Below are 49619 nucleotides of genomic sequence, written 5' to 3'. Positions count from 1 at the left end.
TAAGTGTCAGCCGAAACCGACTTTCAAAAAAGAAACAGGCATTTCTCTTTATTATCCGGTATTAGCTCCGGTTTCCCGGAGTTATCCCCGTCTTACAGGTAGGTTGCCCACGTGTTACTCACCCGTCCGCCGCTAACATCAGAGGAGCAAGCTCCTCTGATGTCCGCTCGACTTGCATGTATTAGGCACGCCGCCAGCGTTCGTCCTGAGCCAGGATCAAACTCTCCAATAAAGTGTTTGATATAGCTCATAAATTTGTTTCAAATAAGAAATTGATGGGATTGTAAAATCCCTGACTTACCTGGCTTTTGTTTGGTTTTCAAAGAACATTTTGTCGATGCCGCTCGTTTTGGCGACTTTCTTATGATAGCACCTTTGACGAAAGGTGTCAACCACTTTTTTGCTTTGTTTATTTCGTTTGTTTGCCGCGTCGTTTCAGCGACAAGTAGTACTATACCATGTTAGTTAGAAAGTGGTCAACACCTTTATCGAAAAAAGTTGTTCTTTTTTATAAAATTGTGGTGTAGTGGCGGTGATACAAGTGTTTTCCCTTGGTTTCCTGCCTGATCACATGGATGATTCCCTTTTCGATCAGGTGCTCAAGAAGGACGGTAAGATCAATAGAATAATCAGCAACCTCACGATGTTCCATCAATTCAGCAACAGACCATTCGTTTTGTTCCTGAAAAACGCTAAGCAAATGTCCGGCGCCAAGCTTTGTTTTGGAACTGATGGAGAACTCGCTGGCAATTAAGAGAAGTTCAATCCTTTTTTCAATGGGTTCATTTCCGGTAATAAGTTCTTCATATAGTTTGTATATTTGGGGCTCGATTACCTTCACCTGGTTCCAGACCGTAATTTCAGGGTGAAATCCGCGTTCGATCACAGCAAGGCGTGCCAGGTGATGCAAGGCATGCAGAATATGGTTGAATGAATCAAGGTACTGACCGCTGTGGAACAATTCTTTTCCATCGGAAAAACGGCGGAGCAGCTTGCCGAACTCAATGGTTATTTTCTTGGATCGTTCCGGGACGGGAAACTTGTCCAATCGGTCACGAAGCTCCGTAATATATTCGTTTCGGTTAAACAGAACTTTTCCGTTTACAACCCAATCAACCACACGGCGGTTCGAACCAAGTAGAAGCCATTGGTTCAGCTGATCTTCCGTTACAATATGTAAGGCTGCAATTTTATCACCATATTCGTAATGTTTAACGCTCCATGGTTTTTCCCCTTTTGTCACAATAATAAAGAGGATGCTGTCAAAGTTGTCCGTTAATGGGCTAAACGGTTTGTTGCTTTCAATTAACAGTACTCCCAATGTGTTTTCGTTACTTGCCCTTTCCTGATAAAGCGGGCGTAACAAGTCTTCCATGCTTTCAACTCCCGTTCTAATTTCGGTCTCCAACCAATTCAACGCAAGGTCTGAAAATCCTTTCTTTTTTTCCAAGTCCTTGTATACTGTAAGTTAGGAGGGACAATCATGATAAAATATACGAGCAAGATTAATAAAATACGTACGTTTGCCCTAAGTCTTGTGTTTATCGGAATTATTATTATGTACGCCGGCCTGTACTTCAGAAGCCATTTTATACTAATGTCATTATTTATGTTAATTGGATTTCTTGCAACCCTCGCCAGTGCCGGAGTTTATTTTTGGATCGGGATGATCTCAACCAATGCGGTCCAGGTGGTTTGTCCGAACTGCAATAAGATAACAAAGGTTCTGGGGCGAGCAGATGCCTGCATGTCCTGCAATCAGCCATTGACACTTGATAAAAACCTCGAAGGCCTTGAATTTGATGAAAAATACAATTCCAGACGCGCAATGAAACAAGCTTCAAAAAAATAAGCTGAATCCAGCCAAGCTGGTTCAGCTTATTTTTGTTTTGTTGGTTCTGCAATCCGGACATGTACCATAGATTTCCATGCGGTGATGACCAACATCAAAACCTGTAACGGACTCGGCCAGCGCTTCCACCTCATCCAGTCCAGGATAATGGAAATCTACAATTTTGCCGCACCCTTCACAAATGATGTGATAATGTTCGGTTGTGACGCAATCAAAACGGCTGGAAGCATCTCCATACGTCAATTCCTTAACGAGACCAACTTCTTTAAATACACGAAGATTGTTATAAACCGTTGCTACACTCATATTGGGAAATTTGCCTTCCAAGGACTTATATATTTCATCTGCGGTCGGATGGGTCATTGATTGTATCAAATGTTCCAGAATCGCATGACGCTGAGGAGTAATGCGGACTCCAGACTGCTTTAATGTATCAATTGCTTCATTAATGCGTACTTCAGACATCGTCATGCACCTCGCTCTCAAAAGATATTCTTACATTGTAATATTTATAAATAGTGTATCTCGAAATGTCTGCATTTGTCAATCAATAGCCCCGCTCTACTGTGATGATATTGGCTAAAAGCGGGTCTTTCTTCTTATATTTCTCCAGGTTTTCTGCAAACAGCTGAATGGCCCTGTCCTGATATAAAGGAGAGATCCCGGAAAGATGTGGAGTAATGGTAACGTTCTTCATTTTCCAGAGCGGATGATTTGCGGGAAGAGGCTCTTCCTCAAAAACATCGAGAACCGCATGGGCAATCTCCCCCTGCTCAAGAGCCAAAATCATGTCATTTTGAACAACCGTCAATCCTCTCCCGATGTTAAGGAAGACTGCCGACTTCTTCATACGCCGAAAATGTTCGAGCGAAAGAAAGCCCTTAGTTTCCTCTGTAGTTGGAAGCACAGAGACAAGGTAGTCACTCTCCTCGAGGATGGAAGCCAACTCCCCTTTTAAATACATTCTGTCCACATATTCAACATGTTCCCCGCTTCTGTTAAACCCAAGCGTCGTCATGCCAAATGCCTTGGCGAGCCTGGCTATTTCACTGCCAATGGCACCTGCTCCTAAAATACCAATGGTACGGCCGGATATTTCACTCATCGGAACACCTCTGTCCCAAATGCCCTGCTCCTGGTGCTTCATCAGGGTTTTAGCTTGTCTTGCCGTCTGCAATATCATGCCCATCGTATACTCGGCCATCGGGGTTTTATGGATGCCCCTTGCATTTGTCACCAATATCCCCTTTTCCTTGATGGCCTGAAACGGCATCCTGTCCATTCCGGCGGATATAACCATAATCCATTTAAGATGAACAGCTTCTTCAATACTCTCCCTATTTAAGTCTTCCCCAAGCGTTATTAAAATCTCTGCGTTCTTTAAATTTGTTTGTGCTTCGTTTATGTTTTCATGAAAGTAAAACTTCTCTTCTGGAAAACGCGCTATAAGTGCTTCCTGAAGATCTTGTCTGATTTTTGCTGATGTTACAATGTTCATGCTGTTTCCTCCCAAGAATTAAAAAGGTGACCCAAGAAAAAAGTGCGGGAATGAATCCCGCACTGATTGGAAGAGTTATTACTAAATTCTATGCAATTTCGAATTTGCGGTACCATCAGTTCTGCTCATTTTTTTATTGTAAATGCTGAGGGTTTAGCCCTTCAAGCTCAGGAAGGACAAACAATCCATCCTTTCGGACTAGAACGTCATCAAAATACAATTCTCCTCCGCCGTACTCCGGCCGCTGGATAAGCACCATATCCCAATGAACGGAAGAACGGTTACCATTGTCCGCATCTTCATAGGCCTCACCCGGAGTGAAGTGAATGCTTCCTGCTATTTTTTCGTCAAACAGGATATCTCCCATCGGGTGCAAAATCATCGGGTTTACACCAATCGCAAACTCACCGACAAAACGTGCCCCTTCATCCGTATCAAAAATCTCATTGATTTTATCTGAATTATCGGCTGTGGCTTCGACAATTTTTCCATCCTTGAATGTGAGGCTTACATTGTTAAATACCGTTCCGCGGTAAGGACATGGAGTATTGTAGGTTATTGTACCGTTGACACTATCTTTGACAGGAGCTGTAAATACCTCTCCATCAGGAATGTTATTTTCCCCTGCACACTTCACGGCAGGTATGCCTTTAATAGAGAAGGTAAGATCAGTACCCGGAGACACGATTCTTACTTTATCCGTGCGTTCCATTAATTCCTTTAAAGGCTGCTGAGCCTGGTCCATTTTTTCGTAATCCACATTACAGACATCAAGAAGGAAATTCGTAAACGCTTCATAGCTCATCTTCGCCTTTTGAGCAAGACCTTGCGTAGGATAATTCAACAATACCCATTTGCGGTCGTTAATGATGACTTTTTGTACCGGCTTAAAGTATTCACCGCGCAGACGGAACTTTTCTCCGGGAACATCAGAAAGTTCAGCATCGTTTTCAGAACTTGAAACGGAGATATATGCATCCACTTCCTTCACTCTTTTTAAATCCCATTGCATGGAGGTTTCCAGTTGTTCCGCTTCATATCCTGTATACAAATACCGGTTTATTTCATCATCATAGAGGTTAACATACGGATAAGCACCCATTGCATAGGCTTCTTCGATTAGTGCTTTTATTAAAGGGCGGGCCGTCAGCGGTGAAGTGATCAGCACCCGTTCTCCCTTCTTTAATTGAACGGAATGGTGAAGCAATGTTTTCGCAAGAGTAACCACTCTCTGGTCAATCATGTAAAGTCCCCCTGTTCTATGTATCTTACAAAAATTCCAACAATTTAATATTATCATGAATTCTTTTGCCCTGCTTAGATTTCAGCCTAAAGTATATACAACCGCTATACATCCAATACTAAATATAAAAAAAGGAGTAAAAAAATCATGAATACAGACCGAGCAAAACAAATTATTACTTCCCCCTCCGAGATTGAAGTTCACTATTATGGAAAGCCAGTGTGGATTGAATCCGTAAACTCCTCAAGCGGAACCGCCTGGGTGCACCCGAATGATAACCCGTCTCATGATATGGAAGTCCCTGTATCAGATCTTGAGGAACATTAAAAAGGATGCTGCAGCAATTGCAGCATCCTTTTTTATTGCAAGTTTTCCCGGATATAGGTGAGTACTTCCTCTATGTGCTCTTTGACCTTCACTTTTCTGTATTCTTTTACAAGCGTCCCTTCCTTATCAAGGATAAATGTGGATCGTTCAATCCCCATATACTCTTTCCCAAAGTTCTTTTTGAGTTTCCAAACACCAAACAGCTCGGCCGCTTTATGGTCTTCGTCTGCAAGCAGCAAAAATGGCAGACCGTACTTATCGATAAATTTTTCATGTCTAGCGAGCGGGTCTGTGCTAACGCCTAGAATCACCGCATCCAGATCTTGAAATTCCTCATGCTTGTCTCTGAAATCACAAGCCTGGGTGGTACAACCCGGCGTCATATCTTTTGGATAAAAATAAAGAACGATATTTTTCCCTTTGAAATCTGATAACGTTACTTCTTTTCCGTTGCTTGCCGGCAATGTGAAATCCGGCGCTTTTTCTCCTGCGGCAACAGCCATTTGTATCCCTCCTGCATAAGTTGTTTCCATATAAAGAGGGTAACCAATTCTGTTTCTTCCTACAACCTTTTTGATGGAGGGTTGCGGTCAATGACAGAATTCAGGACAAATGCGGCCGGCAGCAAATACCCGATGAGCGCCTCCAGAATGGATAGCCATCTGCCGAAACCCATCGGTGTGAGATCTCCATATCCTACGGAAAGCATCGTCATTGAGCTGAAATACATCGCATCATCGACTACGAGAAAAAAATGCTGATGACCGATTACCAACCCGTTTTTCTCAAGGACATGGATATCCATCAAGAGCAGTGAGGTGTACATTAAGCCGAAACCCAAAATAATGGTCAGATATACAGTGATTAATACCAAAAGGTGGTTCAGTGACATAAGCTGGTACTTCATTACCGGATGTGAAAAAAGGGACTGCAGGCTTTTGAATACAATAAATCCAGACAAACAAAGAACCGCAACATACATACTCCGTCCACCATCCCTTGGTAGCAGTTTATGCTGAACTGAGAACGAATAGGACAGGTTCATCTAAAAGGGTTTTGAAATGAAAATAAGGTCGAAGTCGGGGCTTTAACTGTTAAGGATGAAACAGGTCCTGGTGGGTTTGGATTTAAAAACCCTTATGGGAGTTTAATCATGTAACATTTTGCACCAGAATCAATAAACTTCTTTATAAAAAAAGGCAGCAGAGCTTTTGCCCCGCTGCCTTTTGCAATTTGATTAATAACGTACCGCGTTCGCTGCGTTCACACGTCCTTTGGAGAAGTAGGTTCCCGTACCTGAAATTTTGTCTGCAGTATTTTCAATCGCGGAACGAATCTGTGAAGCGCTTCTTCCCTGCGAAGCCAGCAGACCGGCTACACCAGCCACCAGAGGAGTGGCCATGCTTGTTCCGGAAAGGTAAGCATAGTTTCCACCAGGTATTGTGGAAAGGATGTTAACACCTGGAGCTGCTACATCTACCCAAGAACCGTAGTTGGAGAAGGAAGCAAGACGGTCATTTTGATCTGTTGCCGCAACCGCGATAGCAGAAGAGTAATAAGCTGGGTAACTTGGAGCAGAAGTACTTTCATTACCTGCAGCCGCGACCACTACAGATCCTTTGCTTGCCGCGTAGCTAACTGCACTTTGAAGAGTGGACGCAGAGCTTGGCCCGCCAAGGCTGAGGGAAATAACCTTAGCTCCTTGATCAGCCGCATAACGGATACCGCTTGCCACATCATCAAGAGAACCACTTCCGTTTGCATCAAGCACACGAACCGCCAAAACAGAGACGTTTGGCGCCATGCCCGCAATACCACGGCTGTTGTTTGTTACCGCTGCTGCGATACCTGCGCAATGTGTGCCGTGCTCATTAAGATCCATTGGATCGCTGTCATTATCGACATAATCGTATCCTTTGATCACTTTACCTGCGAGATCCGGATGGTTGTAGTCCACGCCAGTATCAACGATCGCCACTTTTACAGATGACGATCCCCGGGTAACATCCCATGCGGACTGTGCTCCAACTTTTTGAGGCGCATATTGATAGGAAGAAAAGTACGTATCATTTGGTGTGTAGGTCGCTTTGTATGTATAGTTTGGTTCTGCATATTCTACGTTTGCATTGTTCATGTACGCCTTAATGGCTCCTTTTACATCGCCATCCTTCACAGTAACCACTTGAAATCCATTTTCCTTTTCAACAAGCTGAGCGTCAGATTTTGTGTGGATCGCTTTTGTTTTGGCTGAAGAAACACCTTTTTTAAATTTTACAATAATTTCGTTAGGGGCTACTTCTGCTTTCACAGCTGTTTTTTGTGAAACTTGGGTTGCAGCTTGTGCAGGGGATGCTAAAGATACAACAATTGGTAATACAGCAGCTACTGCCATAAACTTCTTGATCAAATCGATCACTCCTTTGTTTGAGATACTTTTAGCATAGTAGCAATTTAGCAGAAAATAAAGAAAATTTTACATATTTGTAAAAAGATGAATATTATATACCAATAATTTCGTGTTTCGAACATTCGTAAGGTTAATTAACTAGATCATTATTGTGAAAATATCATTCTTTTTTCCTACTACCATAGATGCCATCTGAATAAAAGACATAAAAAAGACACCTCCATTCGAGGTGTCTTTTATCCGTTAATTTCCTGCTCCTCGGTATTTGGTAACGCCGTAATTCCATAACACAACCGAAAGCCCGAAGAAGATAAGGCCAATCACCGGAGTCAAAAACGCATATCCGTACCATTCGTCCCTGCCGAGAAAATAAGCTGACGGATATACTCCGACAAAGGCAAAGGGAAGAATCCATGTCAGCACATAACGAATAATGCGGTTATAGATATTGACTGGATAACGTCCGTAATTTCCAATGTTGTACATCATCGGCATAATGTCCGTTTTGCTGTCGGACCAAAACCCGATACTTGCCAGGGCAACAAAGATCCCTGCATAAACGAGCGCCCCGCCGGCAACAAGCACTACAAAAACGAAAGGATCGTACCAGTGAAGGCTTAAACCGAGTTTGTTGCCGGAATAAAACATGATACCCAGTCCGGTAATCACACCGAACAAAGATTCCAGCTCCATCCTCTCAAGGATGATTTGGAACAGACTGTGAATCGGCCGGGTGAGAATCCGGTCCATCTCCCCTTTGACAATATACCGGTCCGTAAAGTCCCAAATGTTAAAAAAGGCACCGAAAATAGCAAAGGGTACAAGAAAGAAACCATAGATAAAAACCATTTCGTCCTTGCTCCAGCCGCTGAGCAGACTGGTATGTCCGAAAACAACCAAAATAAAAATAAGATTTACTGCCTGGAAAAGCAAATCGGAAAAGATCTCAACCAGCATATCAGCCCGATACGTGAGCCTTGTTTTTAAGTACTGTCCTGCATATTGAAAAAAGATAGATAAATAAGACATACAGCCATCACCCTCCCTGAACAATCAGCTGCCGTTTTGCCGTCGTCCAAAGCAACTGAATCGGAATAAAGAGAACCAGTGCCCATAGCGTCTGATTCATTAGTCCATGTAAAATTTCGTTTCCTTTGAATCCTTCTGTAAAAATCATGCTCGGTATATAGCTGATTCCTTTAAACGGCAAATAATCCATGACACTCTGAGCCCAGACCGGGAAAAAACTGATCGGGAGAATAAGGCCGGAAAACAAGTCGATGACCACCCGTTTGGCCCGGATCAGCCCATCATTGTTGAACAAAAAGAACGTGGCAATACCTGTCAGCAGGTTAATTTGTGTATTGATAATAAAGCTTAAAAGAATGGAAATCAAAAAGTACCCCCAGGTGGCCGGATGAGTAGTAAATTGTATTGGAAAAATAAAATATACAATCACCATGCCTGGAACCGAGAAAAACAAAATCCTGAAAATCCCTTCACCGAGGCCCTGCATCATTTTCATCCCCAGGTAGTTATACGGGCGGATCATCTCAATCGCGACTTTGCCTTCCTTTATTTCAAGAGCAATTTCACGGTCGATGTTATTAAAGTAAAACGCTCGTGCCATCCAGGAAACTGCAATGTACGTCGTCATCTGTACAATGGAAAGATCCTGGATGGAGGATTTGTCACCATAGATGGCGCTCCACAAAAAATAGTACGCCCCAATGTTGATGCTATAGATTAAAATACCGCTGTAATAGTTGGTCCGGTAGGCAAGCATCATTAAAAAACGAATGCGGATCATTTCCATATATTTAGCCATTCCGGACGGCTCCTTCTTCATAAATATTGCGTATAATTTCCTCTGTTGTAATTTCTACGATTTTCAAATCAGCTATTTTTTTCGCGCCAACCACTTGGCCAATCACAGCGGATATAATATCCTCATTGTTTTCAACGCTGGCTGTCCAATTACTTGCATTGCTGCCTTGATCCCATACCACCAAATGATCGTGAGTCAAGCTTTGAAGCTCGGCATGTGTTGCTTCTTCAGCAAATGAGAATTGAATCTGCTTCCCTTCCCCCCAATTTTCACGCAGCTGCCGAAGTGCCCCATCATAAATGATCTTCCCTTCATCCAGCATGATGACCCGCTCACAAAGCGCTTCGATATCAGACAGGTCATGAGTGGTAAGAAGAATGGTCGTTCCGTACTTCGCATTGATCTCTTTTAAGAACTCGCGAATTTTGAGCTTAACAAGCACATCAAGTCCGATGGTGGGTTCATCCAAAAACAAAAGTGGCGGATTATGAATGAGTGCCGCTGCCAGCTCACACCTCATACGTTGCCCCAGAGACAGCTTTCGTACCGGTTTATCAAGCAACGGCTCAATGGCAAGAGTTTCGATAACATCTGCCATATGCGTGTTATAAAACTCGTCAGGAACGTTATATACTTTTTTTAACAGCCGAAACGATTCCTGAACCGCGATATCCCACCAAAGCTGGGACCGCTGGCCGAACACCACGCCAATGCTCCGGACAAATTGTTCACGGTCCTTGTGCGGATTCATTCCGTTTACCCGGACATGTCCGGATGTGGGGGTCAAAATTCCGGTAAGCATTTTGATTGTTGTTGATTTTCCGGCTCCGTTTTCCCCGATATAACCGACCATCTCACCCTTTTTAATCTGAAGGGAAATATCATCCACTGCTGTCTTGATGGTATAGTTTCTTGTAAATAAATCCCGGAATGCTCCCTTAAGCCCGGAGCGGCTGGAATGAGACGTGAATTCCTTGCGCAACTCTTTTACATCTATAATATAGTCCATTATTTTTCCTCCAAAAATCCTCATTCTCTCGATTAGCACCTGAATTAGTTTATCCTAACTCACCAAGGACCTCAATTGTTTCATCCTGACTTCGGTCCTTTCTTCAGCTGAACAGCCCGAAACATGCTACAATAAAGAATGGTTTCTAACCAGGTTTTAAACTGCTAGGAGGACGAATCATGAATCATCAACAGTCAGAATTACTATATAAAGAAGCACAGGAGCATATTGTTGGAGGCGTAAATAGCCCATCGCGTTCATATAAAGCGGTCGGTGGCGGTGCACCGGTGTTTATGGAAAAAGCAAAAGGAGCGTACTTTTGGGACGTAGACGGTAACAAGTACATAGATTACCTCGCGGCTTACGGGCCAATCATCACTGGACATGCCCATCCCCATATTACAAAGGCAATCACAAATGCGGCCGAAAACGGCGTTCTTTATGGTACACCTACAAGCCTCGAAGTGAAGTTTGCAAAAAAACTGAAGGAAGCCATGCCTGCCATGGAAAAAGTCCGTTTTGTAAATTCAGGAACAGAAGCTGTCATGACGACCATCCGTGTGGCACGGGCTTACACAGGGCGAGACAAGATCATTAAGTTTGCCGGCTGCTATCACGGCCATTCCGACCTTGTTCTTGTAGCCGCTGGCTCAGGGCCTTCCACCCTTGGCACTCCCGATTCTGCCGGTGTGCCAAAAAGCATCGCCCAGGAAGTAATCACCGTTCCATTCAATGACATTGATTCCTATCGGGAGGCTTTACAAAAATGGGGCGACGAGATCGCCGCTGTTCTAGTGGAACCCATCGTCGGCAATTTCGGTATTGTTGAACCGAGGGAAGGGTTCCTTGAAGCGGTAAATGAATTGACCCATGAAGCTGGCGCGCTCGTTATCTATGATGAGGTGATCACTGCGTTCCGCTTTATGTACGGCGGAGCACAAGACCTTTTGAACGTGAAACCCGATATGACGGCTCTTGGGAAAATTATTGGCGGCGGTCTGCCAATCGGGGCTTACGGTGGAAAAAAAGAAATTATGGAAAAGGTGGCGCCTCTTGGACCTGCCTATCAGGCCGGAACCATGGCAGGAAACCCGGCATCCATATCAGCAGGAATTGCCTGCCTTGAAGTGCTTCAGGAAGAAGGCGTATACGAAAAAATGGATAAACTGGGGCAAAGACTTGAAGAAGGTATCCTCGCCCATGCAAAAACATACAACATGCCGATCACAATTAACCGCCTTAAAGGAGCATTGACTGTTTACTTTACTCATGAGAAGATCTCCAATTATGAACAGGCCGAAAATACGGACGGCGAGCTGTTTGGCAAATACTTCAAGGCCATGCTCGAAGAAGGAATCAATCTCGCACCTTCCAAATATGAAGCGATGTTCCTGACCACCGCTCATACTGAACAGGATATTGAAGAAACATTAAAAGCGGTGGAGTCTTCATTTAAAAAACTTTCCGAAATGTAATTTTTATTAAGCAGAGTGAATAATCACTCTGCTTTTTTCATTCAATTTTGTAAGCGCTTACTTTAATTGTCACGTCCATCTTTGGTTTCTCCGCTTCGTAATATTCACAATTTTGAATAAAGATAATTGACTGACTATTTAAACAATGGTACTATGATAAGAACGGAGAAAAAATAACTCTCGAAAATAACACATTGGCAAAGAGATAAAACCATTTCTAGCGATTTGGTTTTTTTATGTCTTATATTAAAACCTTGGAGATAAGGGGGCGATCGAATGGTTAAGTCATGGAGTCCTGCTCAATTTAAGGATTACAAGAAGCAAGAGTTTGACAGCTGTGGAATTGTTTCGGTCATAGAAAAGGAGAACATTCCTACAAAAAAGAATGTGGATGATGCCATTTCTGCATTGATTACCATGAACCACAGAGCAGGTTTTATCGAAAACGAAGGAGACGGCATTGGGATTAATATTGATATTCCAAAGGCTCTATGGAAAGAAAAGCTGACCCGGGAAGGTCTCCCCTATGCTGCCGTGGAGTCGGATCAATTTACCGTCGGACATATTTTTATTGATAAAAATGCGGACAGTCTGTCAGAAAGGGCTCAAATCAAGAAGTTGTTTGGAACACATGGTTTTGAACTGCTTTTTGAAACCACATCTGTGACAAAGTCTGAAGCACTCGGTCCGATCGCCAGAGGAGAAGAGCCTGTATTCTGGCAGGTGGCCATTCATCCGGAGAAAGAAATGGCGGACCTCGATTGTACGCTGTTTAACCTGCTGACTGATATAGAAGTTTCACCTTCTGTTCATGTTGCGTCCTTAAGCAACCATCATGCGGTTTATAAAGTCATGGGATCAGGAGAGACCCTTCCTGCTTATTACCATGACCTGAACAATCCACTGATTGCATCGACTGTTACACTCGGACATAATCGCTATTCGACCAATACACTATCTACGTTTTTCAGGGTGCAGCCGTTCAGTGTGCTTGGCCACAATGGCGAATTAAATACGATTGCGAAGCTCCGGGAGGAAGCTGAAATTGTCGGTATTCCGGTCACTGTCGGCGGAAGTGACTCACAGGATTTAAACCGGGTCATCGAAACATTGATCCTTCGTGACGGGTTTACACTGTTTGAGGCGATGGATGTGCTGTTTCCCCCCATCATACATGAAATTAAATCCTATCCTGATCATCTTCAGGATCTTTATACCTACCTGCGGGAAGCGTGGGGGCATTTTGCACAGGGGCCGGCTGGTATCATTTCAAGATTCGGACGGGAAGCAGTATTCAGCGTAGATGCTCTTGGCCTTCGTCCGATTTGGCAGCTTGAAACGGAAACCTCCCTTTTCTTCTCATCTGAGCAGGGCATTCTATCAAACAATGAATTTACGGCAGAGCCCAAGTGTTTTGCGCCTGGGGAAAAAGTAGGGTTAAAGCGCGAAGATGACGGACGCCTGGTTTACTATGATCATAACGGTTACCAGGAAGCTGTCTTCTCTTCCATGCAAGAACGAATTAAGGTTGACGGCGCCCGCAAGCAACTGGATACTCCGGCTATTGCTACTGGTTATGTCCGCGCCCCGCTCAAGAAGCACAATGGCTGGTATTCTGCGTACGGATGGGACCGTGAACAAATCCATCAGCTCGAACAGATGGCGGAAAAAGGGGTTGAGCCGATCCAATCGCTCGGCCACGATTCACCGTTGGCAGCCCTGCATCCGGAACGTCAAAATATTGCCGATTTTATCAAAGAAAGTGTTGCTGTTGTTACCAATCCAGCCATTGACAGAGACCGCGAAACAGAGCATTTTTCTACCCGTACCATTATAGGGAAACGGCCATCCCTTTTTGAAAAAGAAGAGTCACTTGGAACGGTCGAGCTGCTGACTCCCCTGCTTGTGGAAGGAAAGGACGGAAACGAGCTTTCCAAACAAAAGCCCCACCCTTCATATGAGCAGCTCAATGCTTACTTTGAAGATAGAAATGAAAAATATATTCTTCATACCGTCATGAAAAACGAAGAAACGGTGGAAGAAGCCTTAAAGCGGCTTTGCAGTGAAGCGGCAGCTGCCATAAAGGACGGGGCGAGCATCCTTATATTGGACGACAATCAGGCACACCGTATGCATTTATGGCTCGATCCCCACCTCGTATTATCCGCTTTGGATCAAAGCCTCAGAAAACAGATGCTGCGCCGCAGTGCATCTCTTATTCTAAGATCCGCCGCCATCCGGTCGCTTCACGACATCATCCTGGCGATCGGGCTTGGAGCGGATGCTGTCAGTCCTTACTTGCTCTTTGAAACCGTTACGGAGCCTGAGGATTCCACTCCGGCAATCAAATTGTTTGAAGCGTTGAACAAAGGGCTGGAGAAGGTGATTTCCACTATAGGAATCCATGAATTAAGAGGCTATGACCGTCTCTTCTCCAGTATCGGGCTGAGCCAGGAAATTGCCGAAACACTGAACATTGTTAACTTTTTCGGATCAGAGAGCCTAAGCTATAATTTCTCGGCACTGAAAGAAGACAGTCTTGCCCGCATGGAAGTTTTCAAACAGGAAAATGCAAGGCCAAGTAAAAGCTTCCGCCTCTTTCCGCGCATTTGGAAATCCATCGGTGATATCGCAAGCGGAAAAGCTGATTACAGAAGCTATGCCGAAAAATTATCGGAACAAGAATTGAAGAATCCGATCGCCCTTCGCCATCTGACCGATTTAGTTCCGTCACAGACTCCTGTCGATCCGGCTCAAGTGGATATCGGTGTCAAAGACCACAGCCTTCCTTTTGTCATCAGCTCGATGTCATTTGGCTCGCAAAACGAAACCGCGTTCAGAGCGTATGCGGAAGCCGCAGATGTACTGAATATGATCAGTTTGAACGGCGAGGGCGGAGAGATCAAGGATATGATAGGAAAATATCCAAAAACACGGGGACAGCAAATTGCTTCGGGACGTTTTGGAGTCAATATCGAACTGCTCAATTCCTCCAACCTGCTGGAAATTAAAATTGGCCAGGGAGCAAAACCAGGTGAAGGCGGCCATTTGCCAGGCTCCAAGGTGACACATAAAATCGCCGAGGCAAGGAACGCGACCATTGGATCGGATCTGATCTCCCCTTCCAACAACCATGATATTTACTCTATCGAAGATTTGGCTCAAATGATTACGGAATTAAAAACCGCGAATGATCAGGCAAAGGTATCTGTAAAAGTTCCAGTAGTTCCCAATATTGGCACCATCGCTGTTGGTATTGCCAAAGCTGGAGCTGATATCATTACGTTGAGTGGATTTGACGGAGGAACGGGCGCAGCCAGGGTTCATGCCCTACAGCATGTTGGCTTACCTGCTGAAATCGGTGTAAAGGCTGCACATACGGCCTTGCTCGAATCTGGGCTTCGCCACAAGGTTGAGCTTTGGGCTGATGGAGGAATTCGCAGTGCCCTTGACGCGGTAAAAATGATGCTGCTCGGGGCGAACCGCATTGGTTTTGGCACCCTGTCCATGGTAGCAATCGGTTGTACGACCTGCCGGGGCTGTCACTTGGATACATGCCATGTGGGAATAGCCACTCAAATTGATTCCGAACAAAAAGCCACTGATCACGGCCTTCGACGCTTTGTGCCAAGACAGTTTGACCCTGCTGTTCAGGGACTGGTGCGACTGTTTAGTGCATTTGGAGACGAATTGCGCCTGCTCACCGCTTCTCTTGGTTTTTCATCGGCTCAGGAACTCGTTGGAAAGTCCAATTTGCTTGTTCAGGCTCGAGGCCAAGAACAGATCGACTTATCCACCCTGCTTCAGACCTCGGTCGTAGAAGAAATAATTCCTGTGCCTCAAGCGGAGGAAAAATTGCTCGCAGCTGTGACGATGGCTGCAGGAGCGGAGTATCTGGATAATGACGTTGCACAGCTTGCCCAGTCCAGAGAATTTCAATTTGTTACCGCAGAACAGCGCGTGCTTGGCAGCCGTGTCTCCGGGTACAACGTTCGTTCAAAGCAGTCCGGCAAAAACATTACGCTTAACTTTAAAAACGGCTCTATTCCCGGAAACGGTCTTGGTGCCTATACGTCAAAAGGAATTAAAATCAAGGTAGAAGGCGGAGCACAGGACGGTCTGGCCAAGACCGCGTTTGGCGGATCGATTACCATCTTGAAGGCCAAAGGAAAAGACGGAGCCTACTATAACGGTTCCGTCGGAAAAGGCTTTGCCTATGGCGCACAAAAAGGCCTTTTCATGATTCAGGGAAATGCAGACGCCAGAGCGGGGATCCGCTTGTCCGGGGCAGATCTCATCATTGGCGGCAAGCTTGCCAATCCGATTGTTAAGGATCGCGGCAATATTGGTACAAACGCGAATATCAAAGGATTCGCCTTCGAATATATGACGAATGGCAGAGGACTCGTTCTTGGCGATCCGGGCCCATGGATCTGTGCCGGCATGACAGGCGGTGTGGTTTACCTCCGCCTACAGCCGGAGATGGGCCTTACGAAAGAAGTTCTGCAGTCCAGGATTGCAAAAGGCGCGAAAGTGTCTCTCGAGCCTGTCGGATTTAAAGGTGCAGATGACATCTCCGAACTGCTGACAAAATACATGGCAGCTCTAGTGAAATCCGAACAGTTCGAAGAGGCAGCTGAAATCAAGTACCTAATTGAACATCCTCTTGAGCACTTTGTTCAGGTCATCCCTGTTAAGGAACAAGCCGATCCAGATGTTTCAACTGAGTAAATAGACTATTAAAACCATCCATTATGGGGAATTATCCCTATGGTGGATGGTTTTTTGCTGTTTATTGTGATTCTAGAAATTGTTGCAAATGAATACTTGATTATTACGGGGAATCATTGTATAGTTGTCAAGATTATTAGTGATCTAATTTTAATTACAGAAGGGAACACCTTTTCAGATGAAACTTGGAGCCCGAATGATAAAAACGGGGTTGGCCATCACCATGGCCATTTATCTAGCCATGCTTTTTAATTTGAACACACCAGTTTTTGCTGCAATTGCAGCTACGTTTGCGATTCAGCCATCAATATACCGGTCCTATCAAACCATTATTGAACAGATCCAGGGCAATGTCATTGGTGCATTCTTCGCCATTGTCGGAGTGCTCCTGCTCGGAAACAGCCCGTTTGTCATCGGATTTGTCGTGGTTATTGTAATCGCCGTAAACTTGAAAATCAATGTGGAGAAGACAATCCCCCTTGCCATCGTGACGGTGATTGTCATTATGGAAAGCCAAACGCCAAACTTTATCTCGTTTGCGCTTGGCCGGTTCTTGCTCATTATGCTGGGCGTCGTATCGGCTTTTCTCGTAAACTTAATTTTTATGCCGCCAAAGCATGAAACAAAGCTGTATTACAGCATTTCGAATTTAACCGATGACATTATTAAATGGATGCGCATGATTAACCGCCATGCCTCGGACTACTCGGCCATTAAAGATGACATTGGGACGATGAAGGAAAACAGCATCAAGATGGATCAGCTCTATCTTTTATACAAAGAGGACCGCACTTATCTTAAACACAATCAGTTTACCAAAGGCCGGAAGCTTGTCATCTACCGGCAAATGATCCATACAACGAAGAAACTGCTTGAATTGCTGCGAAACCTGCACCGGCATGAAAACGAATTGCTATGCATGCCCGAAGAGTTGCGGGAGCTGATCACAGAACAAGTGGAATGCCTGACCAGCTGCCACGAACAGGTTCTGCTGAAATATACAGGCAAAATCAGGTCTCAGCATTCAGCAGGATTGCTTGATGAGCTTTGTGAAAACAAGAGCTCCTTGATGAAATCCTTCATGAATTATTATAATGAAGTTGAAAATGATCAATGGATGCAATGGTTTCCCGTATTTGCGCTGATTATCGATTACAGTGACCAGCTGGAGCATTTGAACCGCTTGGTTGAAAGCTTTAAGAATCATCATACTGATGATAATGAACTGACGATAAAAGAAGAGAACATCAATTAAAAGCATTAAAAAACTCCTGACGCCTGTCAGGAGTTTTTTGCCGTTTAGCTCTTCATTCTCGGATCGAGTGCATCCCGGAGGCCGTCCCCCATCAGGTTAAAGCCTAAAACGGTAAGCATGATGGCGAGGCCCGGAAAGATAACAGTCCAAGGGGCCTGGATGATGAAATCCCTTGAATCCGCAAGCATTTTCCCCCATTCCGGAGTTGGAGGCTGAGCTCCAAGACCCAAAAAGCCGAGAGCTGCAGCTTCAATAATGGCTGTCGCAATAGCCAGTGTCCCTTGAACGATGATCGGTGCCATACTGTTGGGAAGCACATGGTGAATCAGGATTCTGGAATCCTTCATGCCGATCGCCTTTGCCGCTGTAATGTATTCTTCCTCCTTCACGCTCAGCACGCGTGAACGAACAAGTCTTCCGAATATCGGAACGTTAATGATGGCGATGGCAATCAATGCGTTTCTCAGGGATGGCCCAAGAACGGATACAACAGCGATGGCCAAAAGAATGCTCGGAAATGCAAGCAGAATATCAAAAATACGGGAGATAATACCATCTACGATTTTCCCGTAATAACCGGCGATAATTCCCAGGGCCGATCCGACAATAACGGATCCGGCTACGGAAACAAATCCTACCCACAGGGAGATTCTTGCTCCGTAGAGTACCCTGCTGAAAATATCCCTGCCAAACTCGTCGGTACCGAACCAATGCTCGCCTGATGGCGCAAGGTGCTTGTCCGCCAGTTTTTGGTCCGAAAAACTGTATGGTGCCAACAACGGAGCGAAGATTGCGATCAAGATGAAAAAAACAACGATTCCCAATCCAACCATTGCAAGTTTATTCTTTTTAAACGAGCGCCACGCATCTTTCCAGGGCGAGATCACTTTGTCATCGCTTTGCTCCATCACCGGCGGGTTGTTTAACGGTGGTGTGCTCTGTGCCAATTCTGCCATACTAAACTCCCCCTATCAGTACTTAATGCGCGGATCAATGGCCGCATACAGGATATCCACGAACAGATTGATAAGAACAAACAATGTCGCCACTACAAGTATCCCGGACTGGATCACAGGATAGTCACGTGACTGGATGGCATCGTATATATAAGTTCCGATCCCCGGCCATCCAAAGATGGTTTCAGTAAGAATGGCACCTCCAAGAAGAAGCCCTGTCTGCAGACCGATGACAGTAATAACCGGAATCATCGCGTTTTTCAAGGAGTGCTTGTACACCACCCAGAACATTTTCAATCCTTTCGCCCGTGCTGTACGGATGTAATCAGATCTCATGACTTCAAGCATGCTGGAGCGGGTCATCCTTGCAATGATCGCCATTGGAATCGTACCAAGGGCAATACCAGGCAGGATTAAGTGTTTGACCACTTCTATGAACTGGTCAAACCTTCCCTCCATCAACGTATCGATCAGATACAAATGCGTGATGGCTTCTACAGGCATCCGTATATTGTCCCGTCCTGTTGTCGGAAGCAGGTCCCATTTAATAGATACAAAATATTGCTCCATCAAACCGAGCCAGAAAATTGGCATGGAAACCCCAATAAGCGCAATCAGCATGACGGCATAGTCAAACCATGAGTTTTGAAACCATGCGGAGATAATGCCGGCATTCACACCGATAATGACAGCAATTAAAATCGCTACAAGCGACAGTTCGATGGTTGCTGCCAAGTACGGCCATATTTCATCGCTGATCGGGGATCTTGTTTTTAAAGACATCCCCAGATCTCCCTGGAACAGTCCGCCTAAGTAATGAACGAATTGCGTATACCAGGGTTGATCAAGGCCCAATTGTTTTGTCAGTGTTTCAATCGCGTCTTTTGATGCTTGCTGGCCCAGAATCAATTGTGCAGGATTACCAGGTATTGCGCGAATCATCATGAATACAATGAACGTCATGCCAAGAAGTACGGGTATCAGCAAACCAACCCTTCTGATCGTATAAGAAAACATGTCCACACCTCATTTACGCGTAGTTGTGTTACATCCTGATGTTTTTCTCCAAAACAAAAGGGGAGCATGCAAGATACTCCCCCGTTTTTTCATTACTTCGACATGGAAACATCAACAAATGATTGAGAGCCTTTAGGATGCGGGTAGAAATCTTTAATCGTGCTCACACCAGCAAGCTGTGGCTTCGCATGCACAAGAGGAACCCATGGTGCATCTTCGTGAATAATTTCCTGTGCTTTTTTGTATAACTCTTCACGTTTTGCCTCATCAGCTGTGGATTGTGCTTCAATCAACAGTTTGTGAACCGGTTCGCTCTTATAACGCGAATAGTTATTGGAATCGATCGTATCTTTATCAAGAAGCGTATACAAGAAGTTATCCGCATCTCCGTTATCCCCTGTCCAACCGATCAAGAAAGCAGGTGATTCGCCTTTACGCAGTTTCTCCAGATACGTCCCCCACTCAAAGGTTACAATGTTTGCTTTAATTCCAACTTTTTCAAGGTTAGCCTGGATCGCTTCAGCAATTTTTTGTCCGTTTGGCATGTAAGGACGTGATACCGGCATAGCCCAAAGATCCATTTTGAAGCCGTTTGGATATCCTGCCTTTTTGAGAAGCTCTTTTGCTTTTGCTTCGTCATAAGCATAGTCTTTTACATCTTTGTTTTGTCCCGCAATGGAAGATGGAAGCGGCGTTGCTGCCGGTTCAGCTGTTCCATTGTAGAAGTTTTTAATTAAATCATCCTTGTTCACAAGATGGCTGATCGCCTGGCGTACTTCTTTTTTGTTGAATGGTGCTTTTTCCGTATTGAACCCGAAGTAAGCAACGTTCATAGAAGGACGCTCAAAGATTTGCAGGTTTTTATCTGCTTTGATCTTATCAAGGTCACTTGGGTTAACGCCGTCGATCAAATCAACTTCACCTTTGGTTAACGCATTCAAGCGGGCAGAGTTGTCTTTGATAACTTTAAATGTAACGCCATCAAGCTTAGGAAGTCCTTTTTTCCAATACTTATCGTTTTTAACCACAGAAATCGTGTCTCCGCGCTTCCACTCTTTAAACTTGAAAGGTCCTGTTCCTACAGGATGCTCACCGTACTTATCACCATATTTATCAATTGCAGCCGGGCTGGAAATGGCAAACGGGCTCATCGCAAGGTTTTTAAGGAATGGCGCTTGCGGGCGTTTCAGCGTAAATTCAACTGTAGAATCATCAAGTGCTTTTACTTCTTTAATCACCTGGCCAGGATCATTCTTGAATCCGCCAAACATGGAAGCATAGTAAGGGAATTTGGCAGCGTCACCATTCACCCAGCGCTCGAAGTTTTTAACAACGGCATCTGCGTTAAAATCCGTGCCATCCTGGAATTTAACTCCTTTTTCAAGTTTGAACGTGTATTTAAGGCCGTCTTTGGAAATATCCCAGCTCTTTGCCAACTCAGGCACAACATCTGTATTTTCTTTTTTATAGCCTGTCAATGTTTCAAATACTTGCTCTGTAATGATAAAAGATTCACCGTCTGTTTCATGAGCCGGATCCAGTCCAACCGCATCGCCGCCGCGTCCATAAATCATGACGCCGCCGCCTTTTTCTTTTCCATCGCTGCTGGCGCCTTCACTAGAAGACTTACAGCCGGCGAGCCCCAGTGAGAGAACCAAGAGTAACACCAGAACTGTTAATGAGCTTTTCTTCATGTTCTTTCCCCCGTTTTCATATAGTTTTTTTGCCTCTATTTATGTGTACGAGCTGTCATTCATAAAGATGACAAGCTACGTAATGGCCTTTTTCCACTTCCTTAAATTCGGGCCGTCTGGCAGAGCACACATCCATTGCCTGCGGGCAGCGGGTATGAAATGCACAACCTTTGGGCGGATTGGACGGACTTGGTACATCCCCTTTAAGAATGATGCGTTCCTTCTTGATCTCTACGTCCGGAACAGGCACCGCCGAAAGCAAAGCCTGGGTATAAGGATGAAGCGGATTATCATAAAGCGGTTCACTGTCGGCGAGTTCAACAATCCTGCCGAGGTACATGACCCCTACCCTGTCACTGATGTGTCTGACCACACCGAGGTCATGGGCAATAAACAAATAAGTTAAACCAAAGTCCTTTTGAAGATCTTGCAGAAGATTGAGTACCTGTGACTGGATGGAAACATCAAGTGCTGATACAGGCTCATCAGCAATAATCAGCTTGGGGTTAACCGCCAGTGCACGCGCAATCCCGATCCGCTGACGCTGTCCACCACTGAACTGATGGGGATAACGTTTGGCATGGTAACTGTTCAGTCCAACAACCTCCAAAAGCTCCTTCACCCGTTTCTTTCGTTCCTTTGCATCTTTTACACCGTGGACGATCAGCGGCTCCTCCAAAATTTTTTCAACGGTGTGCCTCGGATTAAGTGAAGCAAAAGGATCCTGGAACACCATCTGCATTTCTCTTCTCATTTTGCGCATTTCATTTGAAGATAGGCCGAGAACATCTTTTCCTTCAAAAAAGACATTTCCTTCACTTGGTTCCAGAAGTCTCAGGAGCATGCGCCCTGTCGTCGACTTGCCGCAGCCGCTTTCTCCCACAAGGCCAAGTGTTTCCCCTTTTTGGATGGTAAAAGATATTCCGTCTACAGCCTTTACCTCACCAACTGTCTTTCCAAGAAGACCGCCTTTTATCGGAAAATGCTTCTTCAGATTTTCAACTTTAACTAATGGTTCGGTCAACGATGTTTACCCCTTTCTCATCCTCGTACAGCCAGCATCGGACCCTTTGGCTGCCTCCAAGGCTTTCCAGCGCAGGCGTTTCGCTGATACAGCGGTCAAACGCGTGGGCGCATCGGGGCGCAAATTGGCATCCCGCTTTTACTGAGCCGGGCTTTGGTACATTTCCAGGAATAGAGTACAATCTTTCTTTCTTATCCCTCATGTCCGGTACAGACTGAATCAGTCCCACCGTATAGGGATGCTTAGGACTTGTAAAGATGGTTTTGACATCTGCCTCTTCCACTACTTTTCCTGCATACATAACTACCACTCGCTGGCACATTTCTGCCACCACACCAAGATCATGCGTGATCATCATGATGGCTGTATCTGTCTCTTCATTGAGTTTTTTCATCAGCTCAAGAATCTGTGCCTGAATCGTGACATCAAGAGCCGTCGTCGGCTCGTCTGCAATCAGCAGTTTCGGAGCACAAATCATGGCCATGGCAATCATTACCCTCTGGCGCATTCCTCCAGATAATTGATGCGGAAATTCTTTCATTAATTCTTCCGCACGTGGGAGACCAACCATTTTCAGCATATCAACGGCATGTGCCTGAGCTTTTTTCTTTGGCCATTTTTTATGTATTTGCAAAGCTTCGATCAGCTGGCTGCCGATGGTGAAAACCGGATTTAAACTTGTCATCGGCTCCTGAAAAATCATGGCGATTTCATTTCCGCGGATTTGTCTCATTCTTTTTTCCGAGGCAGAAACAAGATTCTCCCCATTAAACAGAATATCTCCCTCTACTTTTCCCGCGGGTGAAGGCACAAGTCCCATAACAGATAAAGAGGTAACACTCTTGCCGCATCCAGATTCTCCGACGATTCCAAGCACTTCGCCGGAATTCACCTGAAAATCAATGGAATTAACAACAGAAATTTCACCATCATCTGTCATAAAGGAGGTCCTTAATCCTTTAACTTCCAAGACAGGACTGCTCACTAACCCAACCCCTTTCTATGATGCTTTTTTCTTTCTGCGTGAACATTTAGTAGGACACTCTACTTCGAATTATGACACTAGTCTGATAATTTGACAATATGAAAATTTTTAAAAATTTAAAAGAAATAACATTTTTTTGTTAAATGCAGGTCTTTTTTAATAATAAAAAGAGGCGATGCACACTGAGTACACCGCCCTTTTCCTTAGTTTTCTGATTTACCATCACAACTTTATTCCTACATTTGCGAATTTAATCTCCAAGCTGCTGAACCGTAAACAGATTATAATAAACTCCTTGCCGAGCCATAAGTTCCTGATGGGTTCCGCTTTCTGCAATTTCGCCATTATTCACCACAACAATGCGGTCGGCATGAGTAATGGTCGCCAATCGATGGGCTACTATAAATGTGGTCCGTTCTTTTGCAAGCTTGTCGAGCGATTCCTGGATCAGGTGTTCACTTTCCAAATCGAGAGCAGAAGTAGCTTCATCCAAAATCAATATCGGCGGATTCTTAAGAAAAACCCTGGCAATGGCGAGCCGTTGCTTTTGACCGCCGGAAAGTTTGACACCCCTTTCTCCGATTTTTGTGTCATATCCTTCCGGGAGGCTCATGATAAAGTCATGGGCGTTCGCTGCTTTTGCCGCTGATATTACTGCCTCATCAGACGCTTCAGGATTTCCCATGAGAATATTGGCTTTTACAGATTCACTGAATAAAATGTTATCCTGCAGAACCATACCGATTTTATCCCGCAACGAACGTACCTTAAAGTTGCGAATGTCTTCCCCGTCCATCCGAATGCTGCCTTCGGAAACATCATAAAACCTTGGAATCAGACTGACGAGAGAGGATTTTCCTCCGCCACTCATCCCCACTAGCGCAATCGTCTGACCCGGTTCAACCTCCAGATTGATTCCTTTTAATACATAAGGTTCACTCTCGTTGTAACGGAAATAAACATTTTCAAATGAAAGCTGACCTTTTACCCCGTTAAGTTTTCTGGCTTCTGGTTGGTCATAGATATCATATTCTTCATCCATAAATTCAAAAACCCGGTCCATGGAAGCGAGGGACTGTGTCAGCGTGGTAGAGGAATTCACAAGTCTTCGCAGAGGGTTGTACAGCCTGTCCATATACCCTGCAAAAGCCACTACTTCCCCGACGGAAATATGACCGCCGATGGCCCGGTATGCCGCAAAGCCAATAACAAGCAAAGGGGCAATATCCGTTATGGTGTTCACCACGGCAAACGTTTTGGCATTCCATGTCGTCTGATCCATCGCTTTGTTGAGAAAATGGGAATTTCTTTTGTTAAATTGAACCTGTTCATAGTCTTCAAGCGCAAAACTCCGGATCACGGACATTCCCTGCACCCTCTCGTGCAAATGACCTTGAACTTCTGCGAGTGCCTGTGACCTCTGTTTGGTGAGTCCGCGGAGCCTTGTATAAAAGTATTTGACCGAAAGACCGTAGAACGGCAACATAGCCAAAGCCACCAGCGTCAGCCAGCCGTCCATGGTTGCCATAATCACGATGGCAATCACAATTGTGAACATGTCCAGCCAGACATTCATTAATCCGGTAATGACAAAATCCTTCGTTTGCTCCACATCATTGATGACCCTGGAGATGATTTCTCCCGACTTATTATTGGAGTAAAAACGCAAAGACAGCCGCTGAATATGTTGATACAGTTTGTCTCTTATATCGTATAAAACTTTGCTTCCCACCCATTGGGCATAATACTGTCTGTAATATTCAATTGGCGGCCGAAGCACACCAAAAATAAAGAACGCTCCTCCCATCAGCCAAAGCAGTTTGACCATTTTTTCACTGGTCGTTAATCCTTCCCCGCCAATGATCGTGTCTACCACATATTTTAAAATGAGCGGAATAAGGAGCGGAATTCCAAATTTTAAAATCCCGATCACAATCGTCCATGCGATCTGTTTTTTATAAGGTTTAACAAAACCCAAATACCGTTTAATACTATCCAAAACATCACACCCTAATTAGAAATGCTGAAGCAGGCGTTCAGAGCTGCAGGGCATTGGAGCTCTCACGCAGCTGCACGCTTTTCGTGTAGACCGGGAGAGCGAAATGACCAAAGCTCTGCCTGCTGAAGCTAGATCGAGAAATGCTGAAGCAGGCGTTCAGAGACGAAAAACACTGGAGGGTTTTGGCATAAAGTCACAACACTTTATTTAATCAACACAGGTTGGCCGTCACTCTCCTGCTGTCTCACTAAAGCTACACGCTTTCATACCAAAATAACGCCTGAGGATAGATCCCGTTCGGATCCACCAAGGCGTCCATCGCAAACATCTATAGTATACATCCTTATGGGCAGAAAAACCTGTTGAATGCTTGATTCAACAGGTTTTTTCTTATCTGAATTCCAAATACCGCTCGTACCATTGCTCAATAAAGCCAGGTTCAAACGGGCCTTTTCTCTGATTGATCATGGAAATTAAATCATTTAGGTTCTTTTGGATAATGTAATCAAGCTCTGGCGGGTATTTCATGATCTGTCGGTGCAGGCTGTATTCATCTTCATCAAGCAGTATATAGGACATATCAGGAAAAACTTTTATATCCAAATCATAATCAATATATTTTAGCGCCTCATTATCCCAAATGTACGGTGTCCCCAGGTTGCAATAGTAGTAAAAGCCATCCTGCCGGATCATGCCGATTACATTAAACCATTGTTTGGCGTTAAAGTAGCAGATTGCCGGTTCCCGTGTCCGCCACTGCCTGCCATCTGATTCTGTTACGAGAATACGGTCATTGCCTGCGATAACAACGGACGAACTTCCTTTCAGGATAACCGTATCTTCCCAGGTTCGATGGAGCGATCCATTATGTTTGTAGCTTTGAATATCAATAATACTTCCGGGTGTGGGAAAACTCATATGCCTCTCCTTTCCTTCGCGATTCCGGAAGCCAATGGTTTACCAGTTATGTGGTTACTCCTTTCCGATTAAAATAATACATATAGGTAATTCACCAGCTTCGTTGCAAAATACGTTCATTGTGTCGTCTCATCACTATTCTAGCCCTGCCCGGCGTTCATCATCCCCAAGAATCAGTCACTTTACGTTATTTTCTCTTCTATAGTATATCGTTTTACGAATAGTTTGGAAATGATAGTTACCCTGTTTATTGAAAAAAAGCTCGCCCATTTTTTCATTGCCTAGTTCTTTTCCCCCTGTATGTAGTCAAAAAACCCAAGAAAACCAAAAATGCCCCCTGCGTATAGCAGGGAGCATTAATGGATAGAGGTTACTGTTGGTTACCTTGGCCTTTGCGTTGTTGAGATTGAGCGTTTTGCTGACGAACCTGTTGAGCGTCAGTTTCGCTTCCGAACTCAGCACCGTATTGACCTTGGCCAGCTTGAGACTGTTGGTTTTGACGTCTAACTTGCTGTGCGTTTGTTTTTGACTGTTTGTCCATGTGTATCACCTCCACGAAAATTAATTTAACCCTCCTCAAATGTTTTTATGTGAGCAAAAGAAAATTTTTTGATGAATATTTTTCGTGGTTGCGGCATCCCCAGACCGGGTATAGGATTGCAAATGTGATGAAAAACTAAAAAAGAATTTTAACGTGGTGTGAATGCACCAAAACTGGCACTGGGAGGTAAAATCATGTATGTAGGAAGAGACATGAGCGAGCTGGATATGATGAATAAAAAGGATTGGAAGGACAGTGAACTGGCATACTTCCACCAGTCTTTCCAGCAGATTACACCTTATTTAAACGAAGAAGGTGTGACCATACATCGAGAAATCATCAAGGAAATCGAAGCCAGGGGCGGTCTGAAAAGCGGCGAAGCAAGTTATGAGAGAGGCACTGCCCCCAAGGTGGACTAAACACACAAAGGTGATCCTGAACGTCCAGGATCACCTTTTCATTTAAAAATTACTGTACGATTGCCCGCCGTCAACGTTCAACGTGGCGCCAACCACCCAGGATGCACGGTCAGATGCCAAAAACACAACCGTGTTGGCAATTTCCTCTACCGTTCCAAATCGCTGGGCTGGAATGTTTTGCTGAATATACTGGTTGATTTTCTCCGGAGTTTCTTTAAGCCTGCGCTGCCAGTTCCCCGTCGGATGCAATACAGAACCAGGCGCAATTCCCGCAACCCTCACGCCCTGGGATATCATTTCATCTGCAAAGGACTTTGTAAACGAGATGAGGGCCGCTTTACTGCCATTGTAGGTTGGCTTTCCACCCGACTCCCGGCCGAAGATGGATGAAATGTTAAGTATTGTGCCTTTTTCCTGTTTGACCATTTCTGCCGCTGCCAGCTTGCTCATTCCAACCGCAGACAAATAATTCAAATGCACGGATTCCTCAAACTGGTCCATTGTGGTTTCCATTACAGCCGATCCATTGCTTCCTCCCGCATTATTAACAAGGATATCAATGCCGCCAAAATGCGAGATGAAATCCTGAAGAATGCGTTCCCGATCTTCAGATAACGTCACATCCCCCTGAATGGTAAAAAGAGATTGGCCCAATTCTTCCCTTGCTTCTGTCAGCGCCTGCTCCTGTCGGCCGCATATGCCGACAATTGCTCCTTCTTTCAGGAACAGATGGGCAATTCCCTTTCCAATGCCCTTGGAACCTCCAGTGATTAATACTTTTTTCTGATCCAGATTTAAATTCATAAGACTGCCACCTCTTTCGCCAATTTTATGATTTTTTGATGTGAGACCGGGAAAGGATAAGTCTCCATTTCTTTAAAGGTCACCCACTTGAGATTATCCTTTTCCCCATTTTCATTGATACATCTCCCTTCGAATATTTGAATATCCCACTTCAGGTGGGAAAATATGTGTTCAAGGTTACTGATATGATCACCGATTTCTGCGGTAATTCCCCATTCGGCTTCAAGAAAAACCGTAATATCTTCGGTTTCGCTCTGCCCTCTTTTTTTGACTGGAACATTCGGAAATTCCCACAGATTGGCGAGAAGGCCATCCTTGGGGCGCTTGTGAATGAGGTATCTTCCATCTTGTCTTCGCAAAATCAGGGCAGCCATATCCACCTGCCGAGCCTTTGTTTTTTTCTCTTTTACAGGAAGCTCCCGCTGCCTCCCCTGTTCGAAGGCACGACAGTGATCATGCACAGGGCAAATCAGGCAAGCCGGAGACTTTGGTGTGCAGATCAAGGCTCCAAGCTCCATCAATGCCTGGTTGAATGAAGAAGGATCTTCCTTTGAAATAAGTTCGCGAACCGCCTTTTCAAATAAAGTCCGGGTTTTGGGCTTTCCAATATCTTCTTCAATGAGCAGAATCCGTGACAGCACACGCATCACATTGCCATCCACCGCGGGTTCGGGAACGCCGTAGGCAATACTAAGTATCGCTCCTGCAGTATAAGGCCCGACACCTTTCAGCTTGGATATCTCATCCGGTGTATCGGGGACTCTTCCTCCATATTGCTCGGCAACCGCTTTTACCGCGGTTTGCAAATTGCGAACACGGGAATAATAACCTAAACCCTCCCATGCCTTCAACACCTTCTCTTCATCTGCTTCGGCAAGCGCTTCGAGCGTTGGAAAAAGGCCGAGGAACCGATTGAAGTAGGGAATAACCGTGTCCACACGGGTTTGTTGGAGCATGATTTCTGAGACCCATACTTTATAGGGATCCTGATCCGCTCTCCATGGCAGATCACGCTGGTTCATTTTGTACCAGTCCACCAGGTCTCGCTGAAAATCCAAAATCGAAAAATCGTCAGTATAAGAATTCAAAATGCTTCTTCACCTTTCTTTTGAAATGCCCAGCAATGGAGCTTTGACAGACCGCCGGAAATCATTTGCTCCAGCGCTCCATAAACGGAATGATCTGTGGACAGTCGCTTTTCTTTAATGGAGATGTAAGCTTGCGGATCACTGACATCAAAACATTCAACATACAGAAAATCCTGGTCGATGGCTTTCATCCAGACAGGCGTTGACACACCATCTTTTTTTAATGCAGCAAGCACTTTTTTCATATACTTTTCATATTGGCCGACTCGATCGGAGTTTACTTTATATTCAATAAAAACCGTTATTTTATCATTCAAGGTAAGATCCTCCCTTCTACCACTAAACACGTAAGGAGGTGTGTAAATTGGATACTGGAACCCATGTCGTAATGGGGCTCGGGCTTGGCGGGCTGGCAATGCTCGATCCGGCCGTCTCTTCCGATTCCATTACTGCCCATGCTGTTATACTCGGTACGCTGGTTGGTTCACAAGCACCCGATTTTGACACCATATTAAAATTAAGGAACAATGCCGTTTACATCCGCAACCATCGGGGGATCACCCACTCGGTACCTGCCCTGTTTATATGGCCGGCTGTACTCTCGTTAATTATCTATGGGCTAAGCCCTGAAGCCAATGGTCTGCATTTATGGCTTTGGACGTCTCTGGCGGTGTTGCTCCATGTTTTTGTCGATATATTTAATGCTTATGGTACACAGGCTCTCTATCCTTTTTCAAAAAAGTGGGTCGCTCTGGGAGTGATCAGCATTTTTGACCCGTTCATTTTCATCCTTCATTTGCTCGGATTGGCGCTATGGTATGGAGGCTTTGATCCGGGAAGGACATTTGCAGTGATTTATATTATCCTGGCCGGTTATTATTTGCTCAGGATCTGGAACCGGCACCGGATCACGCAGGTTGTCCGGCATCATATACCGGAGACGATCGAAGTCATCGCATCCCCAACCATTAAATGGGGACAATACCACCTGGCCATTAAAACAAAGCATCAATTCTTTGTAGGCAACATGAAACAAGGCCGTTTTAGGGTGCTCGATACCTTTGACCGTGTAGAAGTGCCGGATACAGACGTTATTCAGGCCGCCAAGAAAGACAAAAACCTTTCGGCGTTCCTTTCCTTTTCACCGGTTTACCGGTGGGAGGTAGAAAAGAACAGCCATGGACATGAAGTCCGTTTTATCGACCTCCGCTACAGGAGCAAGGGGCATTATCCCTTTGTAGCCATTGTCCAGCTGGATGAAGAGTTAAATATCATAACGTCTTATACCGGCTGGGTATACAGCGAAGACAGATTGCGAAAAAAACTGGATTTTACACCGGGTGTATTAAAAAACGAGTGATGAAGGAAACTCCCTTCATCACTTCTTTTTTTTCAAATGTTTAAATTTTGGATTGGATGTTTCGTATTCATGGAGCTTGGGACCAAAACTGTTCATCCATTGCACAACCATTTCTTCAGTTTTATTTTTACCGCCATATTCGTATCCCGCCCTCGCACGGGAGGACTCGAAATCTTCCCATAATCCTTCGGTCCAGCTTCTGGCGTCGTCATAAGTGAGATGTTCATTTTTGGACATGAGCACACGGGCAAGGCGGTCAAATCTTTCCTCCATTTTTTCTTCCTCCTTATCCATTATTTTGCCGTTTTCTGTTCACATTAAAGGGTTTTATTCAAACCATACTAGATGGGAACCGATTTTAAGGAGGGCTAAACATGCGAAACAAATCGAAAAACTTTCCTAATCGGATCTCCTTCTCAGGTGAGCCGAGAGCCAAAGAAGAATTCTCTTCCAAGCGGCCAGACGGATCCATTCGTGACCATCCACAGGAGCGAATGTTTCAATCCAATCGACACCGGGATGATCAATAGCTCTTGCGGTTATGGATGTTGCTGAAACATTCAGCGATGCCAAGCGGCTTCATCCACACACGCAAGCGTTAGTAGTGCCGGAAAAAGAAGCGGTCCTTTCCGCTTCTTTTTTCAATTATTGGCCGGGCTGCTGCAGCATGGCGATCGGGAAAGCTTCCATTTCCTGCGATTCGTCTCGGTATCCCCATGCAAAAATTCCATTCATGTACAATATTTTAAAGGAAGATCCGGGAGCCCCCTCTACCCCGTATGTTTTTCCGGGATCAAACAGGGTCGGGTCCAGCATATATGATTTCGCCATCATAATTTTACGCTCATACACGGCAAATTCGCTTACCATTCCCATCTGTTCCGCCTTTTGCGCTTTTGCATGAAGGTCAGCAATTTCGTTCTGAAGTTCTGTCTTATTCATTTCACTATATCTTTTTTCCATGATGAGCCTCCATTCTACTGCTTTTAGTATAATAAACATTGTATAAGAATCCAAACGAATTGAAAGGATGATCCCATGAAATCAGTGATTATTACCGGAGGCGGCTCAGGACTTGGAGCGGCGCTGGCGGAAGAATATGCAAAAAAGTATAAAGTAATCCTTATCGGGCGCACCTTAAATAAATTGACGCTGGTGAAAGAGCTGGTGATGCAAAGAGGGCAGCAGGCGGATTGTTATGCCTGTGATGTAACATCCATGGAGGAAGTGAAACGTGTATTTGGACAGCTTTTTCAGCAAGAGGATATACATATGCTGATCAATAATGCCGGATCGGGTATCTTTGGGCCGCTGGAAAAGTTTACAGAGGAGGACGTAAACCTTTTGCTGGATACCAATGTAAAAGGCACAATATATACTACGATGACGGCTTTGCCTTATTTAAAGGATAAAGCACAAGGCCAAATCATGAATATCATTTCCACCGCCGGACTTCGGGGGAAAGTAAATGAATCCGTCTATTGTGCGAGCAAATTTGCCGTGAGGGGATTTACGGAAAGTCTGGTAAAAGAACTGGACGGAACCGGAATCAGCGTAACAGCGGTTTACATGGGAGGCATGGATACGCCGTTTTGGAACGACAGCGACCATGTGAAGGACAAATCCCGCTTTAAAACACCTGAGCAGGTGGCTGCGCAAATTGCAGCTGAAGACACCGGAAATGCGGGCGAGATCTTTATTGATCGGTAAAATCAGAATTCAGCACTTCATCGATTAAATCGATAGGAAATCCTTTACCATATAAATGCTGTTTCATTTTGTTGCGATATTGCAGCCCGGAAAACTTTTTATAGCGCCTATGGGCCTTGTTGGCCTGTTTTAACAAGGCTTCCATTTCCTCCTCCCTTGAGCTTTTCAGGTCAATATTTCCCAGAGCTTCTTCAATCACATCCCAGGAGTGTCCTTTTTGCAGGAGCTGCTGGGATATTCTATTTCGCCGTTCATTACTGGACAAGCCTTTATTTTGGTTTGCCTTTTTCTGAGCGAAAGAAACAGCCGCCTCAATTTGCTCTTCAAGTGGAAATTCCTTCATCGCTTTTTCAATAACAGGTTGGGGGATGCCTTTTTGCGAAAGCTCTCTTGTTATGACTCCCACCCCTTTTGATGTCGTATTCTTTCTCGTCCGTACAAACATCAGGGCAAACTCGGCATCATCAAGATACCGGTACTCCAGCAGCCGCTTGATGACCTCTTCGATCGCGTTATCCTCGTATTCCTTCTTTTTCAGGTAATCCCGGACTTCCTTCACTGACCTCATTCGAAATGACAAATATTGAAGAGAGGTGTTAAATCCTTTTTTGATTTCATCTTCATACAGGAGGTTTTTTAGCTCCTCAGTATTGATTTCCAATCCTTTTTTCAATTTGAATTGAATCAAAATATCAGTATCAACGCTGAATCCATACTCTTCTCCCTTGCCCTGATCGATATAGATATTGAACCGGTCCGCATTCTTTTTTTGAGTTGTGATCTTTGTAATGACTGTCATATTTATCACCCCGCTACTACGTTTATTTTAACATATAAGACCAAGCAAAAGAGCCCGCAAAACCTTATGCGGACTCTCGTTTCTAACAGCATCTTTTGGCGGATGCCCCGTATTTTTTGTCCAGGAAATCAGTGAAAAATTCGGCCTCTGTGGGCGGGGCAACCTCTGGATGATGTTGTTTTATATGAGCCACGTAGGACTCATAATCCGGAAGATTGGAAACCCCCTTCCCGATCTTGGAGATAACTCCAGCCCCCTGCCTGATTTTTTGAATCAGAGTTTTCATCAGGACACCTCGCTGATTTTCGTCTGTTTAAACGGCTCCTCACTTGTCGGCAGTTCTTCTTTCTTAAACCATACTTTTCCCCAAATCCTCATGGCATCAATCAGAACACCGAGAATAAGAAGCATAAAGATACCGGTAAGCACCGCATTTAACTGGTTGTTAAAGATAATCTGTTTGGCTGCTTCGGCAGTCGGTATGGTCGGTGGAAGCTTTCCTGCAGTTAACGCCTGCTGTGTCACTTCTGCCTGCTTTAGGAAGCCAATGTTCGGAAGCTGAGAAAAGATTTTTTGCCAGCCGGCTGTAAATGTTACAATGATGAGCCAGGCAAGTGGTGCCAGCGTTACCCAGCAATATTTGGTTTTGCCCATCTTGATGATGACTGTTGTCGCTACAGTGAGAGCAATAGCTGCCAGCATTTGATTTGTTATGCCAAAGAGCGGCCAGAGCGTGTTGATGCCGCCGAGCGGGTCAGTGACGCCTACTACAAGGAAATAACCCCATCCCGCAACAACAATGGCACTTGTAATATAAACTGCAGGCATCCAGTCTGTTTTTCCGATCGGCTTCCAAATGTTGCCGAGTAAATCTTGCAGCATAAAGCGGCCGACCCTCGTTCCTGCATCAATCGTCGTTAATATGAAGACCGCCTCAAAGAGGATGGCGAAATGGTACCAAAACGCCATAAGCTGAGGCCCGCCGACAATTTTGGAAAAAATATGTGCCATTCCGACAGCTAATGACGGAGCACCTCCTGTCCGCGAAAGAATGCTCTCTTCATCCACTTGCTGGGCAAGCGAATTGATTTCATCCGCACTGACCGAGAATCCCCATGAGGAAATCGTCGATGCGGCAGCGCTTACATCTGGGCCGATTGCCGCTCCCGGCGAGTTGATCGCAAAATAAACGCCTGGCGATAAAAGGGTAGCTGCAACAAGAGCCATTACCGCTACAAAGGATTCGGTCAGCATTCCGCCATATCCAATCATGTTGGCATGTTTCTCATTGGCGATCAGCTTTGGGGTTGTACCAGAAGAAATCAAGGAGTGGAATCCCGAGACTGCTCCACAGGCAATGGTGATGAACAAAAAGGGAAACAGATTCCCCGAGAAAACCGGACCTGTTCCGTCCACAAACCTGGTCAGCGCAGGCATTTTGATTTCAGGCATAACAATGAATATGCCTATGGCAAGCAAACCGATGACCCCAACCTTCAAAAATGTGCTCAAGTAATCACGCGGAGCGAGCAAAAGCCAGACTGGAAGCACGGAAGCGAGAAATCCGTAAACAATCATCATAATGGCGATCGTTTTTCCTTCGAATGTAAACATCGGAGCCAGTGTAGCAGAGTCTGCCACCCATTGACCGCTTACAAGTGCAAAAATCAACAGAGCAAACCCGATGATGGAAGCTTCCCCCACCCGTCCCGGCCGCAAAAATTTCATGTAGATTCCCATGAATAAAGCAATCGGAATGGTCATCGCAATGGTATACATCCCCCAAGGGCTTGCTTTTAAAGCGTTTACAACTACAAGCCCCAAAACAGCAATCAAAATGATCATGATGGCAAACACACCAACGAGTGCAAGGTATCCTCCGACAGGACCGATCTCTTCTCTTGCGATCTCCCCGATAGATTTACCTTTCCGCCTCATGGAAATAATCAGGACGACGAAATCCTGGACGCAGCCCGCAAGGACGGCTCCTGCGACAATCCAAATCGTTCCCGGAAGATATCCCATCTGGGCCGCAAGAGTTGGCCCCACCAGTGGACCCGCACCGGCAATCGCAGCAAAATGATGTCCATAAAGGACCCATTTATTGGTTGGCACATAATCCTTACCGTCCGCGTACCTTTCTGCCGGCGTTGCACGGCTCTTGTCCAATCCGAAGATTTTATTGGAGATAAAACGGGAATAAAAGCGATAAGCAACTGCGTAGGTAGCGAGCGATGCCACCACGAACCAGATGGCATTAATGTGTTCGTCCCTCTGCAGGGCAATAACAGATAAGCTAATGCCTCCAGCAAGGGCAACAGCAATCCAGATCAAGGCCTTTGCGACCGGATTACTTTTCTTTCTAATCGTGCTCGGCTGTGTTTCCATTAGGCTCCCCCTTAAAAGATTGATATAATTACAGTGCAATTATAACAAATATTCTTAATTTTTAAATAAATATTCAGGAAAATTACCATTCAGGAGGTTTTTATGAAAATTGCGATAACCGGCGGCACTGGACTCATCGGTTCAGCCATCACTAAACTCTTGCTGTCGAAAAGCCATGAAATATACATACTGACGCGTTCTGACAAAAAATCCGACGATCCGAAGCTGCACTATGTGCCTTGGCTCGCTCAAGAGAGTTCACCGGAACGGGAGCTTCAAGGCATCGATGCCTTTATTAATCTGGCCGGTGAAAGCATCAACGGAAGGTGGACAGGTGAGAAAAAGAAAAAAATAATGGACAGCCGGATGAAGGCGACGGATGAAGTGCTGCGTATCCTGTCTAAGCTCCCCGAAAAACCGTCCGTGCTGGTCAATGCCTCGGCTGTCGGTTATTACGGAACATCGGAACAAGAGCATTTCACTGAACGCTCCACACCGAAAAACGAAAATTTTCTCTCGGAAGTATCCCGGCTTTGGGAGCAAAAAGCTAGCCATGCCAGTGTATTTGGGATGCGCACCGTTTTTGCGCGGTTTGGCGTCATCCTTAGTGAAAAAGGCGGTGCACTGTCCCAAATGGCCTTGCCCTATAAATTTTTTGCCGGCGGAAGAATCGGTACAGGCAGACAGTGGGTATCATGGATTCATCTTGAAGATGCGGCCAGGCTTATTGAATTTTGCCTGCAGCCTGGCATTGAAGGACCGATTAATGTAACAGCACCTTATCCCGTACAGAATAGTGATTTCGGCAAAGAGCTCGGAGAAGCACTGGGACGTCCCCACTGGCTTCCTGCTCCCTCCTTCGCCATCAAGAGCCTGCTTGGCGAGATGAGTGTACTGATCCTGGAGGGACAGCATGCCTATCCGGAAAAGGCCGTAAAAAAGGGATTTACCTACCATTACCCGCGGGCTCAAGAGGCGCTGGAGAATTTGCTTAAGTAATCTGCAATATATATAACAAAAAAAGAAAAATAGGTGATGCAGTTGAAAACACTCATTAAAGGCGCCAAGGTTTACCCCATAACATCCCCAGTCATGAAAAGAGGGGATATTCTCATCCAGAACGGCAAGATTCTCCATCTTGCTCCGGCCATTGAGCCCTCTTCAGACATGGAAGTTATCGAAGCGGTGGGCTTCCACCTCTTGCCAGGCCTGATTGATGTTCATACCCATTTGGGTCTTTATGACGAAGGTACAGGCTGGGCAGGCAATGATGCCAATGAAACCAATGAGGTTCTCACTCCCCATATCCGTGCAATCGATGGATGCCATCCTCTGGACAGCGGATTTATCGATGCCATTCAACATGGAATCACCGCCGTCCATATTATGCCGGGCAGCTCCAATGTCATTGGTGGAACCACATCGGTCATTAAGACAGCCGGCACTGATATCCGTAATATGCTCATGAAAGAACTTGCCGGGCTGAAAGTGGCCCTTGGAGAAAATCCAAAAAGGATTCACAGCGGTAAGGAAAATAATTCCATTACCCGGATGGGCATTATGGGAATGCTGCGTGAAGCGTTTTATCATGCAAAAGCTTCAACATTTACGGAAGATTTAAGAATCGCCCCTCTTCTGGCAGCTTTGGAACGGGAAATCCCGGTCCGTATTCATGCTCACCGTGCAGATGACATCCTGTCTGCTGTGAGACTGGCGGACGAATTCAACCTCGATTTAAGAATCGAGCATTGCACGGAAGGCCATTTGGTAGCCAACGAATTATCCGGACGGGGCCTTCAAGTTTCAGTTGGACCCACGCTGACGAGAAGGTCAAAGATCGAACTAAAAAACAAAACATGGGAAACTTATAAAGTTTTGGCTGACCACGGAATTGAGGTTTCAATCACCACTGATCATCCTTATACACCCATCCAGTATTTGAATGTATGTGCTGCTCTTTCTGTACGGGAAGGATTGAGCGAAGAAAATGCCCTTAGAGGCATCACCATTAACCCGGCAAAAAATCTTGGAGTGGACCAGCGGATTGGAAGTTTGGAACCCGGAAAAGACGGAGATATCAGCCTGTGGTCGGAGCATCCGTTCCATTTTTCCTCCCACTCTGTAATGACCATGATTCAGGGGAAAATTCTTTACAAAAATAAGCGCTTTTTTTATAAAAAATAAACAAAAAAACTATTTTCTTTTTCAGTAAAATATCATATGATTCAAGTATAAATGAATAAGTAAAAACCATAGGGAAGGCAATTGGTGCGCCACCAGATTTTCTGGTCCTAGTGGGTTCGATTCCCACCCCGAATTAATTTTTATTCTTAATTCGAGGGTGGGATTTTTCTGCCCTCCAGGAGGGATTAAATTGTTAAAAAAGCGTGATTTAAACGACTGTCATGTTCTTTTCAATTTAATGGCGCACCCGGAAGTTTTTCCTTTTGTTCGGCAAAAAACCGAATGTCTCGAGGAATTTATGTTCCTCACCAAACAGACGATTGAAGAAGAAGAACGCGGAGAAACGATCTCCAGGACCATTCTGGATGAGTGGTATAATCCGATTGGAGCGATCAGCCTGTACGACATACAGGACGGGTGTGGTTTTTTAGGCACCTGGATTGGACAGCCGTACTTTGGAAAGGGCTATAACAAGCTTGCGAAAGAACATTTCTTTTCTGAATTGTTTTATGAGCATAACATTAATACCGTATTTATGCGGATTCGAAAATCGAACCCACGCTCCCAAAAGGCGGCTCAAAAGATTCCTTATGTGACGCTGGCCAATGAAGCCCGTCCAGACATTTATCAGCAACTGAACCGTGATGGAGATGTGTATAACCTGTATCAAATCGAAAAAGATAACTATGTGCTTCATCAGTTGAGAACTCAGCATCAACACGAGATGTTTGACGAAAACCAGCTGAAAGAGGCTTAAATATTTCGCGCCATTAAAGGAAAAACTATAAAGGGGATGACTCAGTAAGTTCTGTTGCTTGCCGGGTGATCTTCTTTTTTTTATTTCTTTTAAAGGGGGAGAAAGGCATGAAAAGTAAAAAACGGCAGGCTGAGGAGCGCAATGCTGCTTTGACCAAAACGCAGGAAGTGCTTTACAAAGAAGAGTTTAAGTCCGCTAATGGCAGGGAAAAAAATGAATATACATCCCAAACCTCTTCACAAATCAAGTAGTTCCATATACAGAAAAAAACAACGTTAACCTCTCCATGATGACCTATACTGCTGAAGGAGGAATACCCATGGACAATGAAAAGAACCAGTTGGAAAATGAAAAGGACGGTTTGACCGAAGCGGATCTAAAGCAGCCTGAAGGTGTAGATGTAGAATATTCTTCTGAAGTTGCCGATGCAGATGACCGTGAAGCAATGGCGCGCGCAGAAAAAGCAGACCATCGCCAGCTTGATAAATAAGAATAAAAAAAGCCCTTCCTAATCGGAAAGGCTTTTTCTTTTTCCTGTGGGTAACTTTATCCACAAGATGTTAATAATGTGGATAACTTACGTGCTTATTAAAGATTTGTAAAATAAATAAACATATCATAATGTTTATATAAATTTTTCATTATTATAAATATTCACAACCAGTGGATAACCCTGTGGATTGTGTGTATATGTCTGAAAATAATGATAAGTACCACACTTTTCATTAAATTTAATATAACCTAGTCAAAAAAACACGCGGACATTAAACGATGCGATCGGTGAATAAAAAAGCTTTAAGAAAAAGCAAATACGAATGAGAACCCTCAGAAAACGGTACATCATTCAAAAAAGAGAGGTAGGAATCGCCCCTCTCTCTTTTTTTCATCCTATATTCTTTTGTACGAGAGTGCACACAACTTCAACATGAGCCGTTTGCGGAAACATATCCACAGGTGTCAAATTTTCCAATTCGAACCCGTGACTTATCAACATGTGGACATCTTTTGCCAGGGTAGAAGGATTACAGGACACATACACCAACCGTTTCGGCTTTATTTTTCCGACAGTTTTCAGGAAAGCCTGATCGCATCCGGTTCGAGGTGGGTCAACCACAATAACATCCGGTTTCCAGCCTTCCTTCAGCCACTTTGGAAGGATGACTTCCGCTTTTCCAGTTTCGTACTGTGTGTTCGCAAATCCGTGCCGTTTTGCATTCTCTTTTGCATTGAGGATGGATTCATCAATGATGTCCATTCCTCTTATTTCTGCAGCGTCCGGGGCCAGCCAGAGACCAATCGTTCCGGTTCCGCAGTAGGCGTCCACCACTTTTTCTTTTCCGGTCAGCTTCGCTGCTTTTTTAGCTTCATCATACAGCTTTACGGTCTGTTGCGGGTTCAACTGAAAGAACGCTCTTGCTGAAAGCTCAAACGACAAGCTGCCCAGCTTCTCCCCGATCGTTTCAGGACCCTCAAGCGGGATGGTCCTTTCTCCGAAAATAATCGAAGTTTTTTTGTCATTCACATTCTGCACAATGGATTTGATTTCGGGGATCCGTTTTTGGATTTCAGCAATCAAAAGTTCTTTGCGCGGAATTTTTTCTTGGGTGGTCACAAGAACTAGCTGGGTTTCACCTGTTTCAAAGCCGGTTCTTACCACGATGGTGCGGATGATCCCTTTTCTTGTTTTTTCATGATAAACCGGTATATTCAGATCCTCCAGAATTCGTTTAACGGCGTTCGTTACACGCACAGTTTCGGGATGCTGGACGATGCATTGGTCGAGATCAATGATGCGGTGCGAATTAATGCCATAAAGGCCAGCAATAACCTTCTCCTTCTCTTTGGCCACCTGAAGCTGGCTTTTATTCCGATACTCCCAAGGGTTTTGCATTCCGACGGTCGGACGGAGAGGCAGTTTCTCCGGTTTAATTTTTGTATACCGCTCAAAGGCCTGACGAACGACATCCTGCTTTTCCTTCAATTGACCTTCGTAGCTTAGGTGCTGCAGCTGGCAGCCGCCGCATTCATCATATAATGGACATGGGGGCACCACCCGGTCACGCGATTTTTTCTTGATGCGCTTGATCACAGCTTCAGCACGGTTAGGATAAACCTTCTCTATTTGCGCAATGATTTCTTCACCGGGAAGGGCTCCCGGTACAAAGACCACTGTGCGTTTAAAAAAACCAACTCCTTCTCCATTAATGCCAAGACGCTTAATGTTGAGCGGGATGGTCTGTCCTTTGGTTAAAATTGTTTTTTGTTTGTGGTTGGCTGTTTCTTTTGGCATAGCCATTCACTTCTCTCAAAAAATTTTTTACGTCCCATTATAGCATTGTTTCCCGCTTGTTCCCAATTACAACACCGAAACAGAGAAAAAAGCCTTATAAAAAGGCTTTTTTTATTGGACTGGTGATTTCTTTGTCTGGTTATCCACTTTAAGGTTATCAAGGCTTTTGAACGTATAGCCCCTCTTTCTCAAATCATCTATGGCTTTGCCCAGTGCCTCTGCATTATCCCTTGAAACTGTGTGTAAAAGCAGAATGCAGCCCGGATGAATCTGTTTCATGATGTTGTTATATGAATATTGCCAGCCGCGCTGCCGGTTCACTTCCCAGTCAACAAATGCCAGCGACCAAAATACGTGCCGGTATCCCAGTTGCTTGGAAACAGCAATCGATTGCTCGCTGAACACCCCTCTTGGAGGACGAAGAAACTGCATGTCGTTCTTTCCGGTGATTTTGCTGTATTTTTGCTTAACCGATTCCAGTTCCTCTTTCATACGTTCCGCACTGATCTGGGTCATATCCGGATGATGGTTCGTATGATTACCGACAATATGGCCTTCCTTTGCCATACGCAGGATCAGGTCTGGATGGGTGTTGATAAAATGCCCGGTAACAAAGAACGCGGCAGGCACCTTTTTCTCCTTTAACGTATTCAGAACATCATCGGTATAGCCATTTTCATACCCATTATCAAAGGTAAGATAAATGTCTTTTCTCTTTGGATCTCCTAAAAACAGACCGTCGTACTTTTCCATCAGCTGAAGATAGCGATGGTCGGTCGTCGGCGGCACTTCATTCCCTTGCTTTTGAAAATACCACTCATGTCGGGTATTAGAAGGCTGCAAAGCAAAAGCGGTATGGGTAGTTACCAGCATTATAGCACCAATAAACAGTGCAGATATTCCCCATTTTTTCATGGTGTATCTCTCCTTCCTTGCTGAATTCATCCTTACCTTTAGTGTTTATGGTTGAATTAAAAGCATACGAGGAAGTCTTTGCCATGAAAAAAGGACCGGCAGTTCGCCGGCCTTTTTTCAGGAGTTTTATTTAAAAACAGGTTCTTTAAATTGCGCAAGTTTTTCAAGTGAGGAGCTCTCCACATCCTGATGAAGGCTGTTGCCGTGGGAGTCCATGGTAACAACGGCTGTAAATCCTTTAACGTTAATGTGCCACATGGCTTCCGGAATACCAAATTGCATCAAATCAACGCCTTCTACTTTTTGCATGCATTCCGCATAGTACTGTGCGGCTCCGCCAATGGCATTCAAATAAACACCGCCATGCTCGCCAAGCGCCTGTAGGGTCTTTTTGCCCATTCCGCCCTTGCCGATGACTGCACGGATACCGAATTTTTTCATGATATCCCCCTGGTAAGGCTCTTCACGGATTGAGGTGGTTGGACCAGCAGCTTTAACGACCCAGTTGTCTTCCTCATCCTTGGCCATAACCGGACCGCAATGGTAGATGATTTGTCCGTTCAGATCAACGGGTGCATCATGATCGGTTAAATATTTATGAATGGCGTCGCGTCCGGTATGCATCATACCGTTGATGGTCACAACATCCCCTACACGCAGTTCGCGAATTTGTTCTTCTGTAATCGGGGCTTCTAGAGTCACCTGACGAACTTCCGTTTTTTCCTCTAGTGCTGCAGCCGCTTCTTCCTTCATTTTGTCGAAGTCGACATCTTCGCCTTCCTGATACAGCCACTCCTGGATTTCACCAGAAACCGGGTCAATCTTAACGCCTAAACGGCGGTATGCCCAGCAGTTGTAGGCTACAGAAACGAAGAAGCTGGCAGGAATTCGGTTGATAACGCCCACTTTACAGCCAAGAAGGGTTGTTTCTCCTCCAAAGCCCATGGTTCCGATGCCAAGCTTGTTGGCATTTTCCATTACATATTCTTCAAGTTTGCGAAGATTTTCGTTCGGATTAACATCATCTGCCGATCGGAACAGCATTTCCTTGGCAAGCTCGTAACCGCTTGTACGGTCTCCGCCAATTCCTACACCAATGAAACCGGCACTGCATCCTTGACCTTGCGCCTGGTAAACGGAATGCATGATGCATTTTCGGATGCCATCAAGGTCACGCCCTGCACGGCCAAGCCCTTCTAGTTCAGCTGGCAGGCTGTATTGAATATTTTTATTCTCGCATCCGCCGCCTTTTAGAATCAGACGGACATCAATATAATCGTTTTCCCATTGTTCAAACTTAATGACAGGCGTTCCCTCACCAAGATTATCACCGCTGTTATCGCCAGTGATGGAATCCACGGAGTTGGGACGAAGCTTGGTATCTCTTGTCGCGTCAGCCACCGCTTTTTTGATCGCCTTTTTCATTTCAATTTGGTTCACGTTAACAGGTACTTTAATTTTAAAGGTCGGCAGTCCCGTATCCTGACAGATCGGTGAAACGTTATCGTCGGCCATTTTAATGTTTTTTGTAATCGTATCTAACGACATTGCTGCACGGGTGCCTGCATTTTCGCGAATTTTCGCAGCCGCAATGGCTCTGCGGACATCCTTTGGCAAATTTGTAGATGTTTCCACGATTAGCTTATACATGCTCTCCTGAAACTTTTCCATGCTCTAACCCCTTTTATTATATAAAAATAATTTGTATCGCTTTAAACCAATACCATTATAACAAAAAGGATAAAAGAGCGCTTACTTTTCGTTCCAATTTATTCTTTTTCCCAATTATTTCGGAATTGTTTGCATTTAAATTCAAGATCATCAAGCATCCCAATGATACGGTCAATTTCTTCCACACCTGCTGTTTCTGCATCAATTGAGTCCAGCACCTGCAGCAGCATGTCGATCCGATTCATAATGTATTCTTTTTGAGATGACTTATCTTCTACTGATTTACCCACATATCCCTCTCCTTTCTTTCATACTGTATCAAAGGATTGAATCTCTGCCAATAAAATCCCCGCAACCCTTTTTCTTTTGCGGCGATTGCGTTATCATATGGTGTATTTATAGATTGCGGAAACGATATGTTTTTACCCGTTTTATTAATAAAGGAGTTTTTTTTATGATGGTAAAAAACCCAATTTCCATCCAGAATGATCCTTGGGAAGCTTATTTGGATGTAGAAATGCACGGCACTATGCAGCTTTCCAATATTGAAGTTACGACAACCACCCTTTGCAACATGCGCTGTGCACACTGCGCTGTCGGTTACACACTGAATGTTAAGGATCCAGAACCTCTGCCGCTTGAGCTTCTTATAGGTCGATTGGATGAAATTCCGGAACTTCGGTCATTTTCCATCACCGGCGGAGAGCCGATGATGTCAAAAAAATCCGTCGAGAACTATGTTGTTCCTTTGCTCCGCTATGCCACTTCACGTGGAGCAAGAACCCAGATTAATTCCAACCTTACCCTGGATCTTGAACGTTATGAGCCCATTCTTCCTTATCTGGATGTTCTTCATATTTCCCACAATTGGGGAACCCTCGAGGATTTTGCCGAGATCGGTTTTGCCCAAATGGAGAGGAAACCTTCGTTTGAGCAGCGTACCGCATTGTTTGACCGAATGGTACATAATGCCCAAGAGCTTACAAAAAGAGGTGTCCTTGTCTCTGCTGAAACGATGCTGAACAAGACGACTCTGCCCTATCTGGAAAAAATCCACAATCACATTCAGGAAATGGGCTGCCAACGCCATGAAATTCACCCAATGTATCCGAGTGACTTTGCCAGTTCGCTTCAGGTTCTGTCACTTGAGGATACACGTTCAGCTATCCACAGACTGCTTGATGTCCGTAATCCTGAAGTCTGGATGCTTTTTGGAACCCTGCCTTTTTATCCATGTTCTGCCGAGAATAATGACTTGGAATTATTAAACCGGCTGTATGCTGAAAAAAATGTGACGGTTCGAAATGACCCTGATGGCCGTTCACGTTTGAACGTCAATTTGTTTGATGGAGAAATTATTGTCACTGATTTTGGTGACACTCCTTCCCTTGGCAATATACAAACCACCTCATTTCCTGAAGCCTATGAAGCATGGCTGAGTACACCTGCAGCGAAATCAGTGAATTGCCATTGCTCGGCTGTAAAATGCCTTGGTCCAAATCTGCTGGTAAAAGATACGTATTACAAAAATATTGATTTTACGACGCTTTCTTCCAATATTTGACTAATTAAAAAGTTATAAACTTTACAATAGTAAGTTTTGGGAGTATCATCATAGGAAAGACTATAATGAGTAACTTGGATAGTCGAAAGATCAATACAATGAGGTGAATTGTATGGATTACAACACAATGTGTCCCAGATATGAAGTAGCGATAGATATTATAGGAAAAAAATGGACGGGTCTCATCATCCGTGTTTTATTGGGAGGTTCAAGGCGTTTTAAAGATATTAAAAAGCAAATCCCCGAGATGAGCGACCGCATGCTTACGGAGCGCATGAAAGAATTGGAATCCGTCGGTATTGTTTCGCGCCATGTTTATCCTGAAACCCCGGTCCGCATCGAGTATGCATTGACAGAAAAGGGAGAATCCCTAAGATCCATTATTGAATCTATTCAATCTTGGAGTGAGCAGTGGGTTGAAGAATGCGAACTTCAAAAATAAAAAAGAACCAGCTTTAGCTGGTTCTTTTTTATTTACATATTCGACGAATGAAACCTGAATGAAACGTGTTCCTGGACAGGAATCCATGCTCCGATTCCCTGTTGGGTTACATTTTGAACTTCGATTTTTCGTTTACTGCCTTTTAGGACAATATAGACTTCACCGTAGGTGACCCTGCCTTTTTCATTCACAGCTGGAACATAGCTTGACAAGTATCCCACCTGCTTAGGTGCAATGTTATACACATTGTTTTTCTTGGTACCCGCTCCAATATTCGTCTGAAATGAAAGAGGAAGTTTGGTTTTTTCCCCTGCAGCAATCATCATCATTTTCTTTACCGCTTCGCTGTTAGGGATTTCAGCAGTAAGCCCTCCAGTCACACGTTTGTGCATCTGCTGATGATAGCGCAGCTGAGCAAGCGACTTGCCTCCCCGGTTGTCAAGTCTGTTCAAATTGATTTGCTGATATTCCCAATTAACGGCTGATTCTGTAGATTGATACGAAAGAGGCCACACTCCAAGAAAGATTTTGGCTCTGTAACCAATAGCCAATTTTGACGGATGAATGACAGACTCGTTCAACATACGAATTAAATCCGGGTTGGTTATGGCCACATTGGACGTTTTCAGCATTGACTTAGCCAATTTGCTCGGTTCAAGGTAAGGAAGGTCTTGTGCGGAGTTAGGATAGGTGTTTTCCTTAGAGATACTAACAACCGATCCCGGAACCCTTACACCTGCCGCAGCAGCGGAATGCGGCTGGACAACCAGGGAAAAAATCATAAATATAACAAGGAATAAGGCGGATGAGTTCCGATTTAAACCCAACGCCAAAGTGTTCCGTTTCATGTGTTTTTCCTCCTTTTATATCCCTATTTTTTTCTTGTTGTAGAAATTTATCCATGCTGAGTGAATAACAAATTTTTACACAAAAAAAGACGCCTTTAAATTCAGGCGTCTTTTTCCTTTTCATGCTTTAATATGCGGATATCCTTCCATTTCCCAAGCTTGTAATACAAAATGGCGAAAACACTGCTAATGATAAAGCTTACGGACATTCCAAAGGCAATCCCTCGTTCCCCCAACCACTCTGCAAATAAATAGGTCAATGGGTATCGAAGAATCCAAAATGAAATGAGGTTCAGGATCAGAACTTGCACCATAGCGCCTGAAGCCCGGACAACCCCGTTCAAAACAAAATTAATACCCAGAAACGGATAAAAGAAAGCAATGCTTCTTAAATATTGAGCACCAAATTCAATCGTTTCTGTATCCTTAACAAATAAGGAAATAAACCAGGTGGCCCCGGCAAATACAATTCCGCTGATTAAAAGGGTGACACTTAAAATAAGATAAATCCCATTCCTCGCCACCAATGAAACCCTGTGCCATTTATTTGCACCAATATTTTGGCCAGCCATACTGTTTACAGCTGAACCAAGTGTCATGGCAGGCAGCATGATCAGACTGTCCATGCGCTGGGCGACTCCAAACCCGGCGACCACATCTTCCCCAAAGGAAGCAACCACACTCATGATTGCAGCCACTCCACCGGATATTAACAGCATCTGAAACCCCGCCGGCAGTCCAAGTGCCGTAACTGTCTTTAAATAATAGCTTTCCGGCCAATGAGGAACTTCAAAAGGAACCTTGCCTGTTTTAACGGAATGGTACACCCCATATAAGAAAGCGACACCTTGCGAAAAGATCGTGGCATAAGCTGCACCATTCAATCCAAGGTGAAATCCACTAATAAACAAAGGATCAAGGATGGCATTTAAAATAACGGCAATCAGCACAAACTGTACAGGTGTTTTACTGTCCCCCATTGCCCGAAGGATGGTCGAAATAAAATTGTAGCCAAACAAAAACAAAATGCCCGCAAAATTAATCTGAAGATAGTTTTCCGCCATGGGCATCACGGATTGCGGGGTTCCGAGAAGCTTAAGCAGCCACTGAGATGAAAAAAATCCAATCATGCCAAGCAAAATGGCCAAACATCCCAAAAGGGTGACAAAGGCATTCACTGATTTTCTGAGCCCTTCGGCATCATCCGCTCCTTTTTGCTGTGAAAGGACAGTCAGTGCGGCCCCATTGATCCCAATAATAAACGACAAGACGGCAAAAATGACCGTCGACGATATCGAAATTGCTCCGACTTCCCTGCTTCCAAGAAGGTTTCCCACCCAATAGCTGTCAATAATTTGAAAGGAAACCTGGAGGAGATTGCTCAGGAAGATGGGCCAGGAATAGAAAATCATACTTTTGAACAGATTGCCTTTTGTAAAATCGTGGCTAAGCGCCATTGCCCTTGCTCCTCTCCATGTTCTAAAAATGGTTCTGTGTTTACTCGATTCAAATTTGTGGAACTATTTTAACAGGTGAAAAATGAAAGGAGAATTATTTATGAATCAGGAAGAATTTAAGCAAAAAATTAAAGATATTGTGGACTCTAATCCTATCGGCACCCTTTCCACCGTTTCACAGAACAAACCAAACGCACGATATATGTACTTCCAACGTGATGATATTACCCTGTTAACAGCAACAAGTAAACAAACACATAAAGTGGATGAGATTGAAGAAAACCCAAATGTTCATGTACTTTTAGGCTACACCGACTGGGACAGCCCCTATATTGAAATGCAGGGGACGATCAAGATTCGTGATAAAGAAGTGATTAAAGAAGAATTCTGGCAAGATATGATGAAGCACTGGTTTACGGGTCCTGATGATCCTGATCTAATCATCCTCGAGATTCAGCCTACGGCATTCCGTCTGATGAATTCAAAAGAAAAAGAGCCCGTTACATTAGATATGTAAAAAAACCAAGAAAAGCATTCCCGAAAGGAATGCTTTTCTTTATGCAATCAGTTCATCAGTTCAAATGAATCACTGATGCGGATGCTGTCTTTCACCGACTGAACCATTGAACAGTTTTTCTCTGTAACGCGCAGTGCTTTTTCAATTTTCTCTGGTGACAGACCATTGCCTTTCAAAATAAAATGCATATGAATGCTTTCAATCCGGTCTGCCTCCTCCTTGTTTCTGACGACATCCGCTTTAATTTTGATATCATCCACTTCCAGCCGCATTTTTGCCAGTACTTTTCGGAGCACCCCCCCGCTGCAGACCGCGACAGATGACACCATCAGCTGATACGGCCTGAATCCATAGCTTGCATCTCCTGAAATATCAAGGGACCCATATTCAAATTGCGTTTGAAACCCATTTTCTCTCATTGTAAATTCCATAACATCACCTCGTATACCATACAGTTTATACAACTTTCGTTGGTTTTTACAAAAATTGCGATTTCCTGTCCATGACAAGGCTATTCATTGTAAAATGAGGATAGATCTGACGCAAAGGACAGGTAATATAATGGCTGTATTAACTCGATCAAAATTCTCCATTTTAGTAAGTATTGTTTTTATTTCAGGATTTTCTCAAGGCATGCTTCTGCCATTGATCGCCATTCTGCTGGAAGAGGCGGGCACTTCTTCTACATTAAACGGATTAAATGCCATCGCTCTGTATATCGGTATTGTTCTTGCTTCACCTTTTATTGAAAAACCGATGAGAAGATTGGGCTATAAAAAAATAATCCTGTCAGGGCTTATCCTTGTTACTGTTTCGCTTTTTTTATTCCCCTGGTGGAAAGCCTTCTGGTTTTGGTTCGCGCTTCGTCTGGTGATCGGGGTTGGAGATCACATGCTCCATTTCTCCACACAGGTTTGGGTGACATCCAACAGCCCTGCTGCAAAGCGTGGCCGAAACATCGCTCTGTATGGAATTGCGTTTGGAGCTGGCTTTGGAATCGGACCGCTTATGACCAGACTTGCTTCCGTGAGCGAGGCACTGCCATTTCTTATATCAGGAGCCTTCTGCCTGATATCACTGTTTATTATGACGTTCATTCAAAATGAGTTTCCATCGTCTGAAGGTATAAAAGAAGCAGGAATGAATACACTTGGACGCTACCGTGAAGTTATTCGGTCTTCCTGGGTCGCCCTTCTGCCTACATTTGGCTACGGATTCCTGGAGGCTTCGCTAAATGGTTCTTTCCCTGTTTACGCATTGCGGCATGGAATACCGGTGGATTGGGTTTCCGTTTTGCTGCCATCTTTTGTCGTTGGAAGCCTTGTCTTTCAATTGCCACTTGGATTATGGAGTGACCGCTTTGGCCGGAGAAAAGTGCTGCTCGTATGCCTTTTCGTTGGATTTCTGTCCTTTACAGGTACGTTATTGGCTGGCAGCCACATGTGGATTTATTTACTTCTGTTTTTCATTGCCGGTATGTTTGTCGGTTCCCTTTTTTCACTTGGAATTACGTATATGAGCGATCTCCTTCCGTTGCACCTTCTGCCTGTGGGCAATATCCTGGCCGGAATCGCCTTCAGCTCCGGAAGCATGACGGGCCCTCTTGTTGGCGGCTGGTTTATTGAAGCCTTCCAATCAGGCGCCTTT

51 protein-coding genes and 1 rRNA gene (1 of these 52 cut by a window edge) are annotated in these 49619 nt (G+C 44.6%); 18 read left to right on the top strand and 34 right to left on the bottom strand.

Annotated elements, in window-relative coordinates:
- Window positions 1–232 (bottom strand): 16S ribosomal RNA (locus tag BLT53_RS19395); the annotation flags it as partial.
- A 276-nt stretch (window positions 233–508) separates the two neighbouring features.
- Window positions 509–1375 carry a nucleotidyltransferase-like protein gene (locus BLT53_RS19390; RefSeq protein ID WP_090237526.1) on the bottom strand — a complete coding sequence of 289 codons (867 nt, stop codon included), beginning with the start codon at window positions 1373–1375 and terminating at the stop codon, window positions 509–511.
- Between the two features lie 108 nt (window positions 1376–1483).
- Here BLT53_RS19390 and BLT53_RS19385 point away from each other — a divergent pair, with 108 nt between their 5' ends.
- Window positions 1484–1852, top strand: coding sequence for a YgzB family protein (locus BLT53_RS19385; RefSeq protein ID WP_061974236.1), 369 nt, complete (start codon window positions 1484–1486; stop codon window positions 1850–1852).
- 21 nt (window positions 1853–1873) lie between these two features.
- Here BLT53_RS19385 and perR read toward each other — a convergent pair whose 3' ends face one another.
- From perR to BLT53_RS19370, 3 genes are all read right to left on the bottom strand, one after another.
- Window positions 1874–2317: a peroxide-responsive transcriptional repressor PerR gene (gene perR, locus BLT53_RS19380; protein WP_090237524.1), complete on the bottom strand. Its 444-nt coding sequence runs from the start codon at window positions 2315–2317 to the stop codon at window positions 1874–1876.
- An 82-nt stretch (window positions 2318–2399) separates the two neighbouring features.
- On the bottom strand, window positions 2400–3350 hold the full coding sequence (locus BLT53_RS19375) for a D-2-hydroxyacid dehydrogenase (protein ID WP_090237523.1): 951 nt from the start codon (window positions 3348–3350) through the stop codon (window positions 2400–2402).
- Between the two features lie 133 nt (window positions 3351–3483).
- A complete protein-coding gene (locus BLT53_RS19370; protein ID WP_090237522.1) occupies window positions 3484–4593 on the bottom strand; it encodes an aminopeptidase in 1110 nt (369 codons plus the stop codon).
- A gap of 147 nt (window positions 4594–4740) precedes the next feature.
- Between BLT53_RS19370 and BLT53_RS19365 the strand changes: the two genes are divergently transcribed.
- Window positions 4741–4920, top strand: coding sequence for an H-type small acid-soluble spore protein (locus tag BLT53_RS19365; RefSeq protein ID WP_090237521.1), 180 nt, complete (start codon window positions 4741–4743; stop codon window positions 4918–4920).
- Between the two features lie 32 nt (window positions 4921–4952).
- On the opposite strand, the gene bcp is transcribed toward BLT53_RS19365, so the two are convergent.
- The 6 genes from bcp to BLT53_RS19335 form a co-directional block, all read right to left on the bottom strand.
- On the bottom strand, window positions 4953–5423 hold the full coding sequence (bcp, locus tag BLT53_RS19360; protein WP_090237519.1) for a thioredoxin-dependent thiol peroxidase: 471 nt from the start codon (window positions 5421–5423) through the stop codon (window positions 4953–4955).
- Window positions 5424–5482: 59 nt separating this feature from the next.
- On the bottom strand, window positions 5483–5902 hold the full coding sequence (locus tag BLT53_RS19355) for a potassium channel family protein (RefSeq protein ID WP_090237518.1): 420 nt from the start codon (window positions 5900–5902) through the stop codon (window positions 5483–5485).
- Between the two features lie 255 nt (window positions 5903–6157).
- Window positions 6158–7327, bottom strand: a complete 1170-nt coding sequence (locus tag BLT53_RS19350) for a S8 family peptidase (protein WP_244520514.1) — start codon at window positions 7325–7327, stop codon at window positions 6158–6160.
- Window positions 7328–7570: 243 nt separating this feature from the next.
- The gene (locus BLT53_RS19345) at window positions 7571–8356 is read right to left on the bottom strand and encodes an ABC transporter permease (protein ID WP_090237516.1); all 786 of its coding nucleotides are present in this window, start codon (window positions 8354–8356) and stop codon (window positions 7571–7573) included.
- A 7-nt stretch (window positions 8357–8363) separates the two neighbouring features.
- Complete coding sequence (locus tag BLT53_RS19340; RefSeq protein ID WP_090237515.1) at window positions 8364–9155, bottom strand: ABC transporter permease; 792 nt, start codon at window positions 9153–9155, stop codon at window positions 8364–8366.
- Entirely contained in the window at window positions 9148–10164 is a 1017-nt protein-coding gene (locus BLT53_RS19335) for an ABC transporter ATP-binding protein (protein WP_090237513.1), read from the bottom strand. The genes BLT53_RS19340 and BLT53_RS19335 overlap by 8 nt, the downstream gene beginning before the upstream one ends.
- A gap of 179 nt (window positions 10165–10343) precedes the next feature.
- On the opposite strand from BLT53_RS19335, the gene BLT53_RS19330 reads away from it, so the two are divergent.
- From BLT53_RS19330 to BLT53_RS19320, 3 genes are all read left to right on the top strand, one after another.
- Complete coding sequence (locus BLT53_RS19330; protein ID WP_090237511.1) at window positions 10344–11639, top strand: glutamate-1-semialdehyde 2,1-aminomutase; 1296 nt, start codon at window positions 10344–10346, stop codon at window positions 11637–11639.
- Between the two features lie 276 nt (window positions 11640–11915).
- Window positions 11916–16370: a glutamate synthase-related protein gene (locus BLT53_RS19325; protein WP_090237510.1), complete on the top strand. Its 4455-nt coding sequence runs from the start codon at window positions 11916–11918 to the stop codon at window positions 16368–16370.
- A gap of 178 nt (window positions 16371–16548) precedes the next feature.
- Complete coding sequence (locus tag BLT53_RS19320) at window positions 16549–17625, top strand: FUSC family protein (RefSeq protein ID WP_090237508.1); 1077 nt, start codon at window positions 16549–16551, stop codon at window positions 17623–17625.
- A gap of 44 nt (window positions 17626–17669) precedes the next feature.
- On the opposite strand, the gene BLT53_RS19315 is transcribed toward BLT53_RS19320, so the two are convergent.
- The 8 genes from BLT53_RS19315 to BLT53_RS19280 all read right to left on the bottom strand — a co-directional run bounded on the left by BLT53_RS19315 (window position 17670) and on the right by BLT53_RS19280 (window position 26765).
- The gene (locus BLT53_RS19315; protein WP_090237507.1) at window positions 17670–18581 is read right to left on the bottom strand and encodes an ABC transporter permease; all 912 of its coding nucleotides are present in this window, start codon (window positions 18579–18581) and stop codon (window positions 17670–17672) included.
- A gap of 15 nt (window positions 18582–18596) precedes the next feature.
- Window positions 18597–19598 carry an ABC transporter permease gene (locus tag BLT53_RS19310; protein WP_090237505.1) on the bottom strand — a complete coding sequence of 334 codons (1002 nt, stop codon included), beginning with the start codon at window positions 19596–19598 and terminating at the stop codon, window positions 18597–18599.
- A 92-nt stretch (window positions 19599–19690) separates the two neighbouring features.
- Window positions 19691–21292 (bottom strand): ABC transporter substrate-binding protein, encoded by a 1602-nt coding sequence (locus BLT53_RS19305; RefSeq protein WP_090237504.1) that lies wholly within the window; start codon window positions 21290–21292, stop codon window positions 19691–19693.
- A gap of 55 nt (window positions 21293–21347) precedes the next feature.
- A complete protein-coding gene (locus BLT53_RS19300) occupies window positions 21348–22316 on the bottom strand; it encodes an ABC transporter ATP-binding protein (RefSeq protein WP_090237502.1) in 969 nt (322 codons plus the stop codon).
- Window positions 22297–23256: an ABC transporter ATP-binding protein gene (locus BLT53_RS19295; protein WP_090237577.1), complete on the bottom strand. Its 960-nt coding sequence runs from the start codon at window positions 23254–23256 to the stop codon at window positions 22297–22299. Before BLT53_RS19295 ends, BLT53_RS19300 begins: the two co-directional genes overlap by 20 nt.
- Window positions 23257–23551: 295 nt before the next feature.
- A complete protein-coding gene (locus BLT53_RS19290; protein ID WP_090237500.1) occupies window positions 23552–25300 on the bottom strand; it encodes an ABC transporter ATP-binding protein in 1749 nt (582 codons plus the stop codon).
- A gap of 390 nt (window positions 25301–25690) precedes the next feature.
- The gene (gene ntdP / locus BLT53_RS19285) at window positions 25691–26218 is read right to left on the bottom strand and encodes a nucleoside tri-diphosphate phosphatase (RefSeq protein ID WP_061974274.1); all 528 of its coding nucleotides are present in this window, start codon (window positions 26216–26218) and stop codon (window positions 25691–25693) included.
- A 370-nt stretch (window positions 26219–26588) separates the two neighbouring features.
- The gene (locus BLT53_RS19280) at window positions 26589–26765 is read right to left on the bottom strand and encodes a gamma-type small acid-soluble spore protein (protein ID WP_090237575.1); all 177 of its coding nucleotides are present in this window, start codon (window positions 26763–26765) and stop codon (window positions 26589–26591) included.
- Between the two features lie 188 nt (window positions 26766–26953).
- Between BLT53_RS19280 and BLT53_RS19275 the strand changes: the two genes are divergently transcribed.
- Window positions 26954–27178 (top strand): cytosolic protein, encoded by a 225-nt coding sequence (locus BLT53_RS19275; RefSeq protein ID WP_090237499.1) that lies wholly within the window; start codon window positions 26954–26956, stop codon window positions 27176–27178.
- Between the two features lie 42 nt (window positions 27179–27220).
- Here BLT53_RS19275 and BLT53_RS19270 read toward each other — a convergent pair whose 3' ends face one another.
- From BLT53_RS19270 to BLT53_RS19260, 3 genes are read right to left on the bottom strand one after another with little or no spacing between them, the layout of a single operon-like run.
- Window positions 27221–27982 carry an SDR family NAD(P)-dependent oxidoreductase gene (locus BLT53_RS19270; RefSeq protein ID WP_090237497.1) on the bottom strand — a complete coding sequence of 254 codons (762 nt, stop codon included), beginning with the start codon at window positions 27980–27982 and terminating at the stop codon, window positions 27221–27223.
- On the bottom strand, window positions 27979–29070 hold the full coding sequence (gene mutY, locus BLT53_RS19265; RefSeq protein WP_090237496.1) for an A/G-specific adenine glycosylase: 1092 nt from the start codon (window positions 29068–29070) through the stop codon (window positions 27979–27981). Before mutY ends, BLT53_RS19270 begins: the two co-directional genes overlap by 4 nt.
- Window positions 29067–29387: a hypothetical protein gene (locus BLT53_RS19260; protein WP_090237494.1), complete on the bottom strand. Its 321-nt coding sequence runs from the start codon at window positions 29385–29387 to the stop codon at window positions 29067–29069. The genes mutY and BLT53_RS19260 overlap by 4 nt, the downstream gene beginning before the upstream one ends.
- Before the next feature lie 47 nt (window positions 29388–29434).
- Between BLT53_RS19260 and BLT53_RS19255 the strand changes: the two genes are divergently transcribed.
- Window positions 29435–30430 carry a metal-dependent hydrolase gene (locus BLT53_RS19255; protein WP_090237493.1) on the top strand — a complete coding sequence of 332 codons (996 nt, stop codon included), beginning with the start codon at window positions 29435–29437 and terminating at the stop codon, window positions 30428–30430.
- Window positions 30431–30448: 18 nt separating this feature from the next.
- On the opposite strand, the gene BLT53_RS19250 is transcribed toward BLT53_RS19255, so the two are convergent.
- Window positions 30449–30703, bottom strand: coding sequence for a YfhJ family protein (locus tag BLT53_RS19250; protein ID WP_090237491.1), 255 nt, complete (start codon window positions 30701–30703; stop codon window positions 30449–30451).
- Window positions 30704–30804: 101 nt separating this feature from the next.
- Between BLT53_RS19250 and sspK the strand changes: the two genes are divergently transcribed.
- The gene (sspK, locus tag BLT53_RS19245) at window positions 30805–30960 is read left to right on the top strand and encodes a small, acid-soluble spore protein K (protein WP_090237490.1); all 156 of its coding nucleotides are present in this window, start codon (window positions 30805–30807) and stop codon (window positions 30958–30960) included.
- 115 nt (window positions 30961–31075) lie between these two features.
- Here sspK and BLT53_RS19240 read toward each other — a convergent pair whose 3' ends face one another.
- On the bottom strand, window positions 31076–31393 hold the full coding sequence (locus BLT53_RS19240) for a YfhH family protein (RefSeq protein WP_090237488.1): 318 nt from the start codon (window positions 31391–31393) through the stop codon (window positions 31076–31078).
- A 75-nt stretch (window positions 31394–31468) separates the two neighbouring features.
- Between BLT53_RS19240 and BLT53_RS19235 the strand changes: the two genes are divergently transcribed.
- Window positions 31469–32140, top strand: a complete 672-nt coding sequence (locus BLT53_RS19235) for an SDR family NAD(P)-dependent oxidoreductase (protein ID WP_090237487.1) — start codon at window positions 31469–31471, stop codon at window positions 32138–32140.
- On the opposite strand, the gene recX is transcribed toward BLT53_RS19235, so the two are convergent.
- From recX to BLT53_RS19220, 3 genes are all read right to left on the bottom strand, one after another.
- Entirely contained in the window at window positions 32127–32939 is an 813-nt protein-coding gene (gene recX / locus BLT53_RS19230; RefSeq protein WP_090237485.1) for a recombination regulator RecX, read from the bottom strand. The two genes, BLT53_RS19235 and recX, sit on opposite strands and share 14 nt — an antisense overlap.
- A gap of 82 nt (window positions 32940–33021) precedes the next feature.
- A complete protein-coding gene (locus BLT53_RS19225; protein WP_090237484.1) occupies window positions 33022–33225 on the bottom strand; it encodes a YbdD/YjiX family protein in 204 nt (67 codons plus the stop codon).
- The gene (locus BLT53_RS19220) at window positions 33225–35327 is read right to left on the bottom strand and encodes a carbon starvation CstA family protein (RefSeq protein WP_090237482.1); all 2103 of its coding nucleotides are present in this window, start codon (window positions 35325–35327) and stop codon (window positions 33225–33227) included. Before BLT53_RS19220 ends, BLT53_RS19225 begins: the two co-directional genes overlap by 1 nt.
- 102 nt (window positions 35328–35429) lie before the next feature.
- Here BLT53_RS19220 and BLT53_RS19215 point away from each other — a divergent pair, with 102 nt between their 5' ends.
- The 5 genes from BLT53_RS19215 (at window position 35430) to BLT53_RS19200 (ending at window position 38758) form a co-directional block, all read left to right on the top strand.
- The gene (locus tag BLT53_RS19215; protein WP_090237481.1) at window positions 35430–36326 is read left to right on the top strand and encodes a TIGR01777 family oxidoreductase; all 897 of its coding nucleotides are present in this window, start codon (window positions 35430–35432) and stop codon (window positions 36324–36326) included.
- A 42-nt stretch (window positions 36327–36368) separates the two neighbouring features.
- A complete protein-coding gene (locus BLT53_RS19210) occupies window positions 36369–37511 on the top strand; it encodes an amidohydrolase (RefSeq protein ID WP_090237479.1) in 1143 nt (380 codons plus the stop codon).
- Between the two features lie 190 nt (window positions 37512–37701).
- Complete coding sequence (locus BLT53_RS19205) at window positions 37702–38268, top strand: GNAT family N-acetyltransferase (protein ID WP_090237478.1); 567 nt, start codon at window positions 37702–37704, stop codon at window positions 38266–38268.
- Window positions 38269–38375: 107 nt separating this feature from the next.
- Window positions 38376–38519: a YfhE family protein gene (locus BLT53_RS24790; protein WP_139168439.1), complete on the top strand. Its 144-nt coding sequence runs from the start codon at window positions 38376–38378 to the stop codon at window positions 38517–38519.
- Window positions 38520–38587: 68 nt separating this feature from the next.
- Window positions 38588–38758, top strand: coding sequence for a YfhD family protein (locus tag BLT53_RS19200; RefSeq protein ID WP_129477712.1), 171 nt, complete (start codon window positions 38588–38590; stop codon window positions 38756–38758).
- 393 nt (window positions 38759–39151) lie between these two features.
- Here the strand turns inward: BLT53_RS19200 and rlmD are convergent, their stop codons facing one another.
- The 4 genes from rlmD to BLT53_RS19180 form a co-directional block, all read right to left on the bottom strand.
- Window positions 39152–40558: a 23S rRNA (uracil(1939)-C(5))-methyltransferase RlmD gene (gene rlmD / locus BLT53_RS19195; RefSeq protein WP_090237475.1), complete on the bottom strand. Its 1407-nt coding sequence runs from the start codon at window positions 40556–40558 to the stop codon at window positions 39152–39154.
- Window positions 40559–40669: 111 nt separating this feature from the next.
- Complete coding sequence (gene pdaA / locus BLT53_RS19190) at window positions 40670–41473, bottom strand: delta-lactam-biosynthetic de-N-acetylase (protein WP_090237473.1); 804 nt, start codon at window positions 41471–41473, stop codon at window positions 40670–40672.
- A 126-nt stretch (window positions 41474–41599) separates the two neighbouring features.
- The gene (locus tag BLT53_RS19185; protein WP_090237472.1) at window positions 41600–43144 is read right to left on the bottom strand and encodes a fumarate hydratase; all 1545 of its coding nucleotides are present in this window, start codon (window positions 43142–43144) and stop codon (window positions 41600–41602) included.
- Between the two features lie 98 nt (window positions 43145–43242).
- On the bottom strand, window positions 43243–43434 hold the full coding sequence (locus BLT53_RS19180) for an SE1561 family protein (RefSeq protein WP_061974313.1): 192 nt from the start codon (window positions 43432–43434) through the stop codon (window positions 43243–43245).
- A 164-nt stretch (window positions 43435–43598) separates the two neighbouring features.
- Here BLT53_RS19180 and yfkAB point away from each other — a divergent pair, with 164 nt between their 5' ends.
- A complete protein-coding gene (gene yfkAB / locus BLT53_RS19175) occupies window positions 43599–44708 on the top strand; it encodes a radical SAM/CxCxxxxC motif protein YfkAB (protein ID WP_425284718.1) in 1110 nt (369 codons plus the stop codon).
- 112 nt (window positions 44709–44820) lie between these two features.
- Window positions 44821–45150 (top strand): winged helix-turn-helix transcriptional regulator, encoded by a 330-nt coding sequence (locus BLT53_RS19170; RefSeq protein WP_090237469.1) that lies wholly within the window; start codon window positions 44821–44823, stop codon window positions 45148–45150.
- Between the two features lie 32 nt (window positions 45151–45182).
- On the opposite strand, the gene BLT53_RS19165 is transcribed toward BLT53_RS19170, so the two are convergent.
- Window positions 45183–45998 (bottom strand): YfkD famly protein, encoded by an 816-nt coding sequence (locus BLT53_RS19165; RefSeq protein ID WP_425284716.1) that lies wholly within the window; start codon window positions 45996–45998, stop codon window positions 45183–45185.
- Window positions 45999–46099: 101 nt separating this feature from the next.
- On the bottom strand, window positions 46100–47455 hold the full coding sequence (locus tag BLT53_RS19160) for an MATE family efflux transporter (RefSeq protein ID WP_090237468.1): 1356 nt from the start codon (window positions 47453–47455) through the stop codon (window positions 46100–46102).
- Between the two features lie 100 nt (window positions 47456–47555).
- Between BLT53_RS19160 and BLT53_RS19155 the strand changes: the two genes are divergently transcribed.
- On the top strand, window positions 47556–47972 hold the full coding sequence (locus BLT53_RS19155; protein WP_090237466.1) for a pyridoxamine 5'-phosphate oxidase family protein: 417 nt from the start codon (window positions 47556–47558) through the stop codon (window positions 47970–47972).
- A gap of 47 nt (window positions 47973–48019) precedes the next feature.
- On the opposite strand, the gene BLT53_RS19150 is transcribed toward BLT53_RS19155, so the two are convergent.
- The gene (locus BLT53_RS19150) at window positions 48020–48403 is read right to left on the bottom strand and encodes an OsmC family protein (protein WP_090237465.1); all 384 of its coding nucleotides are present in this window, start codon (window positions 48401–48403) and stop codon (window positions 48020–48022) included.
- 55 nt (window positions 48404–48458) lie between these two features.
- Between BLT53_RS19150 and BLT53_RS19145 the strand changes: the two genes are divergently transcribed.
- On the top strand, window positions 48459–49619 hold the 5' portion of the coding sequence (locus tag BLT53_RS19145; protein WP_342027881.1) for an MFS transporter. It continues 99 nt past the right edge of the window; the window shows 1161 of its 1260 coding nt (coding positions 1–1161); the start codon lies at window positions 48459–48461; its stop codon lies beyond the right edge, outside the window.

The sequence above is a fragment of the Fictibacillus solisalsi genome, from assembly GCF_900103485.1.
Taxonomy (GTDB): domain Bacteria; phylum Bacillota; class Bacilli; order Bacillales; family Fictibacillaceae; genus Fictibacillus_C; species Fictibacillus_C solisalsi.
The sequence above is the reverse complement of the archived record's forward strand: the minus strand, read 5'-3'. Positions and strand labels throughout refer to the sequence as shown.

What these genes read in the sequence shown, in the direction of transcription:
- BLT53_RS19390 (WP_090237526.1), bottom strand. Translation starts at nt 1,375, where the DNA reads ATGGAAGACTTGTTACGCCCGCTTTATCAGGAAAGGGCAAGTAACGAA.
- BLT53_RS19385 (WP_061974236.1), top strand. Translation starts at nt 1,484, where the DNA reads ATGATAAAATATACGAGCAAGATTAATAAAATACGTACGTTTGCCCTA.
- perR (WP_090237524.1), bottom strand. Translation starts at nt 2,317, where the DNA reads ATGTCTGAAGTACGCATTAATGAAGCAATTGATACATTAAAGCAGTCT.
- BLT53_RS19375 (WP_090237523.1), bottom strand. Translation starts at nt 3,350, where the DNA reads ATGAACATTGTAACATCAGCAAAAATCAGACAAGATCTTCAGGAAGCA.
- BLT53_RS19370 (WP_090237522.1), bottom strand. Translation starts at nt 4,593, where the DNA reads ATGATTGACCAGAGAGTGGTTACTCTTGCGAAAACATTGCTTCACCAT.
- BLT53_RS19365 (WP_090237521.1), top strand. Translation starts at nt 4,741, where the DNA reads ATGAATACAGACCGAGCAAAACAAATTATTACTTCCCCCTCCGAGATT.
- bcp (WP_090237519.1), bottom strand. Translation starts at nt 5,423, where the DNA reads ATGGCTGTTGCCGCAGGAGAAAAAGCGCCGGATTTCACATTGCCGGCA.
- BLT53_RS19355 (WP_090237518.1), bottom strand. Translation starts at nt 5,902, where the DNA reads ATGTATGTTGCGGTTCTTTGTTTGTCTGGATTTATTGTATTCAAAAGC.
- BLT53_RS19345 (WP_090237516.1), bottom strand. Translation starts at nt 8,356, where the DNA reads ATGTCTTATTTATCTATCTTTTTTCAATATGCAGGACAGTACTTAAAA.
- BLT53_RS19340 (WP_090237515.1), bottom strand. Translation starts at nt 9,155, where the DNA reads ATGGCTAAATATATGGAAATGATCCGCATTCGTTTTTTAATGATGCTT.
- BLT53_RS19335 (WP_090237513.1), bottom strand. Translation starts at nt 10,164, where the DNA reads ATGGACTATATTATAGATGTAAAAGAGTTGCGCAAGGAATTCACGTCT.
- BLT53_RS19330 (WP_090237511.1), top strand. Translation starts at nt 10,344, where the DNA reads ATGAATCATCAACAGTCAGAATTACTATATAAAGAAGCACAGGAGCAT.
- BLT53_RS19325 (WP_090237510.1), top strand. Translation starts at nt 11,916, where the DNA reads ATGGTTAAGTCATGGAGTCCTGCTCAATTTAAGGATTACAAGAAGCAA.
- BLT53_RS19320 (WP_090237508.1), top strand. Translation starts at nt 16,549, where the DNA reads ATGAAACTTGGAGCCCGAATGATAAAAACGGGGTTGGCCATCACCATG.
- BLT53_RS19315 (WP_090237507.1), bottom strand. Translation starts at nt 18,581, where the DNA reads ATGGCAGAATTGGCACAGAGCACACCACCGTTAAACAACCCGCCGGTG.
- BLT53_RS19310 (WP_090237505.1), bottom strand. Translation starts at nt 19,598, where the DNA reads ATGTTTTCTTATACGATCAGAAGGGTTGGTTTGCTGATACCCGTACTT.
- BLT53_RS19305 (WP_090237504.1), bottom strand. Translation starts at nt 21,292, where the DNA reads ATGAAGAAAAGCTCATTAACAGTTCTGGTGTTACTCTTGGTTCTCTCA.
- BLT53_RS19295 (WP_090237577.1), bottom strand. Translation starts at nt 23,256, where the DNA reads ATGACAGATGATGGTGAAATTTCTGTTGTTAATTCCATTGATTTTCAG.
- ntdP (WP_061974274.1), bottom strand. Translation starts at nt 26,218, where the DNA reads ATGAGTTTTCCCACACCCGGAAGTATTATTGATATTCAAAGCTACAAA.
- BLT53_RS19275 (WP_090237499.1), top strand. Translation starts at nt 26,954, where the DNA reads ATGTATGTAGGAAGAGACATGAGCGAGCTGGATATGATGAATAAAAAG.
- BLT53_RS19270 (WP_090237497.1), bottom strand. Translation starts at nt 27,982, where the DNA reads ATGAATTTAAATCTGGATCAGAAAAAAGTATTAATCACTGGAGGTTCC.
- BLT53_RS19250 (WP_090237491.1), bottom strand. Translation starts at nt 30,703, where the DNA reads ATGGAGGAAAGATTTGACCGCCTTGCCCGTGTGCTCATGTCCAAAAAT.
- sspK (WP_090237490.1), top strand. Translation starts at nt 30,805, where the DNA reads ATGCGAAACAAATCGAAAAACTTTCCTAATCGGATCTCCTTCTCAGGT.
- BLT53_RS19240 (WP_090237488.1), bottom strand. Translation starts at nt 31,393, where the DNA reads ATGGAAAAAAGATATAGTGAAATGAATAAGACAGAACTTCAGAACGAA.
- BLT53_RS19235 (WP_090237487.1), top strand. Translation starts at nt 31,469, where the DNA reads ATGAAATCAGTGATTATTACCGGAGGCGGCTCAGGACTTGGAGCGGCG.
- recX (WP_090237485.1), bottom strand. Translation starts at nt 32,939, where the DNA reads ATGACAGTCATTACAAAGATCACAACTCAAAAAAAGAATGCGGACCGG.
- BLT53_RS19225 (WP_090237484.1), bottom strand. Translation starts at nt 33,225, where the DNA reads ATGAAAACTCTGATTCAAAAAATCAGGCAGGGGGCTGGAGTTATCTCC.
- BLT53_RS19220 (WP_090237482.1), bottom strand. Translation starts at nt 35,327, where the DNA reads ATGGAAACACAGCCGAGCACGATTAGAAAGAAAAGTAATCCGGTCGCA.
- BLT53_RS19215 (WP_090237481.1), top strand. Translation starts at nt 35,430, where the DNA reads ATGAAAATTGCGATAACCGGCGGCACTGGACTCATCGGTTCAGCCATC.
- BLT53_RS24790 (WP_139168439.1), top strand. Translation starts at nt 38,376, where the DNA reads ATGAAAAGTAAAAAACGGCAGGCTGAGGAGCGCAATGCTGCTTTGACC.
- BLT53_RS19200 (WP_129477712.1), top strand. Translation starts at nt 38,588, where the DNA reads ATGGACAATGAAAAGAACCAGTTGGAAAATGAAAAGGACGGTTTGACC.
- rlmD (WP_090237475.1), bottom strand. Translation starts at nt 40,558, where the DNA reads ATGCCAAAAGAAACAGCCAACCACAAACAAAAAACAATTTTAACCAAA.
- pdaA (WP_090237473.1), bottom strand. Translation starts at nt 41,473, where the DNA reads ATGAAAAAATGGGGAATATCTGCACTGTTTATTGGTGCTATAATGCTG.
- BLT53_RS19185 (WP_090237472.1), bottom strand. Translation starts at nt 43,144, where the DNA reads ATGGAAAAGTTTCAGGAGAGCATGTATAAGCTAATCGTGGAAACATCT.
- yfkAB (WP_425284718.1), top strand. Translation starts at nt 43,599, where the DNA reads ATGATGGTAAAAAACCCAATTTCCATCCAGAATGATCCTTGGGAAGCT.
- BLT53_RS19170 (WP_090237469.1), top strand. Translation starts at nt 44,821, where the DNA reads ATGGATTACAACACAATGTGTCCCAGATATGAAGTAGCGATAGATATT.
- BLT53_RS19165 (WP_425284716.1), bottom strand. Translation starts at nt 45,998, where the DNA reads ATGAAACGGAACACTTTGGCGTTGGGTTTAAATCGGAACTCATCCGCC.
- BLT53_RS19160 (WP_090237468.1), bottom strand. Translation starts at nt 47,455, where the DNA reads ATGGCGCTTAGCCACGATTTTACAAAAGGCAATCTGTTCAAAAGTATG.
- BLT53_RS19155 (WP_090237466.1), top strand. Translation starts at nt 47,556, where the DNA reads ATGAATCAGGAAGAATTTAAGCAAAAAATTAAAGATATTGTGGACTCT.
- BLT53_RS19150 (WP_090237465.1), bottom strand. Translation starts at nt 48,403, where the DNA reads ATGGAATTTACAATGAGAGAAAATGGGTTTCAAACGCAATTTGAATAT.